Source organism: Moorena producens 3L, assembly GCF_000211815.1.
GTDB classification, from domain to species: Bacteria; Cyanobacteriota; Cyanobacteriia; order Cyanobacteriales; family Coleofasciculaceae; genus Moorena; species Moorena producens.
On the sequence record NZ_GL890840.1, the window covers coordinates 76,320 to 133,990 of the forward strand.

48 protein-coding genes and 7 pseudogenes (2 of these 55 cut by a window edge) are annotated in these 57,671 nt (G+C 44.1%); 23 read left to right on the top strand and 32 right to left on the bottom strand.

Annotated elements, in window-relative coordinates; all coding sequences use genetic code 11:
• Together LYNGBM3L_RS06905 and LYNGBM3L_RS06910 are read left to right on the top strand one after the other, a co-directional pair.
• Positions 1 to 181, top strand: partial view of a hypothetical protein gene (locus tag LYNGBM3L_RS06905; RefSeq protein ID WP_008180740.1) — the end only. The gene continues 248 nt to the left of window position 1, outside the view; only the last 181 of its 429 coding nucleotides appear in the window; the start codon falls outside the window, past its left edge; it ends in the stop codon at positions 179 to 181.
• Between the two features lie 2 nt (positions 182 to 183).
• Entirely contained in the window at positions 184 to 2,832 is a 2,649-nt protein-coding gene (locus LYNGBM3L_RS06910; RefSeq protein ID WP_008180743.1) for a KGGVGR-motif variant AAA ATPase, read from the top strand.
• 203 nt (positions 2,833 to 3,035) lie between these two features.
• Here LYNGBM3L_RS06910 and LYNGBM3L_RS06915 read toward each other — a convergent pair whose 3' ends face one another.
• Positions 3,036 to 4,049, bottom strand: a complete 1,014-nt coding sequence (locus LYNGBM3L_RS06915) for a type I glyceraldehyde-3-phosphate dehydrogenase (RefSeq protein WP_044492436.1) — start codon at positions 4,047 to 4,049, stop codon at positions 3,036 to 3,038.
• 636 nt (positions 4,050 to 4,685) lie between these two features.
• Between LYNGBM3L_RS06915 and murC the strand changes: the two genes are divergently transcribed.
• The 3 genes from murC to LYNGBM3L_RS06930 all read left to right on the top strand — a co-directional run bounded on the left by murC (position 4,686) and on the right by LYNGBM3L_RS06930 (position 8,728).
• On the top strand, positions 4,686 to 6,233 hold the full coding sequence (gene murC, locus LYNGBM3L_RS06920) for a UDP-N-acetylmuramate--L-alanine ligase (RefSeq protein WP_008180746.1): 1,548 nt from the start codon (positions 4,686 to 4,688) through the stop codon (positions 6,231 to 6,233).
• 206 nt (positions 6,234 to 6,439) lie between these two features.
• Positions 6,440 to 7,420, top strand: a complete 981-nt coding sequence (gene murB / locus LYNGBM3L_RS06925) for a UDP-N-acetylmuramate dehydrogenase (RefSeq protein ID WP_008180749.1) — start codon at positions 6,440 to 6,442, stop codon at positions 7,418 to 7,420.
• A 954-nt stretch (positions 7,421 to 8,374) separates the two neighbouring features.
• Positions 8,375 to 8,728, top strand: a complete 354-nt coding sequence (locus LYNGBM3L_RS06930; RefSeq protein ID WP_008180753.1) for a YbaB/EbfC family nucleoid-associated protein — start codon at positions 8,375 to 8,377, stop codon at positions 8,726 to 8,728.
• Between the two features lie 112 nt (positions 8,729 to 8,840).
• On the opposite strand, the gene LYNGBM3L_RS06935 is transcribed toward LYNGBM3L_RS06930, so the two are convergent.
• Positions 8,841 to 10,232 carry an SGNH/GDSL hydrolase family protein gene (locus LYNGBM3L_RS06935; RefSeq protein ID WP_229414348.1) on the bottom strand — a complete coding sequence of 464 codons (1,392 nt, stop codon included), beginning with the start codon at positions 10,230 to 10,232 and terminating at the stop codon, positions 8,841 to 8,843.
• A 171-nt stretch (positions 10,233 to 10,403) separates the two neighbouring features.
• Between LYNGBM3L_RS06935 and LYNGBM3L_RS06940 the strand changes: the two genes are divergently transcribed.
• Complete coding sequence (locus LYNGBM3L_RS06940; RefSeq protein ID WP_044492396.1) at positions 10,404 to 10,892, top strand: low molecular weight protein-tyrosine-phosphatase; 489 nt, start codon at positions 10,404 to 10,406, stop codon at positions 10,890 to 10,892.
• Positions 10,893 to 10,960: 68 nt separating this feature from the next.
• Here LYNGBM3L_RS06940 and LYNGBM3L_RS06945 read toward each other — a convergent pair whose 3' ends face one another.
• The 6 genes and pseudogenes from LYNGBM3L_RS06945 to dxr form a co-directional block, all read right to left on the bottom strand.
• Complete coding sequence (locus LYNGBM3L_RS06945; RefSeq protein WP_008180760.1) at positions 10,961 to 11,653, bottom strand: response regulator transcription factor; 693 nt, start codon at positions 11,651 to 11,653, stop codon at positions 10,961 to 10,963.
• A 257-nt stretch (positions 11,654 to 11,910) separates the two neighbouring features.
• Positions 11,911 to 13,575 (bottom strand): alpha-keto acid decarboxylase family protein, encoded by a 1,665-nt coding sequence (locus LYNGBM3L_RS06950; protein WP_008180762.1) that lies wholly within the window; start codon positions 13,573 to 13,575, stop codon positions 11,911 to 11,913.
• A 253-nt stretch (positions 13,576 to 13,828) separates the two neighbouring features.
• Complete coding sequence (locus tag LYNGBM3L_RS06955; RefSeq protein ID WP_008180763.1) at positions 13,829 to 15,415, bottom strand: glucose-6-phosphate isomerase; 1,587 nt, start codon at positions 15,413 to 15,415, stop codon at positions 13,829 to 13,831.
• Positions 15,416 to 15,693: 278 nt separating this feature from the next.
• Complete coding sequence (locus tag LYNGBM3L_RS06960) at positions 15,694 to 15,951, bottom strand: zinc ribbon domain-containing protein (RefSeq protein WP_008180765.1); 258 nt, start codon at positions 15,949 to 15,951, stop codon at positions 15,694 to 15,696.
• A 371-nt stretch (positions 15,952 to 16,322) separates the two neighbouring features.
• Positions 16,323 to 17,194: pseudogene (locus LYNGBM3L_RS06965) on the bottom strand (RNA-guided endonuclease InsQ/TnpB family protein); the annotation flags it as partial.
• Positions 17,195 to 17,411: 217 nt separating this feature from the next.
• A complete protein-coding gene (gene dxr, locus LYNGBM3L_RS06970; RefSeq protein WP_044492437.1) occupies positions 17,412 to 18,623 on the bottom strand; it encodes a 1-deoxy-D-xylulose-5-phosphate reductoisomerase in 1,212 nt (403 codons plus the stop codon).
• 487 nt (positions 18,624 to 19,110) lie between these two features.
• On the opposite strand from dxr, the gene LYNGBM3L_RS06975 reads away from it, so the two are divergent.
• A complete protein-coding gene (locus tag LYNGBM3L_RS06975; protein ID WP_008180771.1) occupies positions 19,111 to 20,229 on the top strand; it encodes a trans-sulfuration enzyme family protein in 1,119 nt (372 codons plus the stop codon).
• A gap of 149 nt (positions 20,230 to 20,378) precedes the next feature.
• On the opposite strand, the gene LYNGBM3L_RS47065 is transcribed toward LYNGBM3L_RS06975, so the two are convergent.
• From LYNGBM3L_RS47065 to LYNGBM3L_RS06990, 4 genes are all read right to left on the bottom strand, one after another.
• Positions 20,379 to 20,570 carry a hypothetical protein gene (locus LYNGBM3L_RS47065; protein ID WP_008180773.1) on the bottom strand — a complete coding sequence of 64 codons (192 nt, stop codon included), beginning with the start codon at positions 20,568 to 20,570 and terminating at the stop codon, positions 20,379 to 20,381.
• On the bottom strand, positions 20,549 to 22,012 hold the full coding sequence (locus tag LYNGBM3L_RS06980; RefSeq protein WP_008180775.1) for a PhnE/PtxC family ABC transporter permease: 1,464 nt from the start codon (positions 22,010 to 22,012) through the stop codon (positions 20,549 to 20,551). The genes LYNGBM3L_RS47065 and LYNGBM3L_RS06980 overlap by 22 nt, the downstream gene beginning before the upstream one ends.
• Before the next feature lie 523 nt (positions 22,013 to 22,535).
• Positions 22,536 to 23,303 carry a phosphonate ABC transporter ATP-binding protein gene (locus LYNGBM3L_RS06985; protein ID WP_008180777.1) on the bottom strand — a complete coding sequence of 256 codons (768 nt, stop codon included), beginning with the start codon at positions 23,301 to 23,303 and terminating at the stop codon, positions 22,536 to 22,538.
• Positions 23,304 to 23,607: 304 nt separating this feature from the next.
• Complete coding sequence (locus tag LYNGBM3L_RS06990; protein ID WP_008180779.1) at positions 23,608 to 24,528, bottom strand: putative selenate ABC transporter substrate-binding protein; 921 nt, start codon at positions 24,526 to 24,528, stop codon at positions 23,608 to 23,610.
• A gap of 313 nt (positions 24,529 to 24,841) precedes the next feature.
• Here LYNGBM3L_RS06990 and selD point away from each other — a divergent pair, with 313 nt between their 5' ends.
• Positions 24,842 to 27,253: a selenide, water dikinase SelD gene (gene selD / locus LYNGBM3L_RS06995; RefSeq protein WP_044492438.1), complete on the top strand. Its 2,412-nt coding sequence runs from the start codon at positions 24,842 to 24,844 to the stop codon at positions 27,251 to 27,253.
• Between the two features lie 190 nt (positions 27,254 to 27,443).
• Positions 27,444 to 27,617, top strand: a pseudogene (locus LYNGBM3L_RS47070) (RNA-guided endonuclease TnpB family protein); the annotation flags it as partial.
• Between the two features lie 350 nt (positions 27,618 to 27,967).
• Here LYNGBM3L_RS47070 and LYNGBM3L_RS07000 read toward each other — a convergent pair.
• Positions 27,968 to 28,165 carry a hypothetical protein gene (locus tag LYNGBM3L_RS07000; protein WP_008180784.1) on the bottom strand — a complete coding sequence of 66 codons (198 nt, stop codon included), beginning with the start codon at positions 28,163 to 28,165 and terminating at the stop codon, positions 27,968 to 27,970.
• 57 nt (positions 28,166 to 28,222) lie between these two features.
• Here LYNGBM3L_RS07000 and LYNGBM3L_RS07005 point away from each other — a divergent pair, with 57 nt between their 5' ends.
• A complete protein-coding gene (locus tag LYNGBM3L_RS07005; protein ID WP_044492397.1) occupies positions 28,223 to 29,656 on the top strand; it encodes an RNA-guided endonuclease InsQ/TnpB family protein in 1,434 nt (477 codons plus the stop codon).
• Here LYNGBM3L_RS07005 and LYNGBM3L_RS07010 read toward each other — a convergent pair.
• The 6 genes from LYNGBM3L_RS07010 to ndhC form a co-directional block, all read right to left on the bottom strand.
• Positions 29,653 to 30,663: a family 2B encapsulin nanocompartment shell protein gene (locus LYNGBM3L_RS07010; protein WP_008180789.1), complete on the bottom strand. Its 1,011-nt coding sequence runs from the start codon at positions 30,661 to 30,663 to the stop codon at positions 29,653 to 29,655. The genes LYNGBM3L_RS07005 and LYNGBM3L_RS07010 overlap by 4 nt on opposite strands.
• Before the next feature lie 204 nt (positions 30,664 to 30,867).
• Positions 30,868 to 33,585: a SufS family cysteine desulfurase gene (locus LYNGBM3L_RS50155; RefSeq protein WP_008180792.1), complete on the bottom strand. Its 2,718-nt coding sequence runs from the start codon at positions 33,583 to 33,585 to the stop codon at positions 30,868 to 30,870.
• Positions 33,578 to 34,555: a family 2A encapsulin nanocompartment shell protein gene (locus tag LYNGBM3L_RS07020; RefSeq protein ID WP_008180793.1), complete on the bottom strand. Its 978-nt coding sequence runs from the start codon at positions 34,553 to 34,555 to the stop codon at positions 33,578 to 33,580. Before LYNGBM3L_RS07020 ends, LYNGBM3L_RS50155 begins: the two co-directional genes overlap by 8 nt.
• Before the next feature lie 905 nt (positions 34,556 to 35,460).
• Entirely contained in the window at positions 35,461 to 35,991 is a 531-nt protein-coding gene (locus LYNGBM3L_RS07025) for an NAD(P)H-quinone oxidoreductase subunit J (RefSeq protein ID WP_008180794.1), read from the bottom strand.
• Entirely contained in the window at positions 35,984 to 36,730 is a 747-nt protein-coding gene (gene ndhK, locus LYNGBM3L_RS07030; protein ID WP_008180795.1) for a photosynthetic/respiratory NAD(P)H-quinone oxidoreductase subunit K, read from the bottom strand. The genes LYNGBM3L_RS07025 and ndhK overlap by 8 nt, the downstream gene beginning before the upstream one ends.
• Positions 36,727 to 37,089 carry a photosynthetic/respiratory NAD(P)H-quinone oxidoreductase subunit C gene (gene ndhC / locus LYNGBM3L_RS07035; protein WP_008180796.1) on the bottom strand — a complete coding sequence of 121 codons (363 nt, stop codon included), beginning with the start codon at positions 37,087 to 37,089 and terminating at the stop codon, positions 36,727 to 36,729. The genes ndhK and ndhC overlap by 4 nt, the downstream gene beginning before the upstream one ends.
• A 323-nt stretch (positions 37,090 to 37,412) precedes the next feature.
• Between ndhC and LYNGBM3L_RS07040 the strand changes: the two genes are divergently transcribed.
• The 6 genes from LYNGBM3L_RS07040 (at position 37,413) to LYNGBM3L_RS36050 (ending at position 40,042) form a co-directional block, all read left to right on the top strand.
• Entirely contained in the window at positions 37,413 to 37,760 is a 348-nt protein-coding gene (locus LYNGBM3L_RS07040) for a rubredoxin (RefSeq protein ID WP_008180797.1), read from the top strand.
• 136 nt (positions 37,761 to 37,896) lie between these two features.
• Positions 37,897 to 38,901 (top strand): photosynthesis system II assembly factor Ycf48, encoded by a 1,005-nt coding sequence (locus tag LYNGBM3L_RS07045; RefSeq protein WP_044492399.1) that lies wholly within the window; start codon positions 37,897 to 37,899, stop codon positions 38,899 to 38,901.
• Between the two features lie 133 nt (positions 38,902 to 39,034).
• The gene (gene psbE, locus LYNGBM3L_RS07050; protein WP_008180799.1) at positions 39,035 to 39,280 is read left to right on the top strand and encodes a cytochrome b559 subunit alpha; all 246 of its coding nucleotides are present in this window, start codon (positions 39,035 to 39,037) and stop codon (positions 39,278 to 39,280) included.
• A 122-nt stretch (positions 39,281 to 39,402) separates the two neighbouring features.
• Complete coding sequence (gene psbF / locus LYNGBM3L_RS36040; RefSeq protein ID WP_071986818.1) at positions 39,403 to 39,537, top strand: cytochrome b559 subunit beta; 135 nt, start codon at positions 39,403 to 39,405, stop codon at positions 39,535 to 39,537.
• 11 nt (positions 39,538 to 39,548) lie between these two features.
• Complete coding sequence (psbL, locus tag LYNGBM3L_RS36045; RefSeq protein ID WP_071986819.1) at positions 39,549 to 39,668, top strand: photosystem II reaction center protein PsbL; 120 nt, start codon at positions 39,549 to 39,551, stop codon at positions 39,666 to 39,668.
• Positions 39,669 to 39,922: 254 nt separating this feature from the next.
• A complete protein-coding gene (locus LYNGBM3L_RS36050; protein WP_071986820.1) occupies positions 39,923 to 40,042 on the top strand; it encodes a photosystem II reaction center protein J in 120 nt (39 codons plus the stop codon).
• Between the two features lie 498 nt (positions 40,043 to 40,540).
• Here the strand turns inward: LYNGBM3L_RS36050 and LYNGBM3L_RS07055 are convergent, their stop codons facing one another.
• Both LYNGBM3L_RS07055 and LYNGBM3L_RS07060 read right to left on the bottom strand, forming a co-directional pair.
• Positions 40,541 to 41,401, bottom strand: a complete 861-nt coding sequence (locus LYNGBM3L_RS07055) for a CPBP family intramembrane glutamic endopeptidase (protein WP_008180802.1) — start codon at positions 41,399 to 41,401, stop codon at positions 40,541 to 40,543.
• 1,164 nt (positions 41,402 to 42,565) lie between these two features.
• The gene (locus LYNGBM3L_RS07060; protein WP_008180804.1) at positions 42,566 to 42,985 is read right to left on the bottom strand and encodes an AbrB family transcriptional regulator; all 420 of its coding nucleotides are present in this window, start codon (positions 42,983 to 42,985) and stop codon (positions 42,566 to 42,568) included.
• 408 nt (positions 42,986 to 43,393) lie between these two features.
• On the opposite strand from LYNGBM3L_RS07060, the gene LYNGBM3L_RS07065 reads away from it, so the two are divergent.
• The gene (locus LYNGBM3L_RS07065) at positions 43,394 to 44,395 is read left to right on the top strand and encodes a succinate dehydrogenase/fumarate reductase iron-sulfur subunit (RefSeq protein ID WP_044492440.1); all 1,002 of its coding nucleotides are present in this window, start codon (positions 43,394 to 43,396) and stop codon (positions 44,393 to 44,395) included.
• Positions 44,392 to 44,580 carry a CAB/ELIP/HLIP family chlorophyll-binding protein gene (locus LYNGBM3L_RS07070; RefSeq protein ID WP_008180807.1) on the top strand — a complete coding sequence of 63 codons (189 nt, stop codon included), beginning with the start codon at positions 44,392 to 44,394 and terminating at the stop codon, positions 44,578 to 44,580. Before LYNGBM3L_RS07065 ends, LYNGBM3L_RS07070 begins: the two co-directional genes overlap by 4 nt.
• A 392-nt stretch (positions 44,581 to 44,972) precedes the next feature.
• Here the strand turns inward: LYNGBM3L_RS07070 and LYNGBM3L_RS49735 are convergent, their stop codons facing one another.
• From LYNGBM3L_RS49735 to LYNGBM3L_RS49740, 5 genes are all read right to left on the bottom strand, one after another.
• Entirely contained in the window at positions 44,973 to 45,122 is a 150-nt protein-coding gene (locus LYNGBM3L_RS49735) for an IS4 family transposase (RefSeq protein WP_353736801.1), read from the bottom strand.
• Positions 45,077 to 45,280, bottom strand: coding sequence for a hypothetical protein (locus LYNGBM3L_RS45495; protein WP_008180808.1), 204 nt, complete (start codon positions 45,278 to 45,280; stop codon positions 45,077 to 45,079). Before LYNGBM3L_RS45495 ends, LYNGBM3L_RS49735 begins: the two co-directional genes overlap by 46 nt.
• Positions 45,280 to 45,603 (bottom strand): hypothetical protein, encoded by a 324-nt coding sequence (locus LYNGBM3L_RS39950; RefSeq protein WP_008180811.1) that lies wholly within the window; start codon positions 45,601 to 45,603, stop codon positions 45,280 to 45,282. Before LYNGBM3L_RS39950 ends, LYNGBM3L_RS45495 begins: the two co-directional genes overlap by 1 nt.
• 134 nt (positions 45,604 to 45,737) lie before the next feature.
• Positions 45,738 to 45,986, bottom strand: a complete 249-nt coding sequence (locus LYNGBM3L_RS39955; RefSeq protein WP_008180813.1) for a hypothetical protein — start codon at positions 45,984 to 45,986, stop codon at positions 45,738 to 45,740.
• Positions 45,987 to 46,124: 138 nt separating this feature from the next.
• Complete coding sequence (locus LYNGBM3L_RS49740) at positions 46,125 to 46,364, bottom strand: transposase DNA-binding-containing protein (RefSeq protein ID WP_071986821.1); 240 nt, start codon at positions 46,362 to 46,364, stop codon at positions 46,125 to 46,127.
• Positions 46,365 to 47,901: 1,537 nt separating this feature from the next.
• Here LYNGBM3L_RS49740 and LYNGBM3L_RS39960 point away from each other — a divergent pair.
• Positions 47,902 to 48,156 carry a hypothetical protein gene (locus LYNGBM3L_RS39960; protein WP_008180817.1) on the top strand — a complete coding sequence of 85 codons (255 nt, stop codon included), beginning with the start codon at positions 47,902 to 47,904 and terminating at the stop codon, positions 48,154 to 48,156.
• 289 nt (positions 48,157 to 48,445) lie between these two features.
• Here LYNGBM3L_RS39960 and LYNGBM3L_RS50160 read toward each other — a convergent pair.
• From LYNGBM3L_RS50160 to LYNGBM3L_RS50170, 4 pseudogenes are all read right to left on the bottom strand, one after another.
• Positions 48,446 to 48,725: pseudogene (locus LYNGBM3L_RS50160) on the bottom strand (IS701 family transposase); the annotation flags it as partial.
• A 403-nt stretch (positions 48,726 to 49,128) separates the two neighbouring features.
• Positions 49,129 to 49,428: pseudogene (locus LYNGBM3L_RS50165) on the bottom strand (IS701 family transposase); the annotation flags it as partial.
• 307 nt (positions 49,429 to 49,735) lie between these two features.
• Positions 49,736 to 50,869 (bottom strand): annotated as a pseudogene (locus LYNGBM3L_RS37980) (IS630 family transposase).
• 60 nt (positions 50,870 to 50,929) lie between these two features.
• Positions 50,930 to 51,133 (bottom strand): annotated as a pseudogene (locus LYNGBM3L_RS50170) (IS701 family transposase); the annotation flags it as partial.
• Positions 51,134 to 51,212: 79 nt separating this feature from the next.
• Between LYNGBM3L_RS50170 and LYNGBM3L_RS37985 the strand changes: the two are divergent.
• Positions 51,213 to 51,975, top strand: a pseudogene (locus tag LYNGBM3L_RS37985) (IS5 family transposase).
• Positions 51,976 to 52,401: 426 nt separating this feature from the next.
• On the opposite strand, the gene LYNGBM3L_RS07120 reads toward LYNGBM3L_RS37985, so the two are convergent.
• Positions 52,402 to 54,234 (bottom strand): mechanosensitive ion channel family protein, encoded by a 1,833-nt coding sequence (locus tag LYNGBM3L_RS07120; RefSeq protein WP_008180831.1) that lies wholly within the window; start codon positions 54,232 to 54,234, stop codon positions 52,402 to 52,404.
• Positions 54,235 to 54,590: 356 nt separating this feature from the next.
• A complete protein-coding gene (locus LYNGBM3L_RS42960; RefSeq protein WP_008180834.1) occupies positions 54,591 to 54,755 on the bottom strand; it encodes a hypothetical protein in 165 nt (54 codons plus the stop codon).
• 776 nt (positions 54,756 to 55,531) lie between these two features.
• Here LYNGBM3L_RS42960 and LYNGBM3L_RS45500 point away from each other — a divergent pair.
• The 3 genes from LYNGBM3L_RS45500 to LYNGBM3L_RS07130 all read left to right on the top strand — a co-directional run.
• Positions 55,532 to 55,753 carry a hypothetical protein gene (locus tag LYNGBM3L_RS45500; protein WP_075873662.1) on the top strand — a complete coding sequence of 74 codons (222 nt, stop codon included), beginning with the start codon at positions 55,532 to 55,534 and terminating at the stop codon, positions 55,751 to 55,753.
• 102 nt (positions 55,754 to 55,855) lie between these two features.
• Positions 55,856 to 56,167: a hypothetical protein gene (locus tag LYNGBM3L_RS39985; protein ID WP_008180838.1), complete on the top strand. Its 312-nt coding sequence runs from the start codon at positions 55,856 to 55,858 to the stop codon at positions 56,165 to 56,167.
• Between the two features lie 859 nt (positions 56,168 to 57,026).
• A protein-coding gene (locus LYNGBM3L_RS07130; protein WP_008180842.1) for an AAA family ATPase crosses the window boundary here: on the top strand, positions 57,027 to 57,671 show its 5' end (the start). It continues 1,485 nt past the right edge of the window; only the first 645 of its 2,130 coding nucleotides appear in the window; it begins with the start codon at positions 57,027 to 57,029; its stop codon lies off the right edge, out of view.

Consider the following 57,671-nt stretch of genomic DNA (forward strand, 5'->3'; position numbering starts at 1 on the left):
TAAAACCCAAACTAAAAATAAGTCAACTCCTTCCTTTCGTATTGCCTGTGATGATTCTATTCAAGATATCGGAAAAGCTCATCAAGTTTGGCGATATGGCATTACCATAAAGAAAGAAGATGAAGAACACGTAATCGAGTGGCTCCATCAGCTTTGTAATTGGATTAAAGAGAATATATAACGATGATTCCATCAGATATTCGACTGTACACCTGGGTAGATGTAGAAGAAGTATTGTTGCGATCGCAAGAGCAAGAGCAATGGCCAAAAGACTTAGTTTGGGCTAGAGGGTATTGGGATGAATTAGTTCTCGGTATTCGTCCTGGTACTCAAAGCTCAATCAAAACATGGCTTCAGGAAGTCTACGAACCTCGATTCCAAGATAATGGCCAACAGGGTAATGATTGTATTATCCTCGAAAGTGCCGAGGGCAATCAGCGCACCTTACCGATTATTTTAGAAGAAACAGAGGAAGAACCCCCAACTCCTAAACTTATCCCCAATCTAGCTAGACCTACTGTTATTTGGCAACGAACTGAGAAGCTTCAAGCACCGGATATCTTCCCAGATGATTTACCTCCAGTGCTTGCCTTTCATTCTTTTAAAGGTGGTGTGGGTCGAACGACTCATGCTCTGGCCCTAGCACAAGCTTTAATCAACGCCAAGCAAAAAGTTCTTTTGATTGATGGCGATTTAGAGGCTCCTGGAATTAGTTGGTTATTAGAATCTAGGCTGCCTTATCCTCCTATTTGTTTCGCCGATATTATTGCCTTAATTCATGGAGACCCTTCTCCAGACGCAGAGCAAACCATTGACTTAGCAACCCAAAAACTTCAAAATGCTTTAGTAGACGGAATCTATATATTACCTTCCTTTCGTGTTAATAGCCGATTGATTGGTTTAGCCATTAAGCCAGAACATCTAATTAAAGGCCATAAAAATCCTTTTATATTGACAGATAGTTTAGCTCGTCTCGGCAAAGCCTTAGGAGTAAATGTTGTTTTAGTAGATTTGCGAGCAGGACTCTCGGAATTAGCAGCAGGATTAATTTTAGATCCGCGAGTCTATCGGATCTTTGTCTCTACGTTAAGCGGACAATCTATCAGCGGAACTGGGAGGCTTTTAGAATTAATTGCTAAACTAGCACCCTCGACACGAGATAAAGACCCTTACCCTGCTTTTATTTTGACTAAAGTTCCTCAAGATGAAACAGCTGAAAATTTAATTATCGAATCAGAACAAACACTTTTAGAAGCCATTAAAACCTTGCTAGGGGAAGATAGTGAACCAATTAGAATTACCACCCCATTTACTGAAAGGTTACAAATTTTGTCTAATTCTTGGCAAGAGGTTTGGCAGCACTTGGGAACTTCTCAATTGATTGATTTACTACATCCTTTATTAGAATGGCTGCCTGATAATTTAAATAAATCCAATCCACCAGATGAACCTTTAAGTTTATTAAAGTCTCAAAGAGAAAGCTTGAGAGATATAGCCGAAAAAATGATTTATGCAGAGCATGCTGAAACTGAAGATTTTCTAGTTACTGAATCTTTGGCAAATTTAGCTAATAATTATCGAAACCAGATTCCAATCACTGTCGTTATTGGAGCCAAGGGTTCGGGTAAAACTTATACGTTTATGCAAATTATACGCAGAAAAGAATGGCAAAAATTTGGAGAAGATGTAGGAGTAAGTAATGTAGATAGCACAGCCTTTATAGCACCAATTATCGCTTCAACTAATCTCAATAATAAAGCAAAAGAAATAGTAGATGACGTCCGGAAATATTGTGCTGAACAGATAGGGTTGACACCTCCCGTCAATGACAGTGAGATTAAAGACTATATTCGAGAAGGATGTCAACAGAATTTACATGAAGGTCAATGGCGCGATCGCTGGTTGGATGTCATTGCCAAGAGTCTAGGTATGACAGGTAAAGGTCGCGATTTACCTAAGTATCTAGCTGATAATAAACAAAAAATAGTAGCTGTAATTGACGGCTTGGAGGACTTATTTCAAGAATTTGCTCAGGATAAAGCTCAACAAACTGCTTTACGAGCGTTATTGCAAGATGTCCCTCAATGGCTGGAACAACAACCCTTTCGTGGTTTAGGAATTATTATTTTTGTCAGACAAGATATTTTCAAGGCTTCTGTCCGTCAAAATTCCGGTCAAATGATGTATCGCTATCAGCCTTATGGGTTAAGGTGGAATGAAGAAAGCGTATTGAGATTAGTTGCTTGGGTTGCCAATAAAGCTAAGATTTGGTTAAACTTAAATCCAGACGAGCTTCAAGATATGAATGAAGCAGAACTTACGGAAAGTCTAAGACCCTTGTGGGGCAAAAACCTAGGAAACGATCGCTCTAGACAAGCACGTTCTGCTCCGTTTGTCATTGCCGCATTATCTGACTACAATGGACAAATTCAGTCTAGGGATGTCGTGCGTTTTCTTAAAATTGCGGCAGGACAATCCATTGATGATGATTATTGGCAAGACCGAATTCTAGTTCCCAAAGCAATTCGAGGTTGTTTGGATGAATGCAGCCAAGAAAAAATTACAGAAATAGAGCTAGAAAATGAACCGTTAAAAAGAGTATTTAATAAATTACGTCAATTATCAGCAGATAATAAAAAAAACCCTTTTCAACTAGAAAATATTGGCTTATCTCCAGAAGACATTAGCCTCCTTAAAGAAAATGGAGTCATTATCGCTGACGGCGATAAGTATTACGTTTCAGAAATCTTTCGTTTAGGATTAGGGTTTTCCCAAAATGTTGGCAGACCAAAAATTATGGCTTTAGCTCGTCGAGCTGGACAAGGAATCTAGATGATGCTTATTAAGGGATTATTTACCGCTCCCCTCCTTAAAAGAAGGTGATTGAAACGGTTAAGGGAGCAGGGCTGTTTCAAAATTCAATAAATTAGAGCGAGAGAGGGGAATAGGTTAAACGCATTGGTTCAATAAACTATGAACCCTAACGAATAAACACTCTTCCCCAGACTCTTGCTTTACGAACTAGGCTCTCACAACTAATTCGACCATTTTTGGGCAACTAACTCAGCCAAATCTACAACCCGCTGAGAGTAACCCCACTCATTGTCATACCAGGCAACAACCTTAACCATATCGCCACCCATGACCATAGTTAAGCTAGAATCCACAATTGAGGAAGCATCATGACCCCTGTAATCACAGGAAACAAGAGGTTCGTCGCCGTAAGCCAAAATTCCCTTGAGTGGGCCTTCAGCTGCTTCTTTGAGCACTTGATTGACCTGCTCAGCAATGGTACTTTTCTCCACTTGAACCACCAAGTCAACGATAGACACATTAGGAGTTGGCACCCGCAGAGCAATACCATTGAGTTTCCCTTTCAGTTCAGGAATCACTAGGGCTACCGCTTTGGCCGCACCAGTAGAGGTAGGGACAATGTTGAGCGCTGCTGCCCGAGCCCGACGTACATCCCGGTGGCTCGCATCAAGAAGCCGCTGGTCCCCCGTGTAGCTGTGGGTTGTGGTCATTGTCCCTTTGATAATGCCAAACTGCTCATGCAGTACTTTGGCAAAGGGAGCTAGACAGTTGGTAGTACAGCTAGCATTGCTAATCACGTTATTTCCTTCGTCGGTGTAGTCTTCGTGATTAACACCCATGACATAGGTGGGGACGTCGCCTTGGCCAGGAGCAGTGATTAGCACTTTCTTAGCACCAGCAGCTATATGCTTGCCAGCTCCATCCTGATCTCGGAAGACACCAGTGGCTTCGATAACTAGGTCAACACCCCAAGAGTCCCAGGGCAAGTTCAAGGGGTTCCGGTCGGATACACACTTGACAGTTTTTCCATTAGCTGTGATGGAATTTTGATCACAACTGATATCTGCATCAAGTTTGCCCAGCATTGAGTCGTATTTGAGCAGATGGGCATTTGTCTTGGGATCAGAGGTATCATTGATTCCCACTATCTCTAACTGGCTATTCTCCCGAGTCAGCCAGCATCTCATAAAGTTGCGTCCGATGCGTCCAAAACCATTGATCGCTACTCTAATCACTGCTTCTTGCCCTCTGTAATTCAAAGTAAATATTTTCTTAATGATTCTAATAATATCGCAAAGGTTGAAACAATTTGAAACTTTTACTGAATTAATGTGGTGTGATGTACTCGTTTTGAAGCCAGATGGGTATACTTATCTCCAAAGCTGGAGGTTTTGGGAGCAGAGTCTCCTCTGGGGATGGCACAGATCTGACAGATCTCAATATTGCCTCGGCAACCTGATTTTACTCACGCCATGTCTGAATGCAGTCGCTCCCAAAGCCCCTCTCCCCTAACCAGTCTCAACCGATTAGTTTGGTATGTAAGTCCTAACCCTCATGGTTGGGAGTCATACGGATAAACCCAAAAATCACCACTAGCTCTGTTCTAGTGCTATTTTATGGGTGTTTATGGGTCTTGGGACGTTTTTCCGGATTGAGAACTCTTGTTGACGTGTAATATATACGACAATCTAGGTACTCAAAAATCAGTTATGTAACAGTTACGTTATCAAACTTAAGGTATTATTCCCCGGTTTGACAGTACAGATGTACTTATTTACCAAAAATTATTCCTGGATATGTATTTTTCCTGATATGATAGCGCGTGTTATTGGCAAATTAGGCGTGTGCGGTGTGGTGTGTAAGGAGTTAAAATGCCAAAGACTGTTGATTTCAGTAATAAACCATTTCATTTCATTGGTATTGGCGGAATTGGGATGTCAGCTCTTGCCTACATCCTAGCCAAACGCCAATTCCGAGTATCTGGCTCAGATACTCGGACAACCCATATCACGCAACGTTTGCAAGCAGTAGGTGCTCAGATCTTCAGACAGCAGTGTGCTGCCAACTTAGAATTTTTCCAATCCAGGAACGCACCAGCTTGTGAGGACGTAGCAGCTAAAACGGTTAGCACGAGTTTGAACCCAAAGGCGCTCACAGAAATATCACAATCAAGTCCGACTATATCTGTAGCTGACCCCTGTTTAGGATTGCCTCAAGTTATCTGTTCCACAGCAATTAACCCATTAAACTCTGAGTATCAGGCAGCTTTAAAGCTAGGTTGCCCGATTTTCCATCGCTCAGATTTACTAGCGGCGTTGATTGAAGACTATTACAGTATAGCAGTCGCTGGGACTCATGGGAAAACTACAACCAGTAGTTTGATCGGTTATCTACTGTGGCAAGCGGGTTGTGACCCCACCATGATTATCGGTGGTGAGGTGGATGCTATCGGTGGTAATGCCAGGCTGGGAAATGGACCATTACTGGTTGCTGAGGCTGATGAATCCGATGGTTCATTGGTTAAGCTCTCCGCCGAGATTGGTGTAGTAACCAATATTGAGCTGGATCATCCAGACCATTACCAGAAGTTAGAGGAGGTTGTTGAAATATTCCAGACGTTCGCGAAGCGCTGTAAAAATTTAGTGGGATGTATTGATTGCGAGACAGTGCGATCGCAACTAAAACCGAATATCAGCTATAGTCTACGGCGGGATATGGGGGCAGACTATAGCGTTGATGATGTAACTTATGAAGCTAATGGCACTACCGCCAGAGTTTGGGAGGGCAATCAGGTTTTAGGTCGGTTGGAGCTGAAATTGCTGGGCAAACATAATCTCAGCAATGCCCTAGCCGCAGTAGCAGTAGCACGAAATTTGGGGTTAGAGTTTGAGGCAATTGCCTCCGGGATCGCTAGCTTTGAGGGAGCAAAACGCCGATTTGAGCTGCGGGGCAAGTGCAATGATATTAGTTTTGTGGATGACTATGCTCACCACCCCAGTGAAATTCAGGCAACCCTAGCTGCCGCAAGAATTCAGGTCAACGCTGACCAGCGAATAATTGCAATTTTCCAACCTCACCGATATAGTCGTACCCTGAGGTTTCTCCCCGAGTTTAGTGTTTCCTTTAGTAACGCTGACTTGGTGGTTATCAGTGATATCTACAGTGCTGGGGAACCAGATTTAGGAGAAATTAGTGGGGAAAACCTTTATCAGGCGATCGCATCTAACCATAAGGATGTGCATTACCAACCAACTCTCGAATCAGTGGTAGAGTTTCTCAACCAAATTCTCTATCCTGGGGACTTAGCCCTATTCTTGGGAGCCGGTAATCTGAATCAGATTATTCCTAAGGTTATGGGGTTTTACCAACAGCCTGACAATGGCTTAGTTAAGCAAGATTTAGCCCCAAAGCATCAATAATTGTCAATCAAGCTAGGGAATCGTAACTATAGACCTACCTCAGAAGGTCAGTATGATCTCAAGCCTCTACTATACTCGTGAATCAACTTTCCACGAACTCCTCTGGGTACTCTACCCCCTAGCAATTCTAGCCAATGTGACTGCCAAAAACCGATCGGCATTATTTTCATTGTGTGTAGATCCGACTCTCTACCCTGATTTTCCTGATGATAACTAGCGTGCTAACCCAGAAAAAAACTCCTTCCCAGTTACAGTTGTATATTCCAGGAACCAATTGTCCACTTCAGTCCCAGGTATCCTTAGCCAAACTCACCTCATTTCGTGTGGGAGGTCCCGCTCAGTGGTACGTCGCCCCTCGGAGCCTAGAAGACCTACAAGCTAGTTTCCAGTGGGCTCACTACCAAAAATTACCCCTAACCCTGTTAGGGGCGGGTTCCAACCTTCTAGTCAGCGATATCGGTTTGCCGGGTTTGGTAATTTGTACTCGCTATCTGCGCCATACTCACTTTGATGCAGATACAGGGAGAATTACCGCCAGTGCTGGTGTACCGATTGCCCGTCTGGCATGGCAGGCTGCCAAACGAGGCTGGGAAGGGCTAGAGTGGGCTGTGGGCATACCTGGAACCGTTGGTGGTGCTGTGGTCATGAATGCTGGTGCCCACAAAAGTTCCACAGCTGATCTTCTGTTTCATACAGATGTTCTATCCCCTGATGGCTCAATGGCGCAACTCACTAGCCAAGACCTAGGCTTTAGCTATCGCACCTCAATCCTTCAAGGTAGCGATCGCATAGTCACCCAGGCCACATTTCAGTTAAAACCGGGTGCTGAACCAAAACAGGTGCGCTCACTGACATCGCAGCATTTGTCAAAACGACATACTACCCAACCTTACCACCTACCTAGTTGTGGCAGTGTCTTCCGCAACCCTGACCCCTATGCTGCTGGTTGGCTAATTGAACAAATTGGTCTAAAAGGCTACCAAATTGGTGGTGCTAGAATAGCCGAACGCCATGCCAACTTTATACTTAACTGTGGTGATGCTAAGGCTAGCGATATCTTCCGCATGATCCACCATATACAGGAGCAAGTAGAAAAGCACTGGTCACTGTGTTTAGAGCCAGAAGTGAGGATTTTAGGTGATTTTACCAAAAAACAGAAAAACATCAAGCCAGAGTTAGCCACTTAATTCCCATACGTGGGCGGTGTTCGCGTAGCGTGGCCTACGGCCAAGAAGCTTACCGGGATTTATCCCGGCCATCGTGCTATAATGAAAGTACGAGTAAGGACAAGGTTGGTTGCTTTGATTTTTTGCGCTTTTCGGTTAAATTCCGGCCACTTAAGGGACGGGGAAATCCTACTCCTCAAGACACAGGCAAGTGATAGCAGCAAAAAGTAGCAATTTATCGCCCTAATTTGTGGGTACAACCACTCTGAAAGGTTTTTAAGTTAAAAGTAGCTCCACAGGTTGACTCTTTGTTGATCCGTTCGCGTAGCGTGGCCTACGGCCAGGGAAGTAAGGCGTTTTTGAGTGCGCCACAACAGTATAGTTTGGATTTTCGTCTAAATCTTACTGTAAGCAGTGTCGTTGAGCGTGGTTTCAACCCGAGTAACGACATCCGTTTAGAATCCACGTATTTCAATGCGTGGAGAACTCAATAGCAGTTGAAAGCCCTATCTCTTTAGAGCAGGCATAAAAACCAGCGAGGGGATAAATCCCCTCCTATGGTTCCAGTAGATATACCAAAACCGATCATGTTGGAATCTCAGTTCAAAGCTGATGACCAACATGATCAATTTTTAGTTTATAGTTGTGCTTGGCTAAACTAGAAAAGAATGGCACTAAGTTAACTATATGGCTTCAGCCCATGTATGAATAAGGAGACCGGGAATTTATTCCCCTATTTCCTATTGCTTTTAAGGCCAGGAAAGGTTAGTGGACAGTCAAATAGCATCACAATAGATACACGATAGATACACAATAGATAAAGGTTAATCACCACAGGATTTCTAATGTCAGCGCACCCCTTGCCCATAGACTGGGCTTAGTGCCAACCTGGGCAGCGGTTAAAACCGCGCTTGACGTTTGTTTTTCCTGCCCGGTCATTAGACAGGGGATTTCTAAACTTAACTGGGATTTTTTATGACACAAGACAAAGGAAAAGGATTTGGTCTCGGTCTCGGCAAGATGAAAGAACTAGCCGAAGCGTTCAAAAAAGCTCAAGAAGTTCAAAAGGGTGCCAAAGAGCTCCAGGATCAGTTGGAGCAAATGGAAATTGAGGGAACATCAGGGGAAGACGGTAAGGTGAAGGTGTTTCTCAGTGGCAATCAGGAACCCCTACGTGTAGAGATTTCTGAGGATGCTATCAATCAAGGAGCTGAGGCTTTATCTGAACTGGTGTTAGCAGCCATGAAAAATGCCTATGAGACCTCCACAGCCACTATGCGGGAGCGCATGGAAGAACTTACCAGTGGGTTAAATTTACCAGGTTTATAACTTCATCGGTCAATCCCCACTCGGGATTCCGTAGGAAAAAACTATAGGCATGAGGAAATTAATCATTTTAAATGGTTCCAAACCTCATGCCGAATATCCCATTAATACCTGACTATTGATCAAGATTTGAGTAAAACGAAGCTACCTGTAGCTTTGGCAGTGAAGTAAGTCCATAATATAAGCTCTTAGCCACGTGTATATTGGCTGCTTCTGTCAAGTGAATGGCATCATGAAAGGCGAGTTCGGGAAAGTTTTGATAAATTGTGTACAAGTTGAGAACCTTGATATTTTTGGGAAAGCCTTTCTCCAGTTGCTGACCCGCTACCACCAATTTGGGATAATTGGCTTGCACTTGTTTTTGGTAAACTTTTCCTAACTGCTGCAAAATTTCCTTCTCTGCTGGTTTGATCTTGTTGTTGCCACGACCAGTGATTTCTGGTTGGACAGCAACTAGTAAAGGAATTCCCTGTCCTGCGGTTAAACGCAGCATATGTCTGAGGTTATTTCGATAGCGCGTCAATCGACGTTCGAGTTCATCGGATTTCTGAGGAAGATACTTCTTCAGTGGCATAACGTCCCCCCTCATCACTAGAGACCGCTGACTCACTGATGGCTGAGGCTGCAAGACCCAGTATGTGATTGCTTTAGCGAGATAAGTTTTTGTAACTAAATGCTTCAACTGCTGGGTGAGATAGGTCCAAAAATGCCCAGTCGCGTTTTCCAAGAAGGCTTCTGTGTTAGGAATATCTGTTAAATTTTGGTCACTGGGGGTCATCAAGTCTGTGTATCCACCCAACACTATTACTGCGTCTGGACTGTAAGGTAAAATCTTGAGAGCTAACTGAGCTAGTGCATTGCCAGAGGTATACCCTGGTACGGCGGCGTTGATTACACGATACTTACCATCTCGAATCTTTGGCGGCAGAGCAAGTGCTTGCTTTAATTCTGGTTCAGAAGGGGGTAAGGTCATCGGTCTGTATTTCTGTGGGGAACGCCTTTGCTGTGTTATCCGTTGATTGAGACGAGCTTCTAAGTAGCTGGCTATGGTAACTTGATTATTGGCATTCCCTTGACCAAAAGCTGTCGAGCCACCTAACAAAAAAATCCGAATTTCATTTTTGGGTTTGACCAAGGGAACGGGGTCGTCGTCCCGGAAGCCCTGCTCATTAATGCGCCAAAAATCGCTCTGTTGCTTCCCCAATAAACTGTAACCTACACCTAGATCCCGTTGGACAGCTAGATCACCAAGGTCTGGTAATCCATCATAAAGCTGCTGTGTCTGGTCAACGAACTTGGGACGGTAAACAGTGAAATCTCTGGGTGCCCCCTTGTAGGGAGCTATCTCATTAATTTTGCCGACCGCAGCCAGTAAGAAACGAGCCAACAATTCCACAATCATCAAACTTAGAACTATCCCTGCGAGCATCGTCAGTAGGTTAAACCGTCGGCGGCGCTTGCGGTAAAGGCTACGGCGCGACTTAAATATTAAATCTCTTCCTTGCATAACCGTTAAATTAGGAGGTATCCCTTTATAAGTTGGTGTGTTTAAATCACTGCGTTGCTAGACATTGAACCATGAAGCGACATCGCACCACATAGGTTCAACTATCCCTAAGAGCAATTTCGTTGCTAAACTTAACACGGCGCAGCTCGTAGTTGACCAATTAATATACTCATGCCCTCCTTACTCTTTGTCTGCCTTGGTAATATCTGCCGTTCTCCCTCAGCTGAGAACATCATGAATCACTTGATAGCACAAGCAAATCTTTCTGACCAAATTGTCTGCGATTCCGCTGGTACTTCCAGTTATCATATTGGTTCTCCCCCGGATCGGCGTATGACAGCAGCTGCCAAACGTCGGGGGATTATACTCCAGGGGAAAGCACGGCAGTTTAATCGGTCTGACTTGGAAGAATTTGACCTGATTTTGGCTATGGATCAGCAAAACTACGAAGATATTATCTCTCTTGATCCAGCTGGGAAGTATAAAGATAAAGTAAGGCTAATGTGTGATTTTGCCAGTCATCACACCGAGCGATCAGTCCCCGATCCATACTACGGTGGACCAGAGGGTTTTAATAAGGTGATTGATTTACTGCTAGACGCTTGCGAAGGTCTGCTGGAACACGTTGTTGACAATTACACCAAGACTAGGCAAAACTAAAAACTGCCAAGTACTAATTGCCAATGGTGAACTTAGCTTTTTTGCCATTGGTGGTTAACTAGATTAATTCATTTGATTAAATGGTGTTCTAAGGCAAATCGTAAGAGTTCAGCTCGGTTACTCGTATCAGTTTTTCTGAACAGACTACTAACGTGCTTCTCGATTGTCCTTGGACTCCGGTATAATTGGTTACCGATTTCGACATTGGATAAACCTGTAGCCAGTAAATTCAATACTTGCTGTTCCCGCTCGGTCAGCTGTAGAGCATAAGCTTGGGTATTATTCTCTGATTGATGATTAATATCTACTGAGTTGATTGATCTAGATGCCGGTTTATCAACCGGCTCTTTTGTAGTCTGTGGTGGGAATCGTAACTCCGTATGAATCACTTGCGATCGCACTAGCAAACTTTGAATGACTGCACCCAATTCTTCCATCTCAAAGGGCTTAGGTAGGTAGACATCACACCCCGACTGATAACCCTTGATGCGTTGATTGGTGCTATTGAGTTCGGTTAAAAATACAACAGGTAACAACCGCAATGGGGGCTTCTGACGCACTTTTCTCACCAGTTCATAGCCATCTATTCGGGGCATATTAATATCTGTAACCAGAAGGTGAGGGTGATAAGTCTCAATCATAGACAGCGCTTGCTGACCATTTTCAGCAGTAATAACTGAATAACCTGACATTTCCAGATAATCGCTTACAGACAGACGAGTGCCCAGGTCGTCATCTGCAACCAGAATAATCAATGGCATGGGATAACTATAGTACTGACATTTAGAATAAACCTACTCCTAAGCTAGGTCATCTGGTGCTCAATTGGTGACCAAAAATACTTCGTTCGCGTAGCGTCGCCGAAAGGCGACGCCAGCTCCGTCAGAACTTTCTGGAGATAGGAGTTGCCTGCTAAAATTAATATAGATACCTAGACAACAACATACCTTAGGCTTCAGCAAAGTTGCACCCTTATGATTAATTAGTCAGTGAGCCCCCCTCTTGCCTAGAGCAGCTACTACTCTGATAATCCTTGCATAGCACTTAACGCTTTCCCCAAGCGCTTGACACCATCAGAGCAATCGAGGCGATCTAAATGAACTTCGATAAAGGAGATACTATTGTGGTTAACTTTTGCTTGTTCTAAGGCTTGTTCTAGCTCACCTTCAGTACGCACTTGGCAACTCCAGCTATTTCCAAAAACCTGGGGTAACTGATGATATTTCCAAGGTTGAATATTGTTGTACGAGCCTTCATGGATAGCTCGCTCAATAGTGTACCCGTCATTATTAATTAAGAAGATAATCGGGTTAAGTTGATGCCTAATAATCGTAGAAAGTTCCTGACAGGTCATCTGGAAGGCACCATCACCGACAAACACAACCGGTCTACGGTTAGGAACAGCCAAACCGACTCCTAGACAGGCAGGAACTGAGAAGCCTATAGATGTGTAAAGGGCCTGTCCAATGTAGTCGCTGTCTCCTTGGAGTACCAAATCAACGGTAGCAATTAAAGCATCACCAGTTTCAGCAATCACGATTGACTCATCATCAATAAAGTGAGTCATCCGCTCATAGAACCTGGCGTTGGTTAGCTTTTGCTCAGGTTGTGACTCAAAGCGTTTAGACAAAGACTCTATAGCTGGCTTGATATCCAAGACATCAGACTTTTTCTTCTGAAGTTTGGCAGTTAGACCAGCCATGAAATCCGGTAGATACACTGGAGAATAGAAGTGGTGTTTGATTTTAACTTTGTCAGAATTAGCGTTAATTAATCGGTCTTCCGGCAGTTGGGCAGTGAAACCACCCAGATTAATGTCTGACATGAAGGCACCCAGGCATAAAATACAGTCGGCTGTTTCAACTCGTTGGCGTACATACTCCTGACTGAACGCTCCTGCATAACTACCAATGAATTGTCGGTGGCCTTCCGAGAGAATTGACTTGCCTAACAGAGTGGTAGCGAAGGGATATCCCGTCTGCTCCAGCAGGTTGGTAAGTTGGTCTGCTATACCGTAGCGGTGGAGTTCAACCCCAGCTATAATAACGGGATGCTGGGATTGCTCTAGCAAACTTACCGCCTCTTCAACTGCCTCTGATAAAGCGTTGATATCTATAATTGGGGCTTCTGGCAGGTCACGCTCCCCAGTAACAGGACAAGGTTGATTGACTAAGTCTGAGGGAATTTCAATGTATACAGGTCTCCGGTGGCGCAAACAAGCAGCAATGGTCTGGTCGATTTGCCTTGCCGCTTGACTAGGGCTGGTAAGCCTCACGGCTGCCACTGTAATTTTTTCAAAAATTTCCAGCTGTAGATTGTAATTACCGGCAGTGTGATGTAGGAGTAACTTTTGCTGCCGCTGGGAACTGTTAGGCGCTCCACTAATCACGATCAAGGGGACTAGCTCAGCGTAGGCACCAGCCACAGCATTCACTAGACTGAGTCCACCGACATTATAGGTAACGCACAACCCACCAACACCATTAAGGCGGGCATAGGCATCAGCTGCATATCCGGCATTGAGTTCGTTACAGGTGTAGATTAACTCTACAGAACTCTCTAGCAAGACATCCATCAGACCCAGGACGTAATCTCCTACTACGCCAAAAATATGCTTGACACCAGCGGCTTGCAGGCGTTGAGTAAGGTATTGACCGACAGTTACTACATCAGACTGAGCCATTGCACCTCTGACCTCTTTAATGAAGCTACCTTTATGCCCAGCATTTTAACCAAAATTTGAAAAAACGTTAATTTTTTGTAAAAAACGTTACATTTTAGATATAATCTAACCTTTTATGCTTTTTATTCTAGCAAGTTTCTTGGGTTGACAAGGGAAGCCCAAGGTCTTTTTTGTTAACTAGCCTTAAATTTGACAGTTGGCTGTCAAGGATTAACAGTCAACTGTCAACAAAAAAGGTCAAATGTCTATTAGCTTATACAGCAGAAACTTTCAGACTACTTGGTTGCCCCAGATTCCCTTCTAAGACAATACCCCGCTGGTTATAAGCCAGATGACGCAGCAATTTGTAAATCCCTTCAATTTGGTCAGGGGCTCCCGCTTTCTCAGCTAACTCCGAAATAGATATGGCAGCACTTTCCTGGTGTAGTACCTCCATCACCTGTTTCTGTAAATCCAGAATGGCAGCGGCGGCTTTTTTACCCGCTTCTACCCCAGGTTGGTGATAAGCATTGATATTCACCAAGGATGCATAAAGACCAACAGCACGTTCATACAGGGCAATTAATGCACCCACCGTTCTAGCATTGACCTGACGAATGCTTACGGTAATGGAATCCCGTTGATTTTCATACAACGCTTGCCGAGTACCTTGTAATAAACCTGATAGATAGTCTCCCGCAGTTACACCGGCTTCTACTTCTGGAGACTTCCCTTGTCGGTCTTCTAAGACTTCAATGAACGTGACAAAGAAATTGGGAACACCTTCCCGAAGTTGTTGTACGTAGGCATGTTGATCCGTTGAGCCTTTGTTACCATAAACCGCAATGCCCTGATAAACCGTATTGCCATCTAGGTCTTTTTCCTTACCTAGAGATTCCATTACCAGCTGCTGTAAGTAGCGGGAGAATAGCAATAGACTGTCTTTGTAAGGCAACATGACCATATCTTTCTCCCCCTTGCCATTGCCAGCAAAGTACCAGCATAGGGCAAGTAAGGCGGCTGGATTGCTTTTGAGCTGGGGGCTACCGGTAGCGCTATCAATCTCTTTAGCACCAGCCAGCATCTGACGGATATCAATCCCTTGTAGTGAAGCTGGAAGTAGTCCTACGGCTGACATTTCAGAGGTACGTCCTCCTACCCAATCGTACATGGGAAAGGTGGCCAGCCAACCTTCGGATTTTGCCAATTGATCTAGTTTGCTGCCAACACCTGTAATGGCAACAGCCTGGGCAGCAAAGTCTAGATTCTGAGACTCGTAGGCTGTTTTAACTTCCACCATGCCGTTACGAGTTTCTGGTGTTCCCCCAGATTTGGAGATGACTAATACCAGAGTGCTAGACAATCGGTCTTGGAGTTGGGCTAGCACAGCATCAATGCCAGCTGGGTCAGTATTGTCAATAAAGTGAATGGCTAAAGGAGGATAGTCTAGCCCGAGGGCTTCAGCGACAAACTCAGGACCAAGGGCAGAACCCCCAATACCAATGGAAAGAACATCAGTAAATTTTGGTGCCCTAGGGGGATGGATGGCACCCGTGTGGACATTTTGGGTAAAGGTTTCAATTTTGTCGAGAGTGTTGACAATGTCTTGTTGGAGTTCTGGAGTTGGGGCTAAGTCCGGGTCTCTTAGCCAGTAGTGACCGACCATGCGGTTTTCATCAGGGTTTGCGATCGCACCGTTGACTAGGGCATCCATATCCTTAAATGCCTTTTCCAACTTAGGCAGCATCGCCTCCACAAAGGCATCATCAAACCCCATACGGCTGATATCAAGGTAAAGCTCTAACCCTTCGTGGTAATAAAGCCAATCCTGATAGCGTTGCCAGAGTGCAGCGGCGTCCATAAGTAGCTCTCCAACTTCTGTTATTGTCCACTCACAAGTTTAAGGCAAGCACTTGACATCCTCCCCCGTTAAATCAGAGATTATAACGGGGGATTCCCAAACTTCACAATTTGGGTTTACTGCTTCCAAAGCACTTATCTAGGTTGTTGTCAACCCCCGACAGCCCGCCTACACAGTCATTTTTTCCCACGAGACGAAACCGATAGATAGGGTCGCCTTTATAGTTGGTAGGTTATGCGTAAAAGGTTCAAGTCTTTTGTGATAAGGCGACCCTATCCTTACGGTAACTTCAAGATCTGCCCGACCGCAGTGATACCACGTTGACAAATTACTTGAGCAGCTGAAACATCTCTGTTAATTTCGTAATGGCATTCAGGACATTTGTGTATACGTTCAGACAAATCCTTTTTCCCTGTATGTTTACCACAATTTGGACAAATTTGACTGGTAAATCTGTAGTCAACTTTGCCAAAATATACCCCTCGTTTCCAACAAACCCAAGCTAAGATATTAAATAACTGACCAAAACCAGCCAATACGGGTATGTTTACTTAACATTCCTTTTGCCCAAGTTCTCAAGTCTAAGTTCTCAACAAATATCATTCCGGAGACGAAACCTTAGAATAGTGGAGCCTTAATCAACAAGTTTTAACTCTTCTATGCATAGCCTGCTAACCATAAAGGCTCCACTATTCTTACGGTAACTTCGTTCCCAGCTTGGTCACACAGATGGTAAGCATTCAGCCGTCAGCCGTCAGCCGTCAGCTGTGGGCTAAAGGCCCACCCTAAGCGAACAGCTGACGTAACAAAGATTAAACGAATGCTTACTTGTTTTATTTAAAAGCTCAAAGCTTTGAGCTGATAGCTGATAGCTGATAGCTGATAGCTGATAGCTGAATGCTCACCACAGATGATGTGCTAACTTGAATTGAAAATCTTTTCGAGTATCTGAGATTTTTTGATGAAGTCTTGCAATTTTATGATTAAGTTTATGTCTATTTGCCGACCCTTTTTTCTTTAGCTTCAATCTGCGTTGTAGCAACTCGCGCGTTCCCTAGCGCCGTGCGACGGCGCGGGGTCGCTCGTCAATTTAAGCTTACCGTGCAGCTCGCTTAAAAATCTAGGGCGCTCTATTAACTCATTATCAGAAGTTGCTAAAAACTTATTTAGTCCAATATCAATCCCCAGCGGGTGACCCCATCCTGGTAGATCAGGAACACTGACTTCACTTTGTAAAGACAGCATTGCCAAATAACCACTAGCTCGTTTAACTATCCTAACTTGCTTTATCTTGAATCCATCTGGAATTGGCCGTGATAATCTCATTTTAACTATTCCAATTTGAGGTAGCTTAATCCACTCATTTTTAATTGGATTTGTTTTAAATTGAGGAAATACAAACGATCGCATCCGATCTGGATTTTTAAATCTAGGAAAACCATATCCTTGTTCTTTCATGTTTTTAAATGCTCGATCTAAAGTCTTTAAAACTTGTTGTAAGACCTGAGCATTTATTCTTTTGAGTTCAGGATTGGCTTTTTTGGCTTTAGTTAAATTAGCAGCTTGTATTTTGTATTTAGGATATGGCTGATCTACTGGAATTATATATTCATGCTGTAATGAACAATAATTAACTGCACACTTTCGACTTTTGTACCAATCTTTTCGTTCCCTTAAAGCGTAATTCCACACTTTTCGGCAAACCGCCAATATATCTTCAATGACGGCGATTTGTTTTTGGGAAGGAATCAGTTTGTACTCGTAGGTTAGTGTCAGCATATTTGAATTATAACATAATTCTATCCAGGAATGCCACTTGAGTAGAACTAAGCTTCTGACCGCAATTCACCTCACGCTAACCCGATGGGTATAACGTGAGGTGAATTGCTCCATATTGATAGCCTAAACTACCCCGACTGAACTAGCCCTTAACGTCGGGGCTATGCGCGACTGTTCCCAAAACTTTTTTGGATTTTTAAGCAGGGATTAGACCCACTCAAGGGCTTGTTGAAGCGACAGGCTGTGGCAAAGTGATCGAATCCCTGAGCAACTTACTAGCAGCTATAGTTTCCTGTCTTGCCCATTGATCTGCTGCCAATATATCGTCTAAGGAAGGATTGGAACAGTTATCAGCTTGGTGGCGATCGCATACAGATTCAATACAACGAGGAATATCCAAATAACCAATTTTCTCCTCTAGGAATAGGGCAACTGCCTGTTCATTAGCTGCATTCAATACCGCTGGCATCGACCCCCCAGCCCGACCAGCCGCATCAGCGATGCCCATACAGGGATATTTCTGATGATCCGGTTCCCTAAAAGTCAAATTACCAGCTTTCACCAAATCTAGTGGTTCCCAATCGGTATAGATCCGTTGCGGCCATGAGAGGGCATAGAGTAAAGGTAAGCGCATATCTGGCCAACCTAACTGAGCTAATACTGAGGTATCTTGCAGTTCAATCAGGGAGTGAATAATACTCTGGGGATGGATCACAATGTCGATGTGGTCATAATCCATGCCAAACAGGAAGTGAGCCTCAATCACTTCCAATCCCTTATTCATCAGGGTGGCAGAGTCTACAGTAATTTTACGTCCCATTGACCAGTTGGGATGCTTCAGGGCATCAGCCACCTTCACTGAAGCTAACTTGTCTACGGACCAATCTCGGAAAGCCCCCCCAGATGCAGTTAGGATAATCCGCCGCAATCCCCCTGCTGGCACTCCCTGAAGACACTGAAAAATGGCCGAATGTTCTGAGTCAGCTGGTAGCAGCTTAATACCATGCTTTTCAACTAAGGGTAGTACTACTGGACCACCTGCAATTAGAGTTTCTTTATTCGCTAAAGCAATGTCTTTACCCGCTTCAATAGCAGCAATAGTAGGCAACAAACCCGCACAGCCGACAATGCCAGTAACTACAGCTTCCGCATCACCATAGCGTGCCACTTCTACCACTCCAGCTTCGCCCCCTAAAAGAATAGGTTGGGGGTCAAGGTCAGCAATTGCTGCTTTGAGTTCTGGCAATCTCTCTTGATCACGAATTGCGGCAATCATCGGTCGAAATTGCCGAATTTGAGCGGCTAACATTTCCACATTGCGCCCAGCTGCCAATCCCACTAACTGGAATTGCTCGGGGTATTGATTAACAATATCGAGAGTTTGGGTACCTATTGAGCCAGTGGAACCTAAGAGTGTAATTTTTTTCACAATTTTTTTATAATTACCAACAACTCCCCTATCATACCGGGGCAATGGGAAGCCTATAAGTAACTCAACCTAATTAAAACGATTGGTAAATTTTTCTGATCGTATTGGCAATTTGGCAACAAACCTTAGTGAATATCGGTTTTGATTAAGTTTTACCCCTATTGTGAGTGATCAGCAAGTCTTATGTAGTCAATCACACAACGTAGACCGGATTAATGCGGAATGATATGGCCAACATTTATATATAGTAGTTTTCAATTGGGTGAGGTACAAAGTCCTGGGTTTTAGGGAATAGGGACTAGGGAGTAGGGAGTACGGAGTAGGGAGTACGGAGTACGAATCCCCCCTTGCCACCCTTAATAAGGGCGGAAGAAAATTGACTTTACCTCATAAGTATGAGGAACGCTATATTCTATATATATAGATATATATGATGTGGCGTCTTCCCTATGAAAAGGTATTATCAGTGATTTGAGCAAAAGGTTGCATGAAAATTGAGACACTGGCAGTGCATGCTGGCCATAATATTGACTCAGCCACAGGGGCAGTAGTGTCCCCAATTTATCTATCTACTACATTTGAACGTCATCCAGACGGCAGCTACCCTCAGGGTTATAACTACAGTCGAGACAATAACCCGAATCGGGATAGTCTGGAGAAATGCCTGTCTAAATTGGAGGGGGGAGCAGCAGCCGCCGCTTTTTCTTCTGGTTCAGCGGCTACCTTGAGTATCTTCCAGGCTTTGTCCCCTGGAGACCATGTAGTGGCACCTATAGATAGTTACACAGGAACTGGGTTTCTCTTGCGAGAAGTTTTTGGCCCTTGGAATTTGGCGGTCACTTTTGTAGACATGGCTAATCCTACCACAGTGATGGAAGCAGTTCAACCCAACACCAAGCTGATTTGGATAGAAACGCCTTCCAATCCAATGTTAAGGATTACTGATATCAGCAAGATTGCCCATATTGCCCATCACCATAATGTCTATTGTGTTTGCGATAACACTTGGGCAACACCGATTAGCCAACGTCCGTTGGAGTTGGGGGCAGATTTGGTTATCCACTCCACAACCAAGTATCTCGGTGGACACAGTGATGTCTTAGGAGGTGCCGTGATTACTAAGGTTAAGGATGAATTTTTTCACAAAATTAAAACAATTCAGATGGCTGGCGGTTCAGTAGCCGCCCCTTTCGACTGTTGGTTACTCCTGCGGAGCATTCAGACCTTGCCCTACCGCATGAGAGCTCATTCAGAAAATGCCTTGAAGGTGGCACGGTTTTTAGAAGAACACTCCAAAGTAGAAGCTGTTCATTATCCGGGATTACCAAACCATCCAGGACATGGAATTGCTGCTGCTCAGATGAACTTGTTTGGGGGTATGATTTCTTTCCAAGTTAAAGGAAACAGGGAAGATGCCTTTGCCTTTACTGGCAAGGTGAAAGTATTTACACGAGCCACTAGCTTGGGAGGTGTCGAGAGTTTAGTTGAACATCGTGCTTCCATGGAATTTCCTGGTACCCGAACCCCAGACAATCTGTTACGGATGTCTGTTGGTCTTGAACATACTGATGATCTACTAGAAGATCTTGCCCAAGCTTTAGGTTAGTGAGGAGCCGTTGCACATTTGTGGGATGTTACCATTTTTTGCACATAACTAAAAGTGGCTTATAGTCTACAGTTCAAACTTCCTTCGACAAATAGGTACATCATCCCGTTATTGTGCAACGCCAGTAAGGCAGAAGCTTAATCGCATTACTACTTTAGAGATTTATGAGGAGTTATCGATTCTCTAGCGGCAGCACTCACCCCATCAACGAAAAAAGTCAAAAAGACAAAACAAACCAGCGTCATCCCCACACTCGGATAATCAAAGCTGCTCAGTTGTTCGGTCAACAATACCCCTAATCCTCCAGCCCCAACTAATCCTACAATGACCGTCTCTCGCATACACACCTCCCAGCGATAGAAATATAAGCCAGAAAACGAGGTAAATTCATCGGGAATATCCCATAGAGAAACAAGAGTGCTCCTGGAGTTCCTTGTGCTTTTAAGGCTTCTAAAGGAGGCTTTTCCAAATTTTCATTCATTTCTGCCATCAACCTGCCAAGGATGCCGATATTATGCAATCCTAGGGCGATCGCACCAGGTAAAACTCCCGGAAACATGACAAACATCACAACTAATGCCCAAATTGGGGCAGGAATAGCTCTGCAAAACAGTAGTATGATCCTGGTGAATACTAGGATAGACCAGCCTTGTAAGCCAGCTAATCGGGACGCTTTTGGACTGGGATTGAGCAATCCCCCTGGTAGCAAAAAATTATGGGCTGCCGGAAAAGACAGAACAATCCCTCCAAGACCAGAACCAGCACTGGCCAGGACAGACATAACTAGAGTTTGTAGTGATAACTTCCACAGCTGCGACAAGGGCACAGCCTTAAAATCGAGGGGAAATGATGCTTGGGCAATCTCACCCAAGAGTTTTTGAGTTCGGGGAGACCAAAACTTGCTCACATCAGGACTGACATACAAAAACCCCAAACAGCACAAGGCCACTAAAATTAAAACTACTCTTAAATTAATCCGGCGACGCAAGATGACACTACTGATGTCAATTACAGCGCTTAATAAAACTAGGGCATAGAAAAATGTCCATAGTTGTTCGTAACGAAGAGACTGTAAACTCAGCAAAATCTCATAGCCCAATCCACCAGCCCCAACCAGCCCAAGTACAGTAGCTGAACGAATGGAACACTCAAAGCGATAGAGGGTGTAAGACAGGAGATTTGAAAAGGCTTGCGGAATGATACTGTAAAGAAAGGCCATCAAGGGGGACACGCCACTACTGAGTAATGCCATCAAAGCACCTCGGGGCGTTTCATCCAGAATTTCTGAGAAGACCTTCGCGACAATTGCCCCATAGGGAATGGCGATGGCCATAATGGCCGCCAGAGGATCTAAACCCCAGATACTGACAAAAAAAACCCCCCAGATCATCTCATGAATCGCTCTGGGGAAGGCCAGCAGTCCCCGAATTCCCAGCCAGATGGGTTGTCGCAGAGTCCAGTGAGGCAAGACTGTCAACCACCAAACCTGGGAGGTGATCACTCCTGCCACCACGCCGAGCAAGATACTCAGGAAAGTGCCGCAGGCGGCATAAGCTAGGGTCGTGAGGGTAGCCTTCAAGGTCAGGTGCAGAAACTCAGGACTCATTTCGGGGTGCCAACTCGCCCGCAAGAATCGCAAGAGTTGGTAAAATCCTCCCAGATTAACAAGATCTTGCTCAAAGATACCAGCTTTAACAACCGCCATCCCGATAAAAATGACAAAACAAATTCCCCACAGCAGGCTGCGATTCAGTAATGGTGGACGAGATAAACGTTGAGTCATCTAAGTTATTGCAACGGAAGTATATTAGTTTAATAGTATTTTGGTTTCAAGGGAACAGTGGATAAAGTAACAGGAAACATAAAACGGTTAACAGCGAACACAAATAGATATTTATAGAATACCATCACCCCATAAAAATAGAGTTTAATGGACATAATTAGCCATAGATAAATGGTAAAAATGGTAGTGGGAAAGATGTAATGATTTAGCTAGGTTGTAGTCAAGGCTTCGGGAGTTAAAATCAATACTTTGGTACCGCTACCATCGTTAATAAGGTTCAATTTTTAATCAATTGTTGACCCGCTTAGTCTGATTGCTGTGACTCTATTAAAGATTATTTAGAGATGTCTAATACTAAATCAGGTTTAATAATACTATATTCAAAACAATCAAAGTCTTTGCCTAGAATTGATTTGAGGATTTAGGTAAATAACCTATAATAACCGAATTTGGTATAGTGTGTCTTAAACTTTACTCCGAGTGCTATATAAGTTGAGACGGAACGGTTCCTGAAAATTGAAAACTATACATTGATCAGATCAGTTTCTGTAGCATATAATTTGTCGATCATGGTCTGAGACAAAACCCCTGGAGGAACATCAAAGACAATCTGTCCCCGTTGCAATCCCACCAAGCGATCGCAATGACTGCAGGCGAATTCGAGAGAATGGAGACTAGTTACTAATGTCTTTCCCCCGGTTTCACTTATCTCCTTGAGCAAATCCATAATTTCCCGACTCATTTGCCTGTCCAGGTTAGAAATCGGTTCATCAGCAAGAATCACGTCAGGATTTTGCACCAGCACTCTAGCTAAGGCAACCCGTTGTTGCTGTCCTCCAGACAGTTCCTCGGTGGGTGCATAAAGCTTTTCGGGAATTCCTACCTGAGCTAAAGCCTTGAGAGCAGTGTCTACCTCTTGGGGAAACAATAAAGAAACAAGGGCTTTCATCAATGACCAGCGTCCTAAATGACCCGCATTAACGTTATGAATCACCCGGAGGTTATTGACTAGATTGAACTGTTGGTAAACGGTGCCAAGGCGACGCTGTACCTGACGCAATTGGCGCGGGGAGATTCTAGCTAGATTACGACCTAAGACCCAGACTTCTCCTTTACTGGGGAGTAAGATGCCATTGAGCAGGCGGATCAAAGTACTTTTACCTGCACCACTCGCCCCGACTAGGGCAACTCGTTCCCCAGGATAAATCTTGAGGTTAAGGTTAGTCAATGCCCGAAACTGGCCAAATTGCTGGGATACCTGTTTGAGTTCAAAGATAGGAATTTTAGTCATTGGTGATTAGTGATAAGCTCTTCAGCATTTGGCGTTGCTTAATAATGGAATGATTTGAATAGTTTTGTGGAATGGGCATCTTCCGTGTTCCTGGCGGTGCGACCGGTGGCGAATTTAATTCGACGACTGTAAACGCACCGGATCTTTTCGGGCTAGCAGGATGCCCAGCCTACTCCTATTCAGCGCTAAGATTCAACAACTTCATTCCTTGACTGACGCAACGTCACCTAAAGTGCTCAAAGGGAACAGCGGATCTGCGGATAAAGAAACGGGGAATAACCAATTTAAATGCAGATCAGCTTATTTACTTAATCTTGCCAATTTTCCGTCCAATTGCCTCAATTTCGGAATAGTTGTCATTTTTTGTAGAAATAAATTTAGTAGCTCCAAATAAGTCAAGAATTTCTTTTTGCTCGGGAACATTAGGATCTAGCTTTAACAAGGCGGCTTGAACCCGCTCAACAAAATCATCCCCGTAGCGTTCTTTGACTTTAGGATTAATCACCCAGTGATAATCATAGTAAGCTGGAGTTCGCCAAATCAACTCTACTTTTTTTAAGTCCACATTTCCAGCTGCAACGCGACTCTTCCAGACCTGTTCGTTCAAGGCTCCTACCTTGTAGCTCCCTGCCTCAACCAATTGAATTGTGGCATCGTGGGATTTGGAAAACCCAACTTCACCTTGAAAATCGTCTAAGGTTACCCCTGCTTGTTGGAGAAAATACTGGGGCATCAAGCGTCCAGAGGTAGATGACTCGCTGCCAAAGGTTAAGGTATGACCTTTCAAAACTTTTAAATCTTTAATGTTCTTAATGGGTTTGATCCCACTGCTTTTATTGGCGATAAAAACGGTGTGAAATTCAGCATCAATATCCCGTTGAGCGATCGCTTCAGCCTCTTCTACCTGTAACCGTGCTTGAACCCCAGTCAGTCCACCAAACCAGACCAGATCCAAGTCCCCCACCCGAAAAGCTGTTACCGCTGCTGCATAGTCAATCACAGGCTTGTATTCTACCGGAACCTTTAACTCTGCTTCTAGGTAAGCTGCAAGCTTGCCGTAGAGTCGCTGTAACTTTTCAGGATCTTGATCGGGGATTGCTCCAGTGGTAAAAGATTGAACCTTAGCCCCATTTCCAGACGAAGATGTAGAATCGGAGCTAGGGGCACAGGCAGTAACCGGTAGTAATAGGACTAAAATAAAACCTAGTAAGATTTTTTTGTTCATTGTTTTTTTTCTTGATCATCAAACTGTGAAGATTATACTTTGGCTAAGGTAAAAATTTAATTTTTTTATCCCAGATTCCGCCGATCAAGTTGTAGTATTAAAGTAATACGCTAATTCTGTGTAGCTTGGCGATTTTTTTTACCTATAAATAGTTAATTTTGCTAAATATTAAATTTGGCGCTATCGGTGTTTGATAAGCCACAGATAAAGCCTGATTATTACGTATGACACTGTCAAGTCTGGCATGTGGGTTTTATTGAACCAAAATTTAGATAAACTGAAGACAGCTTTTTCAATTTTTTCAACGGGTCTCATGCAGGCAGCTCCTCAACCGATCACCACAGATTTAGTCTTAGTTGGCGGTGGTCACAGCCATGCGATCGCTCTCAAAAAGTTTGCCATGAAACCTCTGCCTGGTGTCCGTATAACCCTGATTACCGACAATGCCCACACTCCCTATTCGGGAATGCTACCAGGTCATGTTGCCGGTTTTTACAGCTACGATGAAGCTCACATCGACTTGCGTCGTCTGGCGGTGTTTTCCAAAGCCCAGTTATATTTAGACCAAGGGATTGGTCTGGAGTTAACTGAAAAGAAAGTCATTTGTGCCAATCATCCCCCTGTTGCCTTTGATTATTTATCCATTGATATTGGCAGTACGCCAGCAACGGTTGGAACACCTGGTGCAGCTAAGTATTCGATTCCTGCTAAACCGGTTCCCCTGTTTTTAGCAGCCTGGGAGCAAATCGCTGCCCAGGTGGAACAAAATCCCATGGACCCTTTCACCTTGGGTATTGTTGGGGGTGGAGCTGGTGGAGTAGAACTCGCCCTCAACATGCAAGCAAAATTGCATGGAATATTAACCGATGCTGGTCAACCGACGGAGAAGTTACAAGTTCATTTATTCCATCGAGGCACACAACTGTTACCTCAGCACAATAGGTCGGTCAGCCGTCACTTAGAAAAAATTTTCTTGCAGCGAGGCATTAGGCTTCATTTAGGGGAAAGGGTCAGTGAAATAGCTGCTAATGGCGATGACCATCCACTGGGAGCATGCCCAAGTTACACAAACATTAGTAGTGAGAGCATCTTGCTCCCTGGAAATACGGAAAACGAGCAAGATGCTCCCAGTACAAATTTACAAAAATGGGTTATCTGCGACTCTGGCTTAAAAATCGCATGCCACCATGTCTTTTGGGTGACTCAAGCTTCGGCTCCCAGTTGGATTAAAGCCTCAGGACTGGCTACCGATGAGCGAGGGTTCGTTCTCGTTGCCGATACCTTACAGTCGATTTCCCATCCCCATGTCTTTGCTACTGGAGATATTGCCACCATGCAAAACTACCAGCGGCCCAAAGCTGGGGTATTTGCTGTTCGTCAGGGAAAGCCATTATTTGAAAACCTGCGACGGATTGTCTTAGGGCAAAAACTGCTCCCTTATCATCCCCAGGCCCGATATTTAAGTTTAATTGGCACCGGGGACAAACAAGCGATCGCTTCTTGGTCATTTTTGGAGTGGCGCTCACCGCTGCTGTGGCTATGGAAAGACCAAATTGACCGCAAATTCATGGATAAGTTTGACGATTTACCGTCAATGGAAGCGGAACAACCAAGCAGTAGGGGAGATCAAGAGTCCCAAAGACAAGAAGACAATCTCTCCAGTTCCCTGTTGCCATCACCGATTAGCAAACCCAAAATGCACTGTGCAGGCTGTGGTTCAAAGGTCGGTAGTACAATCCTAGAAAAGGTGATCAAACGGCTGCCGATCATGGGAGGAGCCGATATTATGATTGGATTGGGGGACCCAGATGACGCAGCTGTTTTGCAAGTTCCAGCCGGTCAACTGCTGGTACAGACAGTCGATTATTTTCGTAGCTTGATCGATGACCCCTATATCTTCGGTCAAGTTGCCAGCAATCACTGTTTGAGTGACATTTTTGCCATGGGAGCAACCCCTCAAAGTGCCTTAGCCATCGTCACCATTCCCTACGGGACAGACGAAAAGATCGAGGAAACTCTCTATCAATTGATGTCGGGAGCCAATAAAATCCTCCAAGACTGTCAGAGTCCCTTAATTGGTGGTCATACCACTGAAGGCGCGGAATTAGCCTTTGGTCTGTCCTGCAACGGGCTAGTTCATCCCAACCAACTTTTGCGCAAAAGCGGGATGAAACCGGGGCAAGTGTTGATTCTAACCAAAGCTATTGGTACAGGAACACTGTTTGCAGCTGATATGCGCTACCAAGCTAAAGGTCGCTGGATTGAGCAGGCCCTTGAATCCATGTTGCTCTCCAATCAAACCGCTGCCCAAGTCCTTCTTGAATCCGGCGCAACAGCCTGCACTGACATTACTGGATTTGGGCTGTTCGGACACCTGTTCGAGATGGTAAAAGCCTCCCAAGTGGGCGTTGAATTAGACTTAGATACCATACCGATTTTGCCAGGAGCCATAGAAACGGTGCAAGCAGGAATTACCAGTTCCCTACACCCTCAAAATTTACGACTAGCCATCTACATCAATAATGCTACCCAGGCTAGTGATTTAGCCAAATACCAGTTGTTATTTGACCCTCAAACCTCTGGTGGACTCCTGGCTGCTATTCCAGCTGAAAACCTTGATGAATGTATCAAGAAGTTGAAAACATTTGGTCACAAGCAAAGCTCCTTGATTGGTAGGGTTATTCCTGCTCCGGAAAGTATGCCAATTACCCTGAATATTGGCTAAAGAGAAAACGCGAGCATTAAGCTGACCGCTGAATGCTTACGGAACTCCTAAAGCTGAAAGCCCCGTGTTTTCAAACCAGGGATGAAAGCTCGTAGCGACTTTAGTCGCCGTGAATAAAATCTCGACTTTTGCTTAACACTTTTATACAAGCCTGTTAAGATAAATATATATCGAATAAAGTCGAAATTCGGTGATTATTATAGAGTTCAAAGCCAAAGGGAAAAAGTCTCAGTATTCATCGATAGATGAAGATATCCGGACAGTTAAGTTCATCTGAAATAGCTGCATCCGTCTATGGTTGGACAACAATGGTACAGGGAAAAGTGACCTTAGCCGATATTCCAAAATCCTTTACAGAATTTTTTGAGATGAGGTTTTCACAGCAAAAAATATCCCGATTTTCCCATTGAGTAAGAGAGCGTATCCACTCTTAGCAGCACCTGTATCAAAAACCTTGGAAATAATACCAGCCTCTCTAACTTAGGCTTCACAATAAATCCAAGCTTCTAGGGTGATATCTTTGGCAATTTTAAATTCAGGCTGATTTCCCAAATCGATATAATCATCCTGACCATCAAAAGTGAGAACAGTCTGTTAGGAAGACACAGAAGATGCCGAGGGTCTTTTCCTACCAAAACTTCTTGAAATGTGAGAGCCTTGTGTCTTTAGACCGAGGGTGAAACAGAGAGACTGGGTTGACCCAGTCGTGTCTCTTTAGTCTTTCTTTATTTCAGATCTAATAATTTTTTCTACAAGTTCTCCCACACTGGTATTTGATTCTCTAGCTGATAATTGAAGCCACTTCCAAGTAGTCCCAGTTAGCCAAACGGTATGGGGCTTCTTCAATTCATCATGATGTACGGGTACTCCCCGCATTCTTTTTCTGGTTTTCCGCTCATTTATTGTTGACATATTCAGAACCAACGTCTTTACTAAGAGTATATTAAAAAAACAAGGAGGTGATGACAACTGTACAAGACCATTCCAGTCAAAGCTAGTTTTTCAGAGGAGGAAAAAGCCTTTTGGTTGTTCCAATGCGAGAATGCTAATAGCCTAGGGAATTGTGCAACTTATTATGCGAAGCAAAAACATTACTCTTGGTTGGAGCAACAACCAGAAGCTTATACTACTTTCTGGAGAGGGGATGTGTTGAGATATGGGTGGAAGACCTATAAGTGCAGGGTAAAATACGCAGAACTTTGTAAAGAACTAAAAGAGAACCCTCACTATAGAGCGATGGCAGCTCAGTCTGCTCAACAAACCCTTAAGTCTGTGGCTGAATCAATAACAAGTTATAACAAATTAGTTGGACTTTACTATAAAGGAGAAGTTGATAGGCCAAAACTTCTTAGATATAGAAAAAAAGGCGGATTGGCTGCTGTTACTTTTCCTAAGCAAGCTTTGACTTACAGGAATGGGTTCTTCTATCCCTCAATCAGTAAAGAGAGTAAACCTGAACTGCTTTGTGATATAACTTTGTCCCCTCCAGATTTTATTGATTCAGATTGGGTTAAGGAGGTCACTGTCCGACCATGCTTAGGCCAATTATGGATCGACTGGGTCATAGATGACGGGAAACAGCCCATAGACCTTAACCCCAGTCTTGACTACTCTCAAGCGTGGAGCTTCGATCATGGTGGAGATAACTGGCTAACAGGTTTATCGACTCATGGGAAAAGTCTGATTATTGATGGGCGAAAACTAAAGTCAATGAACCAGGGTTATGCTCGTCTAGTTGCAAAATATAAAACCGGAAAGTCTGATTTTTATTGGGATGCTAACTTAGATAGAGTTCAACTGAAGCGAAACAACCAGATGCGGGATACAGTCAATAAAACGGCTCGCTTTATTGTTAATCGCTGCCTCAATGACCGAATTGGCAACATTGTGATTGGTTGGAACGAACGACAAAAAGATTCAATAAATATAGGTCGAAAAGGGAATCAAACATTTGTCGTAATCCCGACAAAGAGACTAATAGAAAGATTGAAACAATTATGCCCAGAGTATGGTATTAAACTGACAGTAACAGAAGAGTCTTATACAAGCAAGGCGTCATACTTAGACGAAGACCCATTACCAAGACACGGTGAAAAACCCAGTGGATGGCAACCTTCGGGAAAAAGAGTAAGGCGTGGACTGTATAGGACAAAGCAAGGATACCTAGTCAATGCAGACTGTAATGGTGCGGGAAACATTGCTAGGAAAGTAGCCAAACAGTTAGGTCTAGACCTAACCAAGGTGGGTAGGGGAGCTTTGACACTCCCGCATCGGTATGACGTTTTTAATTCTCTTAAAAAATCATATCGAATGAGAAGTGTTCGCGAAGCGTCGGCGAAAGCCGATAGCAGTACGGGAAAACCGCTGCTGCGTAACATCCTCATAGAATCCTCCGTGTTTTAACCGGGGGAGATGTCAATATTTGGATCTTCATCATAATAGCGGCCAATATCTACATTTTCTAGTACCCCCAAAGCATCGGGAACCAGTACGGCGGTGGAAAAGTAAAGAGTGACGAGGTAGGAGGCGATCGCCTTCTGGTCAATGCCCATCAACCGCACGGACACACCTGGAATCTCTTCATGTTCGCCAATCAAGCCGGTTTTACGCAGCCCTACCACTCCTTGCTGCGCTTCACCCACGCGCATCAGCAGAATATTGGATTTGCCTTTGGCGTCCACAGCAAGTTTATTACTGGCAATAATGGGAACTCCACGCCAGGTGATAAAGGGCGATCCAAACAGGTTCACTGTGGCTGGGGGAACCCCACGACGAGTGCATTCCCGACCAAAGGCGGCGATCGCCTTAGGGTGGGCCAAGAAAAAAGCAGGTTGTTTCCACACCTTAGCTAGGAGTTCATCCAAATCATCCGGGGTAGGGGGACCTGTGCGTGTTGAGAGTCGCATGGAAGGATCCGCCTTGTGGAGTAACCCAAAGGCTCGGTCTGGATCACCATTGCCATCGTTATTGACAATTTCCCATTCCTTGCGCTCCCTTAGCGCTTCAATAGTCAAGCGCAACTGCTCTTGCAACTGATCTCTGGCATTGCTGTATAGGTCACTGACCCGGGTATGCACCCGCACAATCGTTTGAGCCACCCTTAAGGGATATTCCGGCGGGTTATCATCGTAGTCAACAAAGGTTTGGGTGAGGGTGGGTTCCCCTTCGTGACAACTTAACATGTCAATGTTCTTTTCTCCGTCATCGTTTGCGGCAAAACCCTCTAAAATCCTGACATCCCGTCGGTTGACACGGTAAGTCCCCCCTGACACTTCAACCCAAGGCAATAGCTGGAGCAACCAGCGTGGTGAAATGGCCCGCATTTGCAGCGGGGATTTCATGGTGCAGGCTAGTTTCTTGGCTGCACGAACACTTACACTCTGTTGTGGCTGCTCCGATGTGTAAACCATAGAATCGGTTCTCTTAAACGATTAGCTTCTAACAGTAAACGCATCTAATTCCTAGGATTCCTATATATAGTGTTTTTAAAATTAAATAAACACTATTTTATGTATAAAATTCCTTGTAAACAAACGCAATAAAGCCTGGTTTATTGAAAAATACAGTTTATTGACAAGATGCGTTTACCGTGATTATGATATTTATATTGAGTTTTAGGATAGCTGGTGTTTGGCCTTTTTAATTGCTGCAATCAGCTTATCTACTTCTGCAAAGGTGTTATAAAACGCTAAGGAGGGGCGCACAGTGCTAGTCAACCCAAACCGTTTCAGGGTGGGTTGGGCGCAATGATGTCCAGCACGTACGGCAATGCCTTCACTATCCAAGAATTTCCCCATATCCTCTGAAGAAATATTCTTAAGAGTAAAGGACAGCGTACTGACCTTACCCGCTGCTGTGCCAATCTGGCGCAATCCTGGAATGGCTGCCATTGCTGCTGTAGCATAAGCCATCAATGCTTCTTCATGTTTAGCCGCCGCTTCAAAACCAATTTGATTGATATAGTCAATGGCTGCCCCTAAACCTACGGCTGCTGCCAGGTTGCCGGTACCTGCTTCAAATTTAGCTGGAATGTCGTTAAAGGTGGTTTTTTCAAAGGAAACAGACTCAATCATGTTGCCACCGCCTTGCCAGGGGGGCATCTCTTTGAGTAAAGCTGCCTTACCATAGAGAGCACCAATGCCAGTGGGGCCAAAGAGCTTGTGACCGGAGAAAACATAAAAGTCAGCCCCCAGGTCTTGAACATTGGTTCGGAAATGGGGAACCGATTGAGCCCCATCGACCACCACCGTAGCACCATGGCGATGAGCCATAGCTGCCATGGTTTTGATGGGCAGCACCGTTCCCAACACATTGGAAACATGACTCAGGGCAACGATACGGGTGCGATCGCTGAGCAGTTTTTGATATTCCTCCAGTAAGATTTCCCCTTGATCACTAATAGGAGCAACCTTTAACACGGCTCCTTTCTCTTGGGCTAGCATCTGCCAGGGTACAATGTTAGAGTGGTGCTCTAAAGTAGTGAGCACAATCTCATCCCCAGCTTTAACATGCTTGCGACCATAGGTTTGCGCCACCAAATTAATCCCTTCGGTCGTACCCCGTACAAAGACTATTTCCTTGGCTAAACTTGCACCCAGAAACCGTTGAATTTTCTCCCGAGCGTCTTCGTAGGCATTGGTAGAGCGCGCCGCTAGGGTATGAGCCCCTCGGTGGACATTGGAATTATCCTGCTCGTAGAACTGGGATAGAGTATCGATCACGCTCTGGGGTTTTTGACTGGTAGCAGCATTATCCATCCAGATCAGTGGCTTGCCATGAACCTGCTGGTGCAGAATTGGGAAGTCTCGCCGTACCGCTTCCACATCAAAGCTATCCTGGGGCAGTTGCGAGGTTTGCTGATCAGTGGAAAGCTTGGATGAGCTTGACTCCGCCGGTTTTGAGTCTGGCAAAAAGTAAAACTTAGGTGTGCTTCCAGGGGGTAGAGGCACCGCTGCTGGAGGTTCGGTTAGAGACTGATGCAGATCTGTTTCACTCAGAGCAATGTAACCAGCCCCTTCCTCTAAAATGCTCAGGAACTCGGCACCGGGTAGCATCTCAACCTGGGGTAGAGCCTCGCTGGTGCTCCGTGCCCCAAGTTGTTTGAGGTTTCGGATTTCCCCTTCCCCTTGACCTTGTAGCTCACGGCTCTGGGTTTCTATTGCCCCTCCGAGTTGTTCCGGGGCCACCATGTTGCTACCGGATGGGTCACCAGCAGGTAGCGTAGAGGCAGCAGAGGTTATGGTTGGAGACAGATTCTGCAAAAAGTAATAATCGGAGGAACTTTCCTCAAATAAAGATGCAGGTTGGGAAGAAGCCGGTGTTTTCCCCTGGATATCAGGAGAGGATTGTTGGCCCACTGCACCAGCTTGTTCAGGGTTTAGCACCGTTTTAGCTTTTGGTTCAACCTCCGATCCTAGCTGTTCAGGGTTCTGCAATGCTGTACTGGTAGATCCTGCTGCTCCCATCTGGTCTGAGCCAGATTGAGGAGAAACTGGAAGAGCAGGTTCGGTTGAGAAAATGCCTGCCATGCCTTGCTCAAACAGATGCTGTAATTCGGCTGAGTCGGGTAGGAACTCGCTGAGGCTGAGATCCCCCATTCCTGTCATGCCATTGCCACTGCTTGGAGATTGACTGGGTACTTGACGCCCTGGCCGATTGGCTTCGGTAGCAGCGGTGCTGGGTGCAGTTGTGCTTTTGGTTGCTGCCTCACTGGTTTGAGTCGCAGACAAGTTGGGGGTTTGTGCTGAGGAGATCTCAGGCATTAAGGCAGAGCCAGAGGTACCCCCCTGAGGCACTGGCGTTGATGGGGCAGATGTGGGTGTTTTTCCCTGGAGATCAGAAGATGGCTGACTAGTTCCAGCCATCTGGTCTGGGGTTGACCCCCTCGACAGCTGCTGTTGAGCTTCAGCTCCCAATAGGTCTAGGCTCTCCAGACCAGACATAAGTTGTTGAGCCTCAGACATGATTGGGTCTATTATTTGGCCTAGACCCTGTAGGCTGGACAGCTGCTGTTGGGCATCAGACAGCAATTGCTCTGGACTTTGCCCACTAGTGGTCTGCTGGGGTTGAGCCTCCGGTTGCTTGGGACTCTGGCTGCTGGATTGGGATTGAGCAGCCGCTACCGGTTGACTTAAACCCTGTCCAGTCAACATCTTTGGCATCATGCCAGCCATTGCCTCTGGTGAGGTTAGCGGTTCGGGTAGCTGGGCAAAGAGCTGATTCAATATTTGATCTAACATTTGGGGATCGGATAGATCCCCTCCGAAAGAACTTTCAAGGGGTTGACTGTTCTGAGGCGATGGGGAAAGATTTAAACCTTGTTGTTCAGTCATAATTATGGTATGTCGTAATATCTACGTTCTCCAGAACGCCCAGGGCGTCGGGCACTAGGCAGGCTACGGAAAAATAGATGGTAACCAGGTAAGTGGCAATCGCCTGGTCACTGATCCCCATTAAGCGCACGGACACGCCCGGCACTTGTTCTCCAGGCACGCCAGTTTTTTGTAGACCCACGACCCCTTGGGCAGCTTCGCCAACTCGCATCAGCAGAATATTGGTTTTGCCCTCTTTTACCTTCAACTTATTACTGGGAACTACCGGAACCCCTCGCCAGGTGATATAGGGTGAACCAAATAGTTGAACGGTTGCAGGCGGAACACCCCGGAGCGTACATTCTCGACCAAAGGCAGCGATCGCTTGGGGGTGAGCTAAGAAAAATGCTGGCTGTTTCCAGACCTTGGCCAATAGTTCATCAAAGTCATCCGGTGTGGGTGGCCCAGTACGAGTGGAGATGCGCATAGATGGATCTGCGGCATGGAGTAAGCCATAGGCTTTGTCGGGATCACCATCACCATCATGGTTGATAATGTCGTTTTCCTTACGTTCCATCAATCCTTCAATGGTGAGGCGCAACTGCTCTCGCACCTGATCTGTGGCATTGCTGTAGAGATCACCGACTCGGGTATGAACCTTTAAGATCGTCTGGGTAATACTCAAAGGATACTCCCGAGGTTCATCGTCGTAGTCAACAAAGGTTTGGGTGAGGCTGGCTTCGCCTTCGTGGCCACTTAATATTTCAATGTTCTTTTCCCCATCGTCGTTGGTGGCCATCTCTTGTGTAACTCTGACATCTCGGCGGTTCACCCGGTAAGTACCACCTGAAACCTCAACCCAAGGTAGAAGCTTGAGGAGTAAACGTGGAGTCTTCCCCCGCATTTGGGGCGCTGTTTTAGTCGTCGTCGCTAAATTACGCGCTGTTTGAGTACTTAAGCTTTGTTGCGGTTGGTCTGGTGTATAAACCATCTCTTAAATCCAAGCAGTACATTATTTTAATTCACCTGGATTAATATACTATTCTCCTGACGCGGACAGCAATTTAGAGTAAACAAATCTTGTATCTTGTTAGGTAATCGGTAAGATTTCTTAATTAACCATGGCTTATTGTGCTTGTTGACAAGGGATTTTCCATATATAGTTTTTATGGAATTACAAAAACACTATATATGGAAATATTGCACAACTACAAAAAACTTAATAACGGCAGTGATAACAATCAATTTCAGTACTTAAATAGTCAAATCTTATCACTTTTCCCTGTTCCCCGTTCCCTGTTCCCTAGTTTGACAGGTAAATTTTTAACTTGGTGCAATATCTAAGTATACTCAGCTCTTGCACCTGATCAGACAAAAATAAAAACCTAGTTAATTTAACCAAGGCATAAGTATATCTAACCAGGGCTATTTCATTGCGGAAAATGCGCTCTTTGTTTATCTATTCGAAACTGGCACCATCTTTGTGCCTAAGCTATATTTTAAAAGTAATCAGAAGGATAGAGATTTAGAGCAAAGTTACGATCAACGACAAAGATTTGAGGTAACTGATGCATCCAAATACGTGAAGCATTTCACCAACAAGCAGCATTTTAGACCTTGCTTGTCAGTCAATATAATATAAGGCATCGTGCCGGTTTTGTGTGAAAGACTTTGTGCAAAATTTATCCCACACTCACACTTGGCCGTAGGCCATGGGTGGTCGATCACCCTTGCAGATTTGGGGCTTCTTTTCCTGGAAGCTAAAAGCTGATCAGGTCATCGAGAATCCTAAGTAAGTTGATTTGACTATAACCCATCAGCCCTCTTAGGGAGTGAGGAAAGTGCGATGTTGAGTTTGCGATCGCATCAGGGAAACGATCACAAACCCATAGCTAATCAATAAGCATCCTGTAATTCGTAGAAGTCCGGTGATATGTAATCCTTCCGCAAAGGCCAACCCACCCAATCTTCTGGCATCAAAATCCGCTTCAGGTTAGGGTGTCCTTCAAAAACTATACCGAACATATCGTAGGTTTCCCGCTCCTGCCAATCAGCAGCTTTCCAAATCCAGTACACCGAGGGAACCTTAGGATTATCTCGCGGTAGGAATACTTTTACACGCACTTCCTCAGGCTGATCAGTATTATCACTCACTTTAATCAAGTGGTAAAAGCTCACCAAGTCTGCCCCAGGACCAAAATCATAGCCTCCTTGACATTGGAGGTAGTTAAACCCATAGGCGTACAGAGCAGTAGCAATGGGAAGCCAGACATCTGGTTGAACTTTGAGTACCTCAACGCCTAGGTGATCCAGCTCCATGAACTCATGGTCAAAACCGTTTTCCTTGAGCCATCCGGAGACTTTTCCCGCTTCAACTATCTCAGAGGATTGTGTGGTTTGCTCTACTGGTTTTGACTCTTCAGCCACGCTTTACCTCCTGCTTTTGATAGGATTTGAGTGCTGGTGGTACTGCTATTCCCATCTCCTCGGTCAACTGTTTGGGTGCAGTATAGCGCTCCTCTGATTGCAGGTACTTACCCGTCAAAATCTCTGGTACCACTTTCATGTTGTGAGTGGTGCTGTAGTAACGGTGGGTTTGCTTGAGCTGACCACGCTCCTGAATCGACTCGTTAGCCACCTTTTTGCGAAGCTTGACAATAGCATCCATGATTGCTTCTGGACGAGGGGGGCATCCAGGTATATAGACATCCACTGGAATCAATTTATCCACACCACGGACTGCTGTTGGAGAATCAACGCTAAACATGCCGCCAGTGATAGTACAAGCTCCCATGGCAATCACGTACTTCGGCTCTGGCATCTGCTCATACAGACGAACCAGTGCTGGTCCCATTTTCATAGTTATGGTACCCGCTGTGATAATTAAATCCGCTTGCCTGGGGCTAGAACGAGGAACCAAACCAAAACGGTCAAAGTCAAACCGCGACCCAATCATTGCTGCAAATTCAATGAAGCAGCAAGCCGTACCATACAACATCGGCCAGAGGCTGGAAAGCCGCGCCCAGTTGTAAAGGTCGTCTACTGTAGTCAAAATTACATTTTCCGATAGGTCTTGAGTGACTTGGGTTCGCTCAATCGGGTTAAGAATTTTGTTTGTTTGCTGCTGTTCTATAGCAGCACTATCCTTTGTAAGATTAGATTTCATGACCATTCCAAGGCTCCTTTGCGCCAAGCATAAACCAGAGCAAGCACAAGAATTGCAATAAAAATTAGGGCTTCCACAAATGCCAGTAATCCCAGGCGATTGAAGGCGACAGCCCAGGGATAGAGGAATACAGTTTCAACATCGAAAATCACGAACACCAGGGCGAACATATAGTAACGAATGTTGAACTGAATCCAAGCACCCCCCACTGGTTCCATACCAGATTCATAGGTGGTGCGTCGCTCTGGCTCCCGATGGCTAGGTCGCAAAAGCTTGGAAGCCGACAGGGCTAGTAGGGGCACTAAGCTGCAAGCTAGTATGAAGCCTAAGAGATACTCGTAACCGCTAAGAACAAACACAATTGGTCAGTGCCAGGTAAAAACTGGCGTTAGTACTTCTTTACAAACTTTATTATAGGTGCTCTGCCCTTTTGAACGGTCCTCAGGGATCAGTGGTTGGTTCTCAAAAGCCAATGACTACCATAGACTTCAAGGTTGTTCGTAGTTGAGGGTAATCGCTTTGCCTAGAAGACCCTACCATTTCAAGGGTTGATCAAAAATCCGGTCAGGCATTGGGGAGAAACTCCTGAGCTTAAATCAAAAGTTAAGAAAATCTGACCCTTAGTGTGTGATAATATTTTTTAACATAGTTATTAAGATTTGCTGCTTAAGCTTACAGAGCAATGACTGAACGAGCCCCAGAGCAAACCCTAGCTGAACAAGCACCCAGCAGCTATGAATGCCGTGCTTGTGGCTATGTTTACGATCCGACTAAGGGAGATAGCAATCGCAATGTTCCAGGAGGGACATTATATAAGGATTTGCCAGATGATTGGCGCTGTCCAGTGTGCAGCGCTCCGAAAATTCAGTTTATTAATATTGGTGCTGTTAATGCCCCGTCTGGATTTCAGGAGAATCTTACCTATGGCTTAGGTGTTAACCGCATGACACCAGCACAAAAAAACCTTTTAATTTTTAGCGCTTTAGGATTAGGCTTTTTATTTTTTCTGAGCCTTTACGGTTTGAACTGAAATCAGGGCAGTTGGCAAGTTTATTGAACGTGAGCAACTGCTGGCATCACCAAAGCTTAGATCTAGAAGCCATCGCCCTTGCTGGGTTCTGAAAACCTACGGAGAAAGCTGCCATACTCAAAAAGTTCTGGAAATAATGAGATATTTGATGAAAACGCTGAAACAAATTTTAATATTACTGGCGGTGGCATTAATTTGTGTCAGCTGCAAATCTCCTTCATCCATAAGCTACAATCCTTGGGCGGTTATTTCCTTACCTACAGAAGCGACCATGCAAGACCTTGGCTTTACGGGGGATCTTAGTCATGGATGGATTGTGGGTAGCTATGCCACAATTTTTGAGACTAAGGATGGGGGTAATACATGGCAACAGAAAGGCTTGGATCTCGGAGATGAAAATTATCGCTTCTCCTCTGTAAGCTTTGCTGGTGATGAGGGGTGGATTGTTGGTCAACCTTCGATCATGCTCCATACTACTGATGGGGGGGAATCTTGGTCTCGCATTCTCTTAAGTGAAAAGTTACCAGGTTCACCCAACAGAGTGCTCGCTCTCGGACCCAACTCAGCAGAGATGACCACTGATGTTGGCGCAATTTATCAGACTAAGGATGCTGGGAAAACCTGGAAAGCACAGGTAGCACAGGCGGTCGGAGTCACCCGTAATATTTCCCGCTCTGAAGATGGTAAATACGTGGCTGTGTCTGCTAGAGGTAACTTTTACTCCACTTGGGATCCAGGTCAGAGTGCTTGGTTACAGCATAATCGTTACAGTTCCAAGCGTCTTCAGAATATGGGGTTTACCCCCGATGGTCGTCTGTGGATTCTTGCCCGGGGTGGTCAGGTACAATTTAGCAGTGCTGAAGACCTAGAAGATTGGCAAGAACCGATGTATCCGGAAGTTTCCAACAGCTTGGGATTACTTGACTTAGCCTATCGCACACCCAATGAAATTTGGTTAGCAGGTGGCAGTGGTAATTTGCTTTGTAGCTTTGATGGTGGAAAAACTTGGCAAAAAGACCGGGATCTTAAGGATGTTCCCTCCAATTTTTACAAAATCGTCTTTGTAACACCAGAACAGGGGTTTGTAATTGGTCAGAAAGGGATTTTACTCAAGTATGAGCCGCATACCCAGGAAGCTTAGGGCTTTGAAATCCCTATGATCGATGCCAGTCAGTTTCGTTTTATGTTTCAACATTGAAGATGTAGAAAAAAACGGCACTTAGAACTATTATAGTTATGGAATTCTAAACGGTTGTTGGTAAGAGGAATCTACGATGGCAGGTACAACTGGAGAACGTCCGTTTGGTGACATTATTACCAGCGTTCGTTACTGGGTCATTCACAGTGTTACTATCCCAGCCCTATTTATCGCTGGTTGGCTTTTTGTTAGCACTGGTCTGGCTTACGATGTGTTTGGCACACCCCGTCCTAATGAATACTTTACTCAAGAGCGGATGGAACTACCAATCGTTTCCGACCGCTACAATGCTAAACAGCAAGTTGAACAATTTGCTCCATAGGTGTGACCCGAAAGTGCGACCCAAGGGCGATTTACTCGCCCATGGGAAAGCGCACTTTGAGCGAATTTAATTCTTAATGGGTCAAGCGCACCTAAAGGTTTTTTAGATAAAGGCAGACAATCATGACTAGCAGTAATCCCAATCAACCAGTTTCGTATCCGATTTTCACGATTAGATGGTTAGCGGTTCATACCCTAGCCGTTCCTTCAGTCTTTTTCTTAGGCGCGATCGCAGCCATGCAATTTATTCAACGATAGGAGAAGCAATTATGGAGCGGAATTCCAATCCCAATAGACAGCCGGTTGAACTCAATCGGACGTCTCTTTACTTAGGTCTATTACTGATTTTTGTGCTTGGTATTCTGTTTTCCAGTTATTTCTTTAATTAACTGATTTAACAGATTCGCCTAAATCTCCATCTTAGAGAAGGCTAGGATGTAGACGGGAAAAGACTCTTAGTTAATTCCCTGGTAATTTCCGGTTAATCGGGAATTTACTACTTTACTCCTGATAGGAGTTGCACAAAACCCTTACCACTAGGGAGGCTTTTCAAGGAAATTACTAGTTATTAAGACTAGTTATTAAGCCTTCTATCGTTAACTGCATCTAAAAAAAACTTGATTTAAAATTGGAGGTATAAGCTGTGTCTGGAGGGGGAAGAATTCCTTTATGGATAGTTGCCACTATCGCTGGTACTGGTGTCCTCGTAGTGGTTGGTCTTTTCTTCTATGGTGCCTATGTGGGAGTTGGTTCTTCCATGTAAGGTTGACCGATTTCTCTGATTAACACCCCGGCGAGGTTCCCTCGCCAAGGTAACGCGCACGACAAGAAAGGCGCGAAATTAAACATGAAGTAAATCCACAGGTGCGACCCGTGGCTAATTTAATTCGCCACGGGTCGCACCTTTTTCAGCTTTTATCAATGTCCTAACCTTAATGGGTAGTGTTATAGCGCTACGCTTAGCGTGAGAAGTTAGAAGTCAGAAGTCAAAGGTGCGCTTTCCGTAGGCGAATTAAATTCGCCACGGGTCGCACCTAAAAGTAAGCGATTACTTACGTTTCGGAGTTTAGGAATGTCCTAATCTGAATGGGTAGTGCTATATATAGGAGTCTGTTGACAGGCTTAAAGCCAATTTAAAACAGGTTAAATATTGATTAGACCTCAAAAGTAGTTTTCTGATAGTGTTTGCCTCAATTATTGTCCACTGTTTCGGTGATCCGCTGTTCCCTCCCGACAACTGCCGCGAAGTCTATTATGTTGATCAAATGTTGACCAGCTGATCTGGCAACATCAGTAATAATAAAGCCCCAACTTCCAATAAACAAAGAAGACCCACTATCCCAGCTAACGGTTTTCCTCCCAAACCCGTTATCCAAATTGGTCCAATGCCTGTGTAAGCAATTAACTCAGCTGAGTCCAAACAAGTTAAACCCCAAATCCAACCAGCATGTAGTCCCCATGCTAAACCCAGACTGCCTCCATCCACCCAACGGGCTAGGACTAATACCATTCCCATTAGCCATAATCCTGGTAACTGAGGGATAGTATCTTTTTGTTCCCAAACTAGGTGTAACAGGGCAAAAATCCCACTAGAGATGGCTGCTCCTACCCAGATAGAATAATCCTGCTGTAGTTGATTCACTAAGAAGCCACGAAAGACTAACTCTTCTGTAAGCCCAATCCACAGCCCTAATAACATCACTGGCAGTAATATCGGTCCCAAACGCTGCCAATTTTCATAATTCCACCTCACCCAGCCTAGTAATAATTGCCCAGTAAATACTATGATTAAGCTGAGAATACCTACTCCTAGTCCCAATCCTAGAGACCCTAAAACGCTTAATTTCCAATCCAATCCGTAATCGGAGAAAGGCACCCCCTCTAGTTGAGAAGCTCCCCATAAAATTAGGGGAGCAATCAGGTAAAGTGCTGCCAGTAGTGGTAACTTTTGGTCTGGTGCTAAAGGCTGATTTGGACGCCACTTTAAAACCATAGCTATAGGGAAAGCTAGGGGAAGCCAAAAAACTGCCCAAGCTAGGAAAAAAGTTCCTACCTTCAAAAGAGTAGTTGACGTCATTAATGACACAAACGACCCATTAGTTGCCTGATCAAGAATAGCCATTGGCGAGATTGGCAAATTACTATCAAATTACTATAAGGTCTCAACTACACTATCATAAGCGGCTGCTTTTTTCCTATGCCAAGTTCCCTAAGGACAGAGCACATCGGGCTGGTTAGTAATAGCCTGCTTTACCGACTCCTCAGGTAGTAGAAAGAAGATTTTTGTTTCTACTGTCTTCTTATGGGGCATCCTCCACTATCGAAGGGTAGACATATGATTCTTCAAGGTGATCAGCTTTTCAGCAGATCAACCAGTCCACTTGCTTAAAAAATTGACATTTTCCAAGTAGATGTGGGTCTGTCCTTTTTCCCTCATAGTGAGCTTAGCCCAAGCTTTTTCAGGTTTTTTACCTGCGGTTTGCTTGTGCCTTATGGTACCGATTCAATTATTTTGAGACTCCCCGCTCGCTAATAGATGGGGATTCTTGGCTCAACGATTCGGCTTGCTATGATTGGTTTTAACCAAGCACAGTAGAGGCCAAATCTCCCCGGAGACGAAACCTTAGAGAGGGTCGCCTTTATCGTCGGCAGGTTATGCAGAAAAGGGTTAAATCTTTTTTAATAAGGCGACCCTCTCTAACGGTAACTTCAAACCCAGGGTTTGGATTTAAGATCCAGGTTGTGGTGTGCCCCACCCTACCTTTTTAGAATGGGAGACAATCAACTTTAATACAATATCTACCTTATTCGTTTCATAGACTTCCAGATCCTTAGACGAAACCGAGGTGCACGTATCATTACTTTGAACAGGTTTTTACGTTGTCTATTTATATTCAGGCAAGTTGGTTGTCTCACTTCCTATTATATAGGACAGCGCTAGTTTAGGGATTACCGACAACAGAATAAAAAAATATCCATTGACGAATTTATTCGTCAATTTCTGTTTTATCCCCCGGATAAATCACGGGGGCTTTACCCATCACGTCGGTAACAGATTCTTAAAAGCTCACGTGCCCAAAAAATATTCACGGCGAGGCAACGCTAGCCCCACATGGTCGTTTTTCATCCCCGCTCGCTGAGAGACGGGGGTTTCAAACTCGCAGGATTTTCTGTAAGAAGGATTACTTCAAAGCGGTGCCACCCCGAGCTTTTTCAAAGCGGTGCCACCCCGCACTTTTTCAAAGCGCTAGGTAACGCGCACCAAGAGAGCGCTAGGGAACACGCACTAAGAGGTGGCTTTCTTTGCTTTTTGAGTAGATACCTCTTCAGATTCAAAATCGTTATCCACCTGCTTGAGATGGATATGTTTGTAGCCTAGTTTAATTTCAAATTCATCACCAGGCTCTAATCCCATGGCATGAGTGTAGGTTGAACCAATAACAATTTGACCATTCTTATGGACACTCACACGATAAGTCGGTTCACGCCCCCGACCATCTTTTGTGCCTTCTGGATCCAGGGGAACACCCTTGGCTCCTAAAACCGCATCATAAAAATCTGTTAAATTAACGCGGGTCTGGTCTGTTTTAGTTATAGTGTAATAGCCGCAACGCTTGGCTGTCTCTCGGCGAGGCAAGTGTGATAGCTCTTTTACTTTTTGAAGTAATGCTTTACCAGTTAGGGGAGTACTTGAAATCTCTGGCATAATCTCACGAGATATCCTTTAAACTTCAGAGTGGTCAAGATCATTAATCGCCAAACTTTGGCTCTATTAAAAATATATCGTTAAATCTATCTCAGTTGACAAGATATTTTGGATCATTTGTTTAAATCTTTACGTATTTCAATAATAACAGATCAGACAATCCCTGCCTAAGCCTTTAGGGGCAGTAACATGATAACTATGGAAATAATCCAGGAAACATACCAAAAGGAAAGCACTCTTACACCAGAAGTCAACTAGCGAGCGGTATTGCTTCGGGAGGGACTACTCAAACAAGTATGGCCTAATTATCAAGAGGAACTACTCACCGGAATAGGAGTCCTGTTGACCCTAGCCCTTAACCTTACCGATTATCCTTGTATATGTTGGAATATTCAAGAGCTTAGTTTTATGCAAGTTGATTTCAAAATCATTCGACAGACTCAAAACACTGCCCCACTACTCCAGACTTATAAGCTGGATGTCGAGAAAGGAAACACGATTCTCGAATGCTTGAATCGTATTAAGTGGGAACAAGATGGTACTTTAGCTTTTCGCAAAAATTGTCGCAACACGATTTGTGGTAGCTGTGGCATACGAATTAATGGTCGGTCGGCTTTGGCCTGTAAGGAAAATGTGGGCAATGAATTGGGGAACCAACAGCTGCCAGATGAATCTAAAATTCCGGAGATTACTATAGCACCTCTGGGGAATATGCCAGTAATCAAGGATTTAGTCGTTGAGATGAGCAGCTTCTGGGATAACTTAGAAGCTGTTGATCCCTACGTCAGCACTGCTGCTAGGAAGATTCCCGAACGGGAATTTTTACAGAGTCCTGAAGAGCGATCGCATTTGGCTCAGGCAGGTAATTGTATCATGTGTGGTGCCTGTTATTCTGAGTGTAATGCCAAAGAAGTTAATCGAGATTTTGTCGGTCCTCATGCCTTGGCTAAAGCACAGCGTCTGGTGGTAGATTCCCGTGATAATACCACGGAAAATCGTTTGGAGAAATATAACGAAGGAACAAAAGGAGTCTGGGGTTGTACCCGCTGTATGATGTGTAATGCCGTTTGCCCGATGGGTGTGGCTCCTATGGATCAAATCGGTAAGATTAAACAGGATATTCTTGAAGGTATTGATGACCAAGATAGTCGTCCAATCCGCCACCGCAAAGTCCTAATTGATTTAGTGAAAGAGGGAGGTTGGATTGATGAGCGTAAGTTTGGCTTGCAGGTGGTTGGTAACTCATTTCGAGATATCCAAGGTTTGGCGAGCCTAGGACCACTGGGATTACGAATGCTAGTTCGAGGTAAGTTTCCCTTGAGCTTTTCTCCATCAGCAGGGACATCACAAGTGCGATCGCTAATTGAATCGGTAAAAAATTTGGAGTCTGAAGGATCTGAGCAGCCATGAGTTCTGAAACACCCAATTCTAGTGAATCATCTGAGGAGTCTTTTAACCAACCTGAACCAGCTTTTGGTTGGACTCCCTATGCTGAGCAAATCAACGGCAGGTTTGCGATGGTTGCCTTAGTTTGTATCCTGTTACTGGAATTGCTCACTGGTCAAGGTTTGTTGACTTGGCTGGGTCTACTCTAAGGAATTTCCAACCACTATATAATGATCGGGAGCTTGAGATTTCTTTGCTCTTACCATCACGGTTGTTGAGGGTTGAGGGTTGACGGTTATAGCACTACCCATTAAGGTGTTTGACATTGATACAAGCAGCAAAAGGTGCGACCCGTGGCTAATTTAATTCGCCAAGGTCAAGCGCACCTACGCTGTTGTAGTCAACTTTTAGGTGCGACTCGTGGCTAATTTAATAATTAGATGCAGGAATGAAGTTACCGTATTCAGAGGGTCGCCTTTATGGGTTACTGGCTATACGTAAAAGGGTTAAAACTTTTGTAATAAGGGGACCCTCTTCAAGGTTTCGTCTCCGGAAAGCGCACCTTTGCCTATTGTCCGCCCCCCTTATTAAGGTCTATCCATTAGGCAAAAGTAGTCGAAACAGTGATAGAGACGTTTGATGTAGAAGCAAGTTGTGAACCTTCAAGCAAATGGTAGAAGGTAGAAAGCCCTCGCCAGAGAGTTTTCAAGCCAGGTTCGCCATCTCCAGTACGAGCCAAAAATCCACCCAAGCGTGCAATCCCGCGTCAGAGCAAAACGCAAGAGTAGGAGGTTTTTTCGAGGGGTTTTTGGGTTGAAATTGAAGTCGCTTGAGCTTCCATTCCGGTGGAGAGAAAACAACTTGGCAAGAAGCATCGGGATTAAGTCGAGCTTGATAAGTTAACCACATTAATCGCCAAGCAACAATATTATAAGTAGCCAGTGCTTTGAGTAAACGCTCTCGGGTTTGAAGTTGAAGTTTTTCGCGCGCGTCAGCCACTTTTGAGCGGTTTTGTGAAAGGGTTCGATCAGCAACCGATAGCTATACCACTGCACCCATTGCCAAGCTTGAGTAAAGTTGTCAATGGGTAGAGTGGTGAGCAATAACCAACGAATGGGTGGACTACCATCAGCAGGTTTCTCAGTTTCTTCTACGAGTAGTACATTGATTTCCACTGGCTGGAGATTGTGGGGTTTGGGGTGATGTTGAGGCACTTCCAGAGTGACTCTCATCCCTCGGATTTGTAATAGTGCGCGGGCGAGCTGGACGTTTGGGATTACGCTCTAAGTTGATGGTCATTTTACCTAAGATTGGCCTTTGTTCAATCGTCGGCAAAAGATATCCCATCTCCTCTTTCACCCTGGGGTTATACTGCTCTCGAAGAATCAGTAATTCGCGCTTTGGCAGAGCGCTTTTGGGCGAACAACTCAAAGATATCGGCCTCGCGATCAGCAACATGTATGAGCTTCGCTTTTTCGGCTAGTCCTTCCTCGGCTCCTGTAAGAGTCTCTAACCATCGATAGCTTTCTTTTTCTTGAATCGCTTTTTTCTTGCGTTCTTTTTTCTTTCCACTCCTGTGCTTTCTTGTCCAACTCTGCTGATGTAGCAGTCCCAATGGCTCTCAATCGCGCACTCACCGCTATACAGCTATGAACTTTGATTCGAAGTTGCTTGGTCTGATTGATATATCCCAAACCCTTCGTGGCTTGATGTGTCCTATACTCCAAGTCGGTCGTGTCCTGTATTGCCAGCACTACTCACGGCGACCGACACACCTCCTCACTACGCCTTCCCTGTGTGAAGCCAATAAGTCGGTCCCTTTCACTGTCTTATTTGACCAAAATCTGTAGATACTTTGACTCTCGCTGGCATTTCCACTCGCTTTTGGTACTGTTTCTCCTGGATGCTCACTTAAGACCAGAAGTGTCTTTCTCAATCTTTTTGCGTGGCGTATGTCCTGAAAAATTTCGGATTTATCTCCTGGCTTATCCAATCCTTCATTTGTTCCTCTTCATCCCCTGATTGGCTTTTTCCTTTCATACTCTCACAACCTCCGCCTCACTGTCCACTCCAGCTTTGCTGCACCGAATTAAGCGCGATCGCACTTCAAGATTAGCGATCGCACTTCAAGATTAGCGATCGCACTTCAAGATTAGCGATCACAGTCTTGGGAAACCCCTGTTAGTCTATACTCCAGTTAATAATTACGCTCACCACTCCTCTCCCCATCCTTGCCTACATCAAACGTCTCTATCACTGTTTCGACTACTTTTGCCTAATGGATAGTATTAAGGTAGGGGGGATTCCTCTGGCCTTGCCCGTAGCGCTATATACTACCTCTGCCTGGTATTTCCTCTTTGCCCTGACGAGGTGATTGTTGCGGCTACACAAATGTAAAGACCTAGCATGCTAGGTCTTTACAAGCCTCTGGGGACTGAATTAAACCGGAGTATTGCACCCGGATTGGGGATCAGTTGTGCCAATTAGATGGCATTGCTTAATAATGGAATGATTTTAAGAGTGAGGTGGAATGGGCATCTTGCCCGTTCCTGGCGGTGCGACCCGAAGGTGCGACCCAAGGGCGATTTACTCGCCCTAGGAGGCGCGCACCTTGAGCGAATTTAATATAGGACTTACGCAACTGGCACAACTAATGGTGGGGCTAGACCTGGTTGACTGACAAAAGTTCACATAGCGCGATCGGTGCAGCAATCGGTGTAGCGGCGCGCTACCCAACGGAAGACTCATCCTTTCCCAGTGATGGAAGGTGTTACCTTCTCAAATTGGCTACAAATGCCATATTCTGACTGGGTGACTAAACTCAGACAGGATGACAAGCGAAAACACCTCCCGTCTCTATAATGCCGAAGTTACGTTATTGGGTCAATCCAAACAATGGGCTGATATCAGGCATCTACATACAAGGCGTCTGGATGGTAGTTGGACTAATTCACTCAGGTAGCGTAAATCTGACAAAATGGACTATGTACATCCACTCAAGTGCTGTGTTTGCGACAGTCACGCAACGTCGATTCAGTCGATGGTTGCTTCGGTCCCCGGATTAATCCACAACGGTTATATAGCCCACTGATTCAGGAAGCGAAGAATAGATGGGAAAATGAACTATTGTATCCTTCGCTTGGATACTTCCATGCTGTGGAATCAATATTGTCTGATTAGGGTAGCTGTGGTATATCGAGGAAGAGCAGTGCCAGTGGCGAGCGCGAGTACTGGAGCATTCTTAATGCAGCGTCTTGATAGGCAGCTATAATGACAAAGCTCTTGACAGTGTCGCGATTAATCCCAGATAGAGTTCAAGTTGTACTGCTAGCAGACAGAGGATTCATCAATACTCAGGTGAATGTTGTATGCCTTGGCTGAACTGGGGAACGCATTATCGCATCCGCATTGGTCTGTGATTTCTGGGTCTGGCGACATGGGTTAGGTTGGTCTCAAGTACGAGATTTTCATGTTCTACGGGGTGAAGCTCTTTTACTCCAAAATGTCTGGATTCACAAAACCGAATATGCATGGTGCAGTTAATCTGGGTCTGGCAAATGATGGAATTAGCGGAGAACTTTGGTACATCGTCAGCGACGAACCGACCACCCTTGCTGACATTTCGGGAATATGGCTTACGCTTTGATATTGAAGAGAGCTTTCTTGATGACAAGTCCAATGGTTTTGAGTTGGAAAGCTGTGAGATTCGGAATGCAAAGCGCCTGATCGCGATTGTGTTTCGTCTTGGGGTACGCTACTCTTTATCTCACTGCCCAAGGAACTAAGGTCGTAGCCCGAGGATTACGCCGTTTTGTAGACCCTCACTGGTGCGCGCGGTAACAGTTATCTCATGCATTGGTTGGGCATGGGTATTGACTGCACGCTACTCTTGGTTGGGAGTTGTTTGAAACCCTAATTTTAAGTGGGAAACCCGACCCATCACCAGCGATGGCTTCCCGAAAACAGGACGAGCAGAAGAGGTATCGGCGCTTAGTTTACAGTAAGGTCTTTTGACTATGCTTGTTGAGTTTTGTCAGTCAACCAGGGGGCTAGACCACGGCGAGAGTCTAATAACTAAACTATAGACATAGTAATGTCGGGACGTTTTAGTTGGTTAATTAAGTAATTGGATTTGAGCCCATGCTTAATTTGATAAATTGTTTGACCACTTTTATAAGCCAAATTTTTAAGGAAAGAGCCAAACTAAAATAGCACAAGCAATATGGTTTCTTTGAATACGACCCTTGCGACCTTGACATGATTCAATACCAGTCAATTGTTTTAATTTAAGATGAAACTCCTCAACCTGACATCGAACCTTACACTCTTTTTGTACAACGTCCCTGGAGGCGCGCATTCCAATGGGCAGGTAAACTGCCCTTGGGTCGCGCCTCATAATTCTGAGATAAATCGTTTGTAGCGATGCAGCGCGGTCTTGGGGAGGCAGCGCGGTCTTGGGGGTCTCCCCCATGAGCGACTGCCGTGGTTTCCCCCGGAGACAAAACCTTAGATAGGGTCGCCTTTATAGTTAGCAGGTTATGCAGAAAAGGGTTAAATATTTTTTAATAGCGATGCAGCGCGGTCTTGGGGAGGCAGCGCGGTCTTGGGGGTCTCCCCCATGAGCGACTGCCGTGGTTTCCCCCACTCGCTATTGCATCAAGACAAGGCAACCCTATCTTACGGTAAATTCAAACCATGAGCGACTGCATCAAGACAGCGATAAAATCCGTTTTGTCGGTGGAGACACTTACCGGTCAAAGTTTCACTTTTTTGGAGCAGGTAAATTTGTTAATTTTTACTAATTTACCGGATTTTAACTCTTTTTCATCCCAAACTAATGATTCAATTCTTTGATAATCTTTTTGATTGCCAGTCTCATCCACAAGTCGATTCCGTTTGAGAGGACAATAATAATATTATCCCAAACCATCGATATATAACATTAATTTATTTTTGGCATACCAACTGTCCATCAATACAGTTCTAAATGGCAACTCCTTAGAATAGACAAGGTTTTGGAGCCTATCCAAAACCTGTTCTATTTTTGTCTTACCATCCTAGAGACGAAACCTTAGAATAGGGTCGCCTTTATGGTTGACAAGCTATGCATAGAAGGGTTAAAACTTGAGGCGCGACCCCGTAATTTAATTCGCCATAGGAAAGCGCGCCTCCATTGATTAAGGCGACCCTATTCTTACGGTAACTTCACCGTTATGGGTCATAAATCCGATAGTATACTACCCAAAACTTTTGGGTTTCGTGATTGACCTATAGGCAATTTATTAATCAAATTACTTGGAGGCGCGCATTCCAATGGGCAGGTAAACTGCCCTTGGGTCGCGCCTCGATTAAGCTGTTGCGCATTTAAACTGTGATAACAGCATTGCCTTTGTTTTTTATTTTTCGTACCCATTTTATAATTAACCCTCCTTCATTTAAAAGATGATTTAACAAACATTCTAATTCTTCAATTGATTTGAAAACTCGATTGGCAATATATTCTTTTGCTGAATGCCAAACCAATTCAATTAAGTTATAATCAGGACTATACTCGGGAAGATATTCTAAATAAATATTCGGCATATCTTCTTCTATTTTATGAATATATTCGGCTTTTTTGTGAAAACTAGCATTGTCTAAAATAATGACGATTTTCGGTCCTTTATTAGCAAAGTCTTCTAGTTGATTACCCGCTTCCATCCATTCATTTTCTAGCTCTTTATAAAAGGTTTTTAAAACTTCATAAAAAGTTTGACTATTGCTTTTTTTGAGGAAATCTACAAATCTTTTTTTATCTGAATATCGCAAAGCTCCCATCACATTAACTCTCCCTTGCCTTTCGGGCAAAGCCCGACGCTGCGCGAACGGTCTCCTCTAACTTTTTTTCGCTTTCCTCTTTTACACCAGTTTTTTCTTCTGATGACTCTCAAACTAAATCCGCTTTCATCCCAAAACCATACCTGAAGACGCTCTGGGCTTTCTTTTTCTATTTTTAAATACTCATCTAGTTTCTTTTTAAATGCTTCCCTTTTTTTAGGGTCTTTTTTAGAATCTAAGCTATACTTTGACCAAAGGTAAACATATTTTTTCTTGACTAGTATCCTACGAACTTGAGACCCACTTAACTTGATGCCTGTTGTATCTTCTAAATGAACGGCTAATTTTTGAGCTGTCCATCGACCAAATTCATATCCTAATTCTTCGGGTTCTTTTTCGACTAATTCTAATAATACTTCTATATATTGTTTTGTTGCTTTTTGGTGATTGCCTTTCATTCTTTTATCTTTAAGACTCTCTAAGTCATCTGGATCTCCGTGGACACACCAATAACAGACTGTGTTCTTTGAACAACCCAAAACTTCAGCAATTTCTAACTGTGTTTTTCCACTATTCAACAACAGCAAAATTAAAATACGTTCTCTAATATTTCCATTTTCTTCTATTTTTAAGGCTTTTTGAAGTATTGTTTTTTGCTGTCAGATAATTTTTTGCTGGCATATTTCCTATTATTGGGTTATTTATTAATTTTTATTATACCAATTTAAATGCCGAACAGCTTATACCCTGGAAATTACCACTATATTGTCGTTTAATTATCTCGATTTTTATAGAGTATAGTTTCTCAATTACTGTGTCATCAAAAACTAGATCGGCTTGCTCATTTATTTCAATTAAGTATTTGACATTATCCCACAGTAAGCGTGGGGTCAACTTATCATTTTTTAGATAACCGTTGATTTGATCATGGCTAATCTGCCCTAGGGCGTGTCATCAAATAGGTGTCAATCCAGTTTAAAATAGATAAATTCTTGGCGAGTTGAGTAATTTCAGGAGTGGTACAATGACGCGCCGCTATGCTTTGCGGAATGACCAGTGGGAACGCATCAAAGACTTACTACCAGGACGAAAAGAAACGGTCGGAGTGACGGCTTTAGATAATAGATTGTTTGTCGAAGCCGTGCTGTATCGCTACCGAGCTGGGATTCCCTGGCGGGACTTACCTGAAAGATTTGGTGATTTTCGAGTAGTTCATACCCGATCAACGCCGATGGGCAAAGCGTGGAGTGTGGCAAAGGGTGTTTAAAGTATTAGCCAATGATGCTGACAACGAATACGCGATGATAGACTCAACTATTGTGCGTGCCCACCAGCATAGTGCTGGGGCAAAGGGGGGGATGCCGCTAGCGAAGCGATTGGTCGCAGTAAAGGTGGACTGAGTACCAAGATTCATACCTTGGTGGATGCCCTAGGCAATCCTATTGGCTTTCACCTAACTCCTGGACAAGCCTGTGACCTTGATGGAGCCGATGTCCTACTCAACGAGCTGGCTGCTGATACACTCCTGGCCGAGGCGGGGATACGATGCTGATGAGCGCGTGATTGAGCGACTTAAACAACAAGGTAAAACGGCAGTTATTCCGCCCAAGTGCAACCGTACTGTTAAGCGTGAGTATGATCGATACTTATACCAAGCACGACATCTAATTGAAAACTTCTTTGCCCAACTCAAGCAATATCGAGCGATTGCCACACGCTATGATAAAGGGGCAATAAACTTTCTATCCGCAATTTATCTGGCTGCTACCGTTATCTGGCTTAATTGATGACACGCCCTAAATGTTAGGCTAAATTGGTGAGAGTATAATTGAGGTGGCTACTTAATAAGTATTGACAATAGTTAAGTTTAGTAAATTTCATCAATAACTGAATTTTTTAAGGCACCATCCTCTGATTTGATCAGAAAATTGAAAAAACGAACGACCATTAATTATTATTACTAATCTGAAAAAGGGCTGATGACAGAGGTAGCTTAAATATAGTACATTAGTACTATATTTAAGCTACCCACTGTGCCAGTTGCGTAAGTCCTGTAATAATTAGATGCGGAAAGCGCACCGGATCTTTTCGGGCGGGCAGGATGCCCACTCTACTCCTATTCATTCGAAGACTGACGCAACGCCAATTAGGATGTTGGACGCCTGATTGAGAGCGCAAGCATTCTATCACCCTCTACAGATTAGTCTACAGATTCAAGCTGTCTTACCGTTGGGGAAAGAGCTATGGGGCTTTGAAGTTGCTATCTGGCCATGACTTCCGTCTAGGGTAAGGTCATTGCCTTTAAAGGTTTTTGCCCCACTCCCCTCTTGCTTAGCGATAGCTTCGTTGATGTATATTTCCTGCTTCGGCAGTGGGATCACAATCCCCTCTTGTTCAAATCTTTCTTTTATAATTCGGCTGATCTCACAATAGGCTGTCCAGTAATCCTGTTTCTTAGTATAGGCCATAAACCAAATGTTAACAGCATATTCAGCCAATTCCCCAGTGTCGATCCAAGGTGCAGGGTCTTCCAATACTAAAGGATGAGAGTTGGCAATATCCTTAAGAACTTGGATCGCTTGAGTAATACTATTGCTGTAGCTGATCCTTACCGTGAGGAACATAGCGCGGACGGGGCTACTGGTTTCGTTCTCAATAACGTTACCCCAGATTGAGTTGTTCGGGATAATAATGATTTTATTTTCATAAGTCTTGATTGTGGTGCAAACTAAGTTGACATCCTTAACCGTACCTTTTACCCCAGCTACTTCAATCATATCGCCCACGTCGAAAGGTTTATAGAGCAAGATCATTAACCCATTGGCAAAGTTACCGAGGGTATTTTGGAACGCAAACGCTACCACAAAACCAGCAGCTCCAATCATAGCCATCAGTGGACCAATACTGACCTCTAGGGCAGTGATACCTAAAATAATACCCACCACAAATAATCCTTGACGGGTTATCCTAACCACGAACTGACGGAGCATAGCTGACATATTCGGGAACATCCACAAAGATTTCTCGAGGACTGTCCCTACAATCAGGGAGAGGATGCTAAAGCCAGCGACAATTCCTAAAAATTTGCCAATGTTATTCGCCCAGCGCAGACCTCCTTCTTTAGACTGGAGCCAGCCGACGATGGTAATCCAGGTTCCTTGAGTGTCGGTTACGTCAACCTTAATCCCACTGATTGCATCGATGTATTTGTTGTACAACTCGACATCACCGCCTTTAGTTTCCAGCTCTTCAAGTACCACCTCAAAGCGATCGCTTAAAGCAGTGCGTTCCTCTCGCAGTGTGGTCATGTTGACCAGAACTTGCTTTTTAACTTCGGTCTTCGCTTCCACCGCTTCTTCTAGGTCTTGTTTGGCTTTGTCAAGTCCCTGTTCAGTCTTTTTCTGCTCTTGTTCATCAGTAACGATTTTGTTGCTAATTGTCCCAATCTTTTCTTGAACCTTAGCAACATCCTCGTTTGAAGTTTTTGCTTTATCTTTTTCCTTTTCAGTACTTTCAACTGCTTTATCAATTGCCCCTTGCAAGGTTTTATCATGCTGGGTCTTTTCCTCTTCTTTAACTGCTTCTTCTACTGACTCTTGAGCTTTTTCGAGAGCTTCCTGTGCCTCTTCAGCAGCTTTTAAAGCTTTAAGGCGATCCTCAGCCGATCCCTCAGTCTCTATTTTTTCCTTAGTGTCTGTCGCTTCCTCAAGAGCCTCTTTGGCATCTTCTAGGGCATCAACAGCTTCTTTAGTTTGTTGAAGCTCTCGATTTTTGCGCTTGACAGCAATTTCAGCATCGCTAAGTTCTTTAACTTTAGTTTTAAGCAAGAACATCCACGCTTTAGCTTCACCCTCCAGCTCATCTAATGTCAAGGGCTTGAGCATTAGCTCTAGCTCCTCAATCGGAATAGTTGGATCCTCAGTTGTAATTGCTTTCTCTAAGACTGAATTAGTGGTCTGTTTAGCTTGAGCAGGTAACCACCATGCCCCAACCATTAAGAGACTGCCAAATAAAATGCTAATTTTCTTATGTCGGTAACGAATCATTGGTTTTTCGTGTTAATAAGACGTTAATGAAGATGTAACCTGTATAGTTTGCTTGACTGTTGAGTGTTAACCAATGAAGATGTAACCTGTATAGTTTGGTTCACTGTTGAGTTTTAACCGTTGACTGTCAACAGTTGCTCCCCCCATTACCCCCGAAGATCGGCAGAGCTGTTTGATTCTTGATTTAGACTGAGGGGGGCAGAGCAGCAGAGCAGGGGAACCGAATTTTCCGCAAATATTCGGTTTTGACAGATTCTAATTCTCTGTATTTAACGAAGAAATGACGATCTCGAGGGCAGTCAATAGTTAACGTTTAACAGTAAACACTCAACAGTCAACAAGGTATAGATAGCCTTTTATTGGTTCAAATCGAGCCATGTCCTTATTGTTGCCCAATATTTTCCATCAATAAACATCTTGAACAAAAATTTTGCAAAATCTTTGCTGAATACCGACTCCGCTTTTATCACATCTTTATTTCCCTGGCTGATCATTAATTTTTCATGGCTGCCATCATCCATAGCTTATTTATCGGTAATGGTAGATTTACCAGCCGTATTTGGTATAATCTGCTTCTGTAAAACTCGGTAAAACCATTTATTTTTACTGGGCTGTATTCTTAACAATTCGTTGAATGCTCCTAGAGAAACAGAATACTATCAAATCCGGTTGAATAACCTACTTCCTGGTCAGGAGAGCAGGGGGAGCAGGGCAGCAGGAGAGCAGGGGGAGAAAGATTTTGTCTGGATATCGTAAGTGTGGGCAATTATCCGGAGGTAGTGATAAACATGTAGTGATGGCCAGGGCAAACGCATCTAATTTTTTTTGACAAATGACCAAGATTATGTATTGAGGATTTAACAGGGTGTAAGCTGTCTAAATAAGTAGTGATAGCCAAATCGCTTATTAGAGCTGATTCGTAAACTCGCTGTAATCCTTGTAGGATAAGGCTTGCGCTCAAATAGAACAATTGAACTATTTAATACCCAAAAGACAATCATAGCAAGGCTTTCAGACTTCTTAAGATTTACTTTACAAATCAGCTCTTAGTCTAATTAACTCAAATTACTATTAATTAATAGTTCCCCAAAAAGATTAAAATTTTAATTATGTCAAAATGATGGAAGACTAAAAATAAAATATAATTTATAGAAATACCTGACGGGGGGACAGAGCGGGTATAGCCATTGTTTAGCAAGGGATACAGCAGATGAAGCAAAAAAAAGATAGGTCAAATATAGTAACCCTGACCTATCTACCAAAAATGATAGCGTGCGCCATACCATAAAATCCTACGGTGCGTCTTGCATTTCGAGGAAACCTCGAAACTACGCACCGAAAAAATAAGCTGCATTACACCAGGTATTTGTTCCTGACCTTAGTCGTTGCCAGCCTACAATTGCTCAGACATGTCAAACTAGAAGTGTTAGCTGAAGCCCTGCCGTTAGCTATTTTGTTTGAGAGTCGCCCTTCAGAAATTACCAGTTCAATATCGTTTCAATCTGGTTTCCCTGTGTAAGTGCTCTGGTAGAAGAGATGTTTAAGCCGAACGATAGGATATATTTGGCGTATGACCGCACCAGTTGGGGGGTGATTAATATCTTGATGGTTAGCGTGATCTATGATCATCGTGCCTGGCCGATTTACATCGGAGTTCTTGGATAAAAAAGGCAGCAGTAATTTTGATGAGCAAACAGCTGTTTTGGGAAAAAGTCTTGGGTTACTCTCCAACTATAGGGTGGTGGTGTTAGGGAACCTTGGCCTTTCGGCCACGCTACGCGAACGGTGCGTCTTGCATTTCTCAGACATAAACCTTGGAGAGGGGAGCCTTATTTCATATAACTTAAAAGTATTACCCATAACCTGTCGCTATAAAGGCCGGAGACGAAACCTTCAACAGGGTCGCCTTTATGGGGGAAACGGTTTAGCATAAAAGGGTTGAGTCTTTGTGATAAGGCGACCCTGTTCTACGGTAACTTCAAACACTCTGTTACGGTAACTTTAAATAGTTGATTCTATTGTGTTATCACCATATTTGCTATCGTGACCAAGACCCACGCGGTGCGACCCCGGTCGGGTTTCCCGACGCAGGAAGTTACCGTAGAACAGGGTAGCCTTATTAAAAAGACTTAAACCTATGACTCACAGACTGCCAACTATAAAGGCTACCCTGTTCAAGGTTTCATCGTTGACCTAGGGAACGCGCACCAAGAGAAATGAATCATTATTCCTCATGGCTCTGCTGTTAATAAATTTAAGCCACTTAATAGTTTGACTTGATGAAAACCTTGGCTCCATAACAGCTTGCGTGATTTCGGTCACTATTGTTGAATAAGCGCGGAAATAATGCTAATTTAGCCTTGCCTATTTTTTGGCTTTTATTAATACTTTTTATTAAGTCAACGAACAAATTATAAAACACCATTGGATTGCTAACTTTGCTCGCCTTATAAAAAGTCGATATGTCTACCTCTATGCCACGCACATTCAAACCCTTGACTAAACTAATCATACTATTTTGAATATTATATAGCACAAATTATAACCATTTTAACAAAAATAGTTGCAATCATGGGCGAATTTAATTCGCCAACGGAAAGCGCACCTTTAGGAAAGTATTGAGGACTGGATAATCATCATTAGGTAATTTACCTACGTATCTTTTGACGATTTTTTGAAAATTATATATCATTGAAGCAACATTATTAAATTTTAATTTAGCCTCTATTTTATAAAATTATATGCTATTTGTATAGGTTTTTAACTATCATTCAACATTTCTGAACTAAGCCATGTTCGACTATCTACTCTCAGCGTTAGAAAGACTAAATAAATTACTAGAGCAAGCAGTAATAACAGCACAAGCTGTCTACGGTTCTCAAGCAGCTACTGACCCTTATCGAGGTCTTCGTATTAATCGCGATCAGGTCAAGCAACTCCTAGATCGTGAACCAGGGATACCTTTGTTTGCAGTAGATGCAGAAAAAACTGAGTCCGATCAGACTAACAATACACCATTAAACTGGCTGAAACAGACTTTCGGTTTGTCTGAATTTGATTTAGACGTGATGCTGATTGCCCTGGCTCCAGAAATTGATTTAAGTTACGAGCGTCTGTATGCCTATCTCCAGGATGATGTCACTCGCAGGCGACCTAGTATTGATTTAGCCTTAAATTTACTATGTCCCTCTGCTGAAGCCAAGCTGTTGCAACGAGTTCATTTTGCTCCTGACGCGCCCTTAATCAAACATGGTTTACTTCACTTAATTCCTGACCCTCATCAGGTTAAACCACCAATATTATCCTATTATCTCAAGCTAGACGAGCAGGTTATCCATTCTCTGTTAAAACAGAAGAGTCTTGAACCGCATTTAGAATCTTGGTGTCAATTGATAGATATTCCTGCTGTTGAGGACAAGTTAACGATTAGGGATGAC

Bases quoted from the DNA above. Each gene is read 5' to 3' on its own strand.
- LYNGBM3L_RS39960 (WP_008180817.1), top strand. From the start codon at position 47,902: ATGGTGCAGTTAATCTGGGTCTGGCAAATGATGGAATTAGCGGAGAAC.
- LYNGBM3L_RS06950 (WP_008180762.1), bottom strand. From the start codon at position 13,575: ATGGCTCAGTCTGATGTAGTAACTGTCGGTCAATACCTTACTCAACGC.
- murC (WP_008180746.1), top strand. From the start codon at position 4,686: ATGCCAAAGACTGTTGATTTCAGTAATAAACCATTTCATTTCATTGGT.
- psbL (WP_071986819.1), top strand. From the start codon at position 39,549: ATGGAGCGGAATTCCAATCCCAATAGACAGCCGGTTGAACTCAATCGG.
- LYNGBM3L_RS39950 (WP_008180811.1), bottom strand. From the start codon at position 45,603: ATGAGAGTCACTCTGGAAGTGCCTCAACATCACCCCAAACCCCACAAT.
- LYNGBM3L_RS07055 (WP_008180802.1), bottom strand. From the start codon at position 41,401: ATGGCTATTCTTGATCAGGCAACTAATGGGTCGTTTGTGTCATTAATG.
- psbF (WP_071986818.1), top strand. From the start codon at position 39,403: ATGACTAGCAGTAATCCCAATCAACCAGTTTCGTATCCGATTTTCACG.
- LYNGBM3L_RS07010 (WP_008180789.1), bottom strand. From the start codon at position 30,663: ATGGTTTACACATCGGAGCAGCCACAACAGAGTGTAAGTGTTCGTGCA.
- LYNGBM3L_RS07070 (WP_008180807.1), top strand. From the start codon at position 44,392: ATGAGTTCTGAAACACCCAATTCTAGTGAATCATCTGAGGAGTCTTTT.
- LYNGBM3L_RS06980 (WP_008180775.1), bottom strand. From the start codon at position 22,012: ATGACTCAACGTTTATCTCGTCCACCATTACTGAATCGCAGCCTGCTG.
- murB (WP_008180749.1), top strand. From the start codon at position 6,440: ATGATAACTAGCGTGCTAACCCAGAAAAAAACTCCTTCCCAGTTACAG.
- LYNGBM3L_RS07045 (WP_044492399.1), top strand. From the start codon at position 37,897: ATGAGATATTTGATGAAAACGCTGAAACAAATTTTAATATTACTGGCG.
- LYNGBM3L_RS06955 (WP_008180763.1), bottom strand. From the start codon at position 15,415: ATGGACGCCGCTGCACTCTGGCAACGCTATCAGGATTGGCTTTATTAC.
- LYNGBM3L_RS47065 (WP_008180773.1), bottom strand. From the start codon at position 20,570: ATGCGAGAGACGGTCATTGTAGGATTAGTTGGGGCTGGAGGATTAGGG.
- LYNGBM3L_RS06940 (WP_044492396.1), top strand. From the start codon at position 10,404: ATGCCCTCCTTACTCTTTGTCTGCCTTGGTAATATCTGCCGTTCTCCC.
- LYNGBM3L_RS45495 (WP_008180808.1), bottom strand. From the start codon at position 45,280: ATGTGGTTAACTTATCAAGCTCGACTTAATCCCGATGCTTCTTGCCAA.
- LYNGBM3L_RS07020 (WP_008180793.1), bottom strand. From the start codon at position 34,555: ATGGTTTATACACCAGACCAACCGCAACAAAGCTTAAGTACTCAAACA.
- ndhK (WP_008180795.1), bottom strand. From the start codon at position 36,730: ATGAAATCTAATCTTACAAAGGATAGTGCTGCTATAGAACAGCAGCAA.
- LYNGBM3L_RS06985 (WP_008180777.1), bottom strand. From the start codon at position 23,303: ATGACTAAAATTCCTATCTTTGAACTCAAACAGGTATCCCAGCAATTT.
- LYNGBM3L_RS42960 (WP_008180834.1), bottom strand. From the start codon at position 54,755: ATGGATGATGGCAGCCATGAAAAATTAATGATCAGCCAGGGAAATAAA.
- LYNGBM3L_RS07000 (WP_008180784.1), bottom strand. From the start codon at position 28,165: ATGTCAACAATAAATGAGCGGAAAACCAGAAAAAGAATGCGGGGAGTA.
- LYNGBM3L_RS06945 (WP_008180760.1), bottom strand. From the start codon at position 11,653: ATGCCATTGATTATTCTGGTTGCAGATGACGACCTGGGCACTCGTCTG.
- LYNGBM3L_RS07060 (WP_008180804.1), bottom strand. From the start codon at position 42,985: ATGCCAGAGATTTCAAGTACTCCCCTAACTGGTAAAGCATTACTTCAA.
- LYNGBM3L_RS06990 (WP_008180779.1), bottom strand. From the start codon at position 24,528: ATGAACAAAAAAATCTTACTAGGTTTTATTTTAGTCCTATTACTACCG.
- LYNGBM3L_RS06930 (WP_008180753.1), top strand. From the start codon at position 8,375: ATGACACAAGACAAAGGAAAAGGATTTGGTCTCGGTCTCGGCAAGATG.
- LYNGBM3L_RS50155 (WP_008180792.1), bottom strand. From the start codon at position 33,585: ATGACTGAACAACAAGGTTTAAATCTTTCCCCATCGCCTCAGAACAGT.
- LYNGBM3L_RS07120 (WP_008180831.1), bottom strand. From the start codon at position 54,234: ATGATTCGTTACCGACATAAGAAAATTAGCATTTTATTTGGCAGTCTC.
- LYNGBM3L_RS06975 (WP_008180771.1), top strand. From the start codon at position 19,111: ATGAAAATTGAGACACTGGCAGTGCATGCTGGCCATAATATTGACTCA.
- LYNGBM3L_RS06935 (WP_229414348.1), bottom strand. From the start codon at position 10,232: ATGCAAGGAAGAGATTTAATATTTAAGTCGCGCCGTAGCCTTTACCGC.
- LYNGBM3L_RS07040 (WP_008180797.1), top strand. From the start codon at position 37,413: ATGACTGAACGAGCCCCAGAGCAAACCCTAGCTGAACAAGCACCCAGC.
- psbE (WP_008180799.1), top strand. From the start codon at position 39,035: ATGGCAGGTACAACTGGAGAACGTCCGTTTGGTGACATTATTACCAGC.
- selD (WP_044492438.1), top strand. From the start codon at position 24,842: ATGCAGGCAGCTCCTCAACCGATCACCACAGATTTAGTCTTAGTTGGC.
- LYNGBM3L_RS06910 (WP_008180743.1), top strand. From the start codon at position 184: ATGATTCCATCAGATATTCGACTGTACACCTGGGTAGATGTAGAAGAA.
- LYNGBM3L_RS39985 (WP_008180838.1), top strand. From the start codon at position 55,856: ATGATCATCGTGCCTGGCCGATTTACATCGGAGTTCTTGGATAAAAAA.
- LYNGBM3L_RS07065 (WP_044492440.1), top strand. From the start codon at position 43,394: ATGCAAGTTGATTTCAAAATCATTCGACAGACTCAAAACACTGCCCCA.